This window comes from Clostridium cuniculi, assembly GCF_004353185.1.
GTDB classification, from domain to species: Bacteria; Bacillota; Clostridia; order Clostridiales; family Clostridiaceae; genus Clostridium; species Clostridium cuniculi.
The window spans coordinates 1-57,671 of record NZ_SMUS01000014.1 but is presented as its reverse complement, the minus strand read 5'-3'; the positions used below and the strand labels follow the sequence as shown (position 1 = coordinate 57,671).

At 27.4% G+C, this 57,671-nt stretch carries 39 protein-coding genes, 2 pseudogenes and 1 riboswitch (1 of these 42 running past the window's edge); of the genes and pseudogenes, 4 read left to right on the top strand and 37 right to left on the bottom strand.

What is annotated here, in order from left to right; all coding sequences use genetic code 11:
• Both EJJ37_RS09040 and EJJ37_RS09035 read right to left on the bottom strand, forming a co-directional pair.
• Positions 1 to 1,251 carry the 5' portion of an efflux RND transporter periplasmic adaptor subunit gene (locus EJJ37_RS09040; RefSeq protein ID WP_133015256.1) on the bottom strand. 351 nt of this gene lie to the left of the window's left edge, so only the first 1,251 of its 1,602 coding nucleotides appear in the window; its start codon is at positions 1,249 to 1,251; the stop codon falls past the left edge of the window.
• 349 nt (positions 1,252 to 1,600) lie between these two features.
• Positions 1,601 to 1,801, bottom strand: coding sequence for a hypothetical protein (locus tag EJJ37_RS09035; protein ID WP_133015255.1), 201 nt, complete (start codon positions 1,799 to 1,801; stop codon positions 1,601 to 1,603).
• A 195-nt stretch (positions 1,802 to 1,996) separates the two neighbouring features.
• On the opposite strand from EJJ37_RS09035, the gene rbr reads away from it, so the two are divergent.
• Complete coding sequence (gene rbr, locus EJJ37_RS09030) at positions 1,997 to 2,590, top strand: rubrerythrin (RefSeq protein ID WP_133015254.1); 594 nt, start codon at positions 1,997 to 1,999, stop codon at positions 2,588 to 2,590.
• A gap of 47 nt (positions 2,591 to 2,637) precedes the next feature.
• On the opposite strand, the gene murJ is transcribed toward rbr, so the two are convergent.
• From murJ to galU, 10 genes are all read right to left on the bottom strand, one after another.
• Positions 2,638 to 4,149, bottom strand: coding sequence for a murein biosynthesis integral membrane protein MurJ (gene murJ, locus EJJ37_RS09025; RefSeq protein WP_133015253.1), 1,512 nt, complete (start codon positions 4,147 to 4,149; stop codon positions 2,638 to 2,640).
• The gene (locus EJJ37_RS09020) at positions 4,133 to 5,239 is read right to left on the bottom strand and encodes a polysaccharide pyruvyl transferase family protein (protein WP_133015252.1); all 1,107 of its coding nucleotides are present in this window, start codon (positions 5,237 to 5,239) and stop codon (positions 4,133 to 4,135) included. Before EJJ37_RS09020 ends, murJ begins: the two co-directional genes overlap by 17 nt.
• Positions 5,240 to 5,294: 55 nt before the next feature.
• Entirely contained in the window at positions 5,295 to 6,281 is a 987-nt protein-coding gene (locus EJJ37_RS09015) for a glycosyltransferase family 2 protein (protein ID WP_166484722.1), read from the bottom strand.
• Positions 6,274 to 7,488 (bottom strand): O-antigen ligase family protein, encoded by a 1,215-nt coding sequence (locus EJJ37_RS09010; RefSeq protein ID WP_133015250.1) that lies wholly within the window; start codon positions 7,486 to 7,488, stop codon positions 6,274 to 6,276. The genes EJJ37_RS09015 and EJJ37_RS09010 overlap by 8 nt, the downstream gene beginning before the upstream one ends.
• A 35-nt stretch (positions 7,489 to 7,523) precedes the next feature.
• The gene (cps2T, locus tag EJJ37_RS09005) at positions 7,524 to 8,723 is read right to left on the bottom strand and encodes a beta 1-4 rhamnosyltransferase Cps2T (RefSeq protein ID WP_133015249.1); all 1,200 of its coding nucleotides are present in this window, start codon (positions 8,721 to 8,723) and stop codon (positions 7,524 to 7,526) included.
• Positions 8,724 to 8,746: 23 nt separating this feature from the next.
• On the bottom strand, positions 8,747 to 10,066 hold the full coding sequence (locus EJJ37_RS09000; RefSeq protein WP_133015248.1) for a tyrosine-protein kinase domain-containing protein: 1,320 nt from the start codon (positions 10,064 to 10,066) through the stop codon (positions 8,747 to 8,749).
• A 59-nt stretch (positions 10,067 to 10,125) separates the two neighbouring features.
• Entirely contained in the window at positions 10,126 to 11,277 is a 1,152-nt protein-coding gene (locus tag EJJ37_RS08995) for a glycosyltransferase family 4 protein (protein WP_166484721.1), read from the bottom strand.
• Positions 11,270 to 12,457: a glycosyltransferase family 4 protein gene (locus tag EJJ37_RS08990; RefSeq protein WP_133015246.1), complete on the bottom strand. Its 1,188-nt coding sequence runs from the start codon at positions 12,455 to 12,457 to the stop codon at positions 11,270 to 11,272. The genes EJJ37_RS08995 and EJJ37_RS08990 overlap by 8 nt, the downstream gene beginning before the upstream one ends.
• Before the next feature lie 273 nt (positions 12,458 to 12,730).
• Positions 12,731 to 13,222 carry a VanZ family protein gene (locus tag EJJ37_RS08985; RefSeq protein WP_133015245.1) on the bottom strand — a complete coding sequence of 164 codons (492 nt, stop codon included), beginning with the start codon at positions 13,220 to 13,222 and terminating at the stop codon, positions 12,731 to 12,733.
• A 166-nt stretch (positions 13,223 to 13,388) separates the two neighbouring features.
• On the bottom strand, positions 13,389 to 14,261 hold the full coding sequence (gene galU, locus EJJ37_RS08980) for a UTP--glucose-1-phosphate uridylyltransferase GalU (RefSeq protein WP_133015244.1): 873 nt from the start codon (positions 14,259 to 14,261) through the stop codon (positions 13,389 to 13,391).
• A 511-nt stretch (positions 14,262 to 14,772) separates the two neighbouring features.
• Here galU and EJJ37_RS08975 point away from each other — a divergent pair.
• Positions 14,773 to 15,150, top strand: a pseudogene (locus tag EJJ37_RS08975) (beta-galactosidase small subunit-related protein); the annotation flags it as partial.
• A gap of 58 nt (positions 15,151 to 15,208) precedes the next feature.
• Here the strand turns inward: EJJ37_RS08975 and EJJ37_RS08970 are convergent.
• The 9 genes from EJJ37_RS08970 to licT form a co-directional block, all read right to left on the bottom strand.
• Positions 15,209 to 16,183, bottom strand: coding sequence for an LCP family protein (locus tag EJJ37_RS08970; protein ID WP_133015243.1), 975 nt, complete (start codon positions 16,181 to 16,183; stop codon positions 15,209 to 15,211).
• A gap of 203 nt (positions 16,184 to 16,386) precedes the next feature.
• Positions 16,387 to 17,451 carry a glycoside hydrolase family 18 protein gene (locus EJJ37_RS08965; protein WP_133015242.1) on the bottom strand — a complete coding sequence of 355 codons (1,065 nt, stop codon included), beginning with the start codon at positions 17,449 to 17,451 and terminating at the stop codon, positions 16,387 to 16,389.
• A gap of 19 nt (positions 17,452 to 17,470) precedes the next feature.
• Entirely contained in the window at positions 17,471 to 19,150 is a 1,680-nt protein-coding gene (locus tag EJJ37_RS08960; protein ID WP_133015241.1) for a polysaccharide deacetylase family protein, read from the bottom strand.
• A 41-nt stretch (positions 19,151 to 19,191) separates the two neighbouring features.
• Positions 19,192 to 21,045: a glycosyltransferase family 2 protein gene (locus EJJ37_RS08955; protein WP_133015240.1), complete on the bottom strand. Its 1,854-nt coding sequence runs from the start codon at positions 21,043 to 21,045 to the stop codon at positions 19,192 to 19,194.
• Between the two features lie 48 nt (positions 21,046 to 21,093).
• Complete coding sequence (locus tag EJJ37_RS08950; protein WP_133015239.1) at positions 21,094 to 23,688, bottom strand: polysaccharide deacetylase family protein; 2,595 nt, start codon at positions 23,686 to 23,688, stop codon at positions 21,094 to 21,096.
• 52 nt (positions 23,689 to 23,740) lie between these two features.
• Positions 23,741 to 25,033 carry a nucleotide sugar dehydrogenase gene (locus EJJ37_RS08945; protein WP_133015238.1) on the bottom strand — a complete coding sequence of 431 codons (1,293 nt, stop codon included), beginning with the start codon at positions 25,031 to 25,033 and terminating at the stop codon, positions 23,741 to 23,743.
• Between the two features lie 377 nt (positions 25,034 to 25,410).
• Positions 25,411 to 26,826, bottom strand: a complete 1,416-nt coding sequence (locus EJJ37_RS08940) for a glycoside hydrolase family 1 protein (protein ID WP_133015237.1) — start codon at positions 26,824 to 26,826, stop codon at positions 25,411 to 25,413.
• Between the two features lie 15 nt (positions 26,827 to 26,841).
• On the bottom strand, positions 26,842 to 28,710 hold the full coding sequence (locus EJJ37_RS08935) for a beta-glucoside-specific PTS transporter subunit IIABC (protein WP_133015236.1): 1,869 nt from the start codon (positions 28,708 to 28,710) through the stop codon (positions 26,842 to 26,844).
• Positions 28,711 to 28,877: 167 nt separating this feature from the next.
• On the bottom strand, positions 28,878 to 29,711 hold the full coding sequence (gene licT, locus EJJ37_RS08930) for a BglG family transcription antiterminator LicT (RefSeq protein WP_133015235.1): 834 nt from the start codon (positions 29,709 to 29,711) through the stop codon (positions 28,878 to 28,880).
• 644 nt (positions 29,712 to 30,355) lie between these two features.
• Here licT and EJJ37_RS08925 point away from each other — a divergent pair.
• Together EJJ37_RS08925 and EJJ37_RS08920 are read left to right on the top strand one after the other, a co-directional pair.
• Positions 30,356 to 32,551 carry an EAL domain-containing protein gene (locus tag EJJ37_RS08925; protein ID WP_133015234.1) on the top strand — a complete coding sequence of 732 codons (2,196 nt, stop codon included), beginning with the start codon at positions 30,356 to 30,358 and terminating at the stop codon, positions 32,549 to 32,551.
• A 293-nt stretch (positions 32,552 to 32,844) separates the two neighbouring features.
• Positions 32,845 to 34,455, top strand: a complete 1,611-nt coding sequence (locus tag EJJ37_RS08920; RefSeq protein WP_133015233.1) for a cellulase family glycosylhydrolase — start codon at positions 32,845 to 32,847, stop codon at positions 34,453 to 34,455.
• 62 nt (positions 34,456 to 34,517) lie between these two features.
• Here EJJ37_RS08920 and EJJ37_RS08915 read toward each other — a convergent pair whose 3' ends face one another.
• The 16 genes and pseudogenes from EJJ37_RS08915 to EJJ37_RS08840 all read right to left on the bottom strand — a co-directional run.
• Entirely contained in the window at positions 34,518 to 40,124 is a 5,607-nt protein-coding gene (locus EJJ37_RS08915) for a discoidin domain-containing protein (protein ID WP_166484718.1), read from the bottom strand.
• Positions 40,125 to 40,589: 465 nt separating this feature from the next.
• Positions 40,590 to 40,675, bottom strand: a riboswitch (cyclic di-GMP riboswitch).
• A gap of 113 nt (positions 40,676 to 40,788) precedes the next feature.
• On the bottom strand, positions 40,789 to 40,968 hold the full coding sequence (locus EJJ37_RS08910; protein ID WP_133015231.1) for a hypothetical protein: 180 nt from the start codon (positions 40,966 to 40,968) through the stop codon (positions 40,789 to 40,791).
• A 30-nt stretch (positions 40,969 to 40,998) separates the two neighbouring features.
• Positions 40,999 to 41,541 (bottom strand): DUF2800 domain-containing protein, encoded by a 543-nt coding sequence (locus tag EJJ37_RS08905; protein WP_166484717.1) that lies wholly within the window; start codon positions 41,539 to 41,541, stop codon positions 40,999 to 41,001.
• 237 nt (positions 41,542 to 41,778) lie between these two features.
• The gene (locus EJJ37_RS08900; RefSeq protein ID WP_133015229.1) at positions 41,779 to 41,994 is read right to left on the bottom strand and encodes a DUF2922 domain-containing protein; all 216 of its coding nucleotides are present in this window, start codon (positions 41,992 to 41,994) and stop codon (positions 41,779 to 41,781) included.
• 21 nt (positions 41,995 to 42,015) lie between these two features.
• On the bottom strand, positions 42,016 to 42,234 hold the full coding sequence (locus EJJ37_RS08895; RefSeq protein WP_166484716.1) for a DUF1659 domain-containing protein: 219 nt from the start codon (positions 42,232 to 42,234) through the stop codon (positions 42,016 to 42,018).
• A gap of 291 nt (positions 42,235 to 42,525) precedes the next feature.
• A complete protein-coding gene (locus EJJ37_RS08890; protein ID WP_133015227.1) occupies positions 42,526 to 48,375 on the bottom strand; it encodes an immunoglobulin-like domain-containing protein in 5,850 nt (1,949 codons plus the stop codon).
• 202 nt (positions 48,376 to 48,577) lie between these two features.
• Entirely contained in the window at positions 48,578 to 49,216 is a 639-nt protein-coding gene (gene fsa, locus EJJ37_RS08885) for a fructose-6-phosphate aldolase (RefSeq protein WP_133015226.1), read from the bottom strand.
• Between the two features lie 33 nt (positions 49,217 to 49,249).
• A complete protein-coding gene (locus tag EJJ37_RS08880) occupies positions 49,250 to 50,176 on the bottom strand; it encodes a transketolase family protein (protein WP_133015225.1) in 927 nt (308 codons plus the stop codon).
• A 12-nt stretch (positions 50,177 to 50,188) separates the two neighbouring features.
• Positions 50,189 to 51,001 (bottom strand): transketolase, encoded by an 813-nt coding sequence (locus EJJ37_RS08875; RefSeq protein ID WP_133015224.1) that lies wholly within the window; start codon positions 50,999 to 51,001, stop codon positions 50,189 to 50,191.
• Between the two features lie 84 nt (positions 51,002 to 51,085).
• On the bottom strand, positions 51,086 to 52,459 hold the full coding sequence (locus tag EJJ37_RS08870) for a PTS ascorbate transporter subunit IIC (protein ID WP_133015223.1): 1,374 nt from the start codon (positions 52,457 to 52,459) through the stop codon (positions 51,086 to 51,088).
• Positions 52,460 to 52,511: 52 nt separating this feature from the next.
• Positions 52,512 to 52,787, bottom strand: coding sequence for a PTS sugar transporter subunit IIB (locus EJJ37_RS08865; RefSeq protein ID WP_133015222.1), 276 nt, complete (start codon positions 52,785 to 52,787; stop codon positions 52,512 to 52,514).
• A 1-nt stretch (position 52,788) separates the two neighbouring features.
• On the bottom strand, positions 52,789 to 53,190 hold the full coding sequence (locus EJJ37_RS08860) for a PTS sugar transporter subunit IIA (protein WP_133015221.1): 402 nt from the start codon (positions 53,188 to 53,190) through the stop codon (positions 52,789 to 52,791).
• Positions 53,191 to 53,207: 17 nt separating this feature from the next.
• Entirely contained in the window at positions 53,208 to 55,121 is a 1,914-nt protein-coding gene (locus EJJ37_RS08855; protein WP_133015220.1) for a BglG family transcription antiterminator, read from the bottom strand.
• Between the two features lie 224 nt (positions 55,122 to 55,345).
• Positions 55,346 to 55,918: pseudogene (locus EJJ37_RS08850) on the bottom strand (UTP--glucose-1-phosphate uridylyltransferase); the annotation flags it as partial.
• Between the two features lie 8 nt (positions 55,919 to 55,926).
• Entirely contained in the window at positions 55,927 to 57,372 is a 1,446-nt protein-coding gene (locus EJJ37_RS08845) for a flippase (RefSeq protein WP_133015219.1), read from the bottom strand.
• A gap of 12 nt (positions 57,373 to 57,384) precedes the next feature.
• Positions 57,385 to 57,671, bottom strand: a 287-nt coding sequence (locus tag EJJ37_RS08840; RefSeq protein ID WP_193553918.1) for a GDP-mannose 4,6-dehydratase, incomplete at its 5' end; no start/stop codon positions are given.

Here is a 57,671-nt window from a genome sequence, read left to right as displayed (position 1 = left end):
AGCAACAAACCCTTTTTTATCACCTTCACTAGCTACTGGAGATATTCCTACAAGCTCCCCATCAACTTTATCAGTTAATGTATCACTACTTATTTTAGCTTTCATTCCAGTGCTAACTTTTTGAATATCATATTCTGCTATATTAACTTCAAGAATAAGATTATCTGTAGATTGAATTGTTGCAATTGTACCATCTGTCATACTTCCAACATTAACTTTAAGTTCTGTTATTTTTCCACTAGTTTCAGCTTTTAAAACTGTGCTATTAAGCTTTTCTTTAAGTTCTTTTAGTTCCTCATTATCATTAAGCTTTTCTATTTGAATACTAGCTTCAGTTATACTAGCTTCTAATGTATCTACTTCTGATTTATTACTATTTACTATGCTTGTCTTATTAGCTACTGCTTCATCATATTGTGCTTTTGCAGAATCTCTTGAAGCAACTTTTTCATTATATGTATTTAATGCTTCATTATACTTATTGCTTATATTATCATAATCATAAAGCTCCTTAGCTTGATTTAGTTCCTCTTGTTTTCTGTTTAAATTTTCACTAGCCTCTATATACTTTTTATACTCTTGTGAATCAACACTTCCACCTGATTTTACCCAAGTTTCATAGGCTTGTTTCTTATAATTTTCTGCATTATCATAATTAGCTTGTTTATCTTTTATGCCACCAAGCATAATATTATATGTATTTTTTATACTATTAAAAATTCCTTCATAATTACTTAATTCTGCACTAGCTTTATTTAAACTATTAGCAGCTGCTTCAACTGCTTTATTTTGAATACTTAAACTTTGTGATTGTGTGTTTTTTAATGAATTTAATTGACTTATAAGCTTATTATAATTATCTTGTAAGGTTTTTCTTTGCTCTTCTAATTCTTTAGTTTTACTTTCAATTTCTTTAACAATATCACTATCATCTAAAACACAAATAACATCTCCAGCATTAACTATGTCTCCAACTTTTACATTAACAGATTTAACTTTTGCAGCTATAGATGATGATACATTAGAAACTTCTCCACTTTTTACATTTCCATTAACTATTATAGATTGATTTATTTCTCCTTTTTCAAGCTTAACAGTTCCTTCTATGCTTTCTAAATTTGATATTTGTAATTCAGTTTTTTGCCTAGCTTTTACTAACACTAATCCACCACTTAATATAAGTACTGCACTAGCTATAATTATGGCTTTTTTATTTTTTATTATTAACTTTTTTATATCACTTCTTTTCATATACCTTATACTCCTTATAACTCTATCTTTTATAAGGTAATTATAGAGTATAAAAATAAAGGTTTTATTTGTGAAACCTTAATATAATCTTAATAATAAATATCCCCAGGACAAAGGATTTAATCTCCTCATTCCTGGGGTTCCTATTGTTAACTATTTACTTTCTTCTTTATCCTACCTCAGGGGCAATAAAAATTCCTAATCTGCTAGTGCTCAGATAAAATTTTTATTTCCCTTGAGGAATCAAAGTGCTCAATACTTATAGTATGTTTTCTTTGTTAAAGTAAATTTAAATAATTGTAAAATTAAGATTAAAACTTTTAAATTTAATAAAAAACTAACTTCTTGATTATACTTCTTCATGATTATCTATTATTTCTTTATATTTATTATCATAATAATCATATTCTTCATTTAAACCATCACCTTCATAAAGTTTATTATAAAACTCCTCAACTTCATCGTCAAAATCACTTGCTGCCTTTAATAAGGCAAAAACAACTACACACACTAAACACATAAATCCAATAATTAAAATATATTTAATCAAATAATCACCTCTTATAATAAACAAATTTATTATAATTCTTCCCATATACACCTTAATATATTCCATATATTGGAGCATATTTTCATTTTAACTTTTACATATGTTAAGTATAAAAAATTTTACAATGACAAGAATAAAGTATATATAACTACGAATCAAAACTTAAATTAATTTTAATAAAGGTAGGTAATTTCAATGACTGACTTTAACACAAGTAAAACTAAAGAAAATCTATTAAAAGCCTTTGCAGGTGAAAGCCAAGCAAGAAATAGATATACATTCTCTGCATCGGCTGCAAAAAAAGAAGGATATCCTATTTTAGAAGACTTATTTAACTATACTGCAAATCAAGAAAAAGCTCACGCTGAACAATTTATGGCAAAGTTAAAAGAGTTTTCTGGTGAAGAATTAGAAATAACTGGTTCATATCCAGTTGTTGTAGAAACTAGTACATTAACTTTGTTAAGACTTGCTGAAAAACATGAAAATAATGAATTTGAACATGTTTATCATGAATTTGCTACAATTGCTAAAGAAGAAGGTTTTCCAGATATAGAAAAATTATTTACTAATATTGCTTCTGTTGAAAAAATTCATTCTGATAGATTTAAAAAATATGCTGATATGCTAGAAAAGGGATCATTATTTAAAGATACTGCTAGTGCTGCATGGATGTGTACTAATTGTGGATTTATTTATGAAGGTCAGGAAGCACCTTTAAAATGTCCAGTTTGTGAACATCCGCAAGGATACTTTATTAGATTCCCAGAATCTCCATTTGAAAAATAAAAGCTTACTAAAAAAATACTCTCTTACTTTTAAGCAAGAGAGTATTTTTATTTCAACTTAGACAATTTACTTAAAAATAAAACTCCACAGATATATATTAAAATTGTGAAAATTCCATATAAAATTAAATTCATAAAACTACCTAAATCTAAGAAAATCCTCTTAATTACAAATACACCTACTAAGGTTATCAATGCCACTCCACAAATCATAACATTTCTTATGATCAATAACTTCTTATTATAATTAAATCCAAACTTTCTTGAAAATTTAAATAATATAATTCCTAAAGACATATAAGAAGTAATTACAGTTCCTAAAACAATACCATAAATTCCAATAAACTTAGCTAAAATAATACTAATAACTATATTCAAAAAGCTAATTAACAAACTATTTCTAAATGGAGTTAATGTATCTCCCTTTGCATAAAAATATCTATATATCAAATCTCTAAATGCATTAATAGGCAATCCAAATACATAAATCAAAGTACACATATATACTGTTGATGTTACTGATGAAGTAAAATTTCCCCTTTCATATAAAACAACTATTGCATCTCTTCCAACAGTAATAAATCCTACCACCATTAAAACCATTATTCCAACAATATAAGTTCCAAGCTCAAATAACTTCTTTTGTCCATCCTCCTTATTAATATCTTTAGCTATTTTAGGATAAAAATAAGTCATTATATTACTTAATATTACAGTGTTTATTAAAGTCATTATTGTATTTGAATAACTTAACTTAGATATTTCACCTTGTCCCAGATTTGCTGAAATTATACTATCTGTAAGTAAAGAAACTTGGTATAATCCTGTACTTAAAACAGTTGGTAAAAATACCTTCATCATTTTTCTAAATTCTATATCCTTAAAATCTATAGAAAACTTAAAGCTATATCCACCTTTAATTGCTAAATATATTTGAAAAGCTACATTAACAACAGTAGTTATTAAAATAAAGTATGCATATTTATATACAGTTAAGTTTGGTGTAAATACTAATAATACTACTAAAAATATTGTTGTAGATAATGTAATAAACTTAGGAAAGTTAAACTTTCCGCTACATTGGAAAATTGCATTAGTTGCTCCAGTAAAAGAATTTATATATTGAGTTATTAATGTTATAAACATTATATTACAAGTAATTAGTATAAACTCATCACTTCCATTAGATAATCCAGATACTATATATTTACGAAAAATATGAACAACAACTAATACAATAAATGCACTTGAATACAATATACTTATAAATATATTAATAGAATTGTTTTTCCCCTTATTTACCAAGTTAGGAATAAGTACAGTAGTAACTCCAGCTCCTATAAAACTATAAATAAAATTGCCTATATTATTTGCAAAATTAAATGCATCCATTTCTATGCTTGTCCCAAAACTTGAAGCCACTAAAGATACCTTTAATAACATTACCACTTGAGTTGCTATAGTTAAAGCCATCATTAATAATAACTGTTTAGCTGCTATAAACTTTTTATCATTATTTATTCCATTTTCTACCTTACCTATTTCAGCTCTCTCTAACATACTTATCTAACTCCTGAAATTGCTTTTCTGATTCAATAAACATATCTTTATTATTAATCTTATTATCTAAAATAATATCTAATATATATTTTGCATCAAACTTATTTTTATCCCTCTTTATTTCAGACTCTTCACAATTTTTAATATTAAAATACTCTTTTCCTAAACCAATATCTTTAAGAACATTTAATGTCTTATCACTATAAATAAAAGGATATACTCCTTGATTAAAAACCTGAGATAATATTATAGAATGAAATCTTGTACCAATTATATTCTCCATACTCTGAAACTTTTCTAAAAACTCATCAATATTTCCTTCATAATTAACAACTTCAAAAGTCTCACTACACTCTTTTTCAAGTAACTTAACAACTTTATCTATTGCTATTAAATCTCCTTCATGTTTACAAAAAGAAAAAAATGTAAACCTATATCCCTTCCTCTTCCCCTCAAGAACAATTTCTATAATTTTATTAAGATATGCCTGCTCATATTTTCTTAACTCATCTCTATTACTAAGATTAATTAAGGAAATACCAATACTATTTTTAATCTTAGTAATATTTCTTGATTTCAATTGAAATACTATATCAGGAGCCATCCTAATATTTTCATACTTACTAAAAAAACTATATGAATATTTATCCCTAAAACACACATCTCTACAACGCTTAAATAACTTAACATACTCATTGATAAATTCCTGTGATTCATATGGCCCAAAATTACATCCTAATATAAAATAAGGCTTATTCTTTCTATAAAAAGATTTAATTAACCTCTTTCTTTCCAATAACTGATTTCTCCATTTAGGAATTTCCATAAAAATAGATCCACCAATATATACTCCAGCATCATATTTAGTAAAAATACTATTCTTCTCTTTAATTCCTAATTTATTTTTTACTCTAAATAATAAACTACATTTAACTTCAACATTTTCATATTCCCTAAATAAATCATTATAACGCTTACCTCCCCTAGGTAAAATCCACCTTACATTAGGATATCTATCAAAGAGTATTTTTAAAAATAAGTCATCTCCAAAATTTAAACTCGTATAAGCATTTACCAAAATCTTTTTCATGGTCTACCCCTTACCTCTCATCTATGGAAATAGTATACTTACTCCACGGAAAACACTATACTATATTCCTAAGTAAAAATAACTTAATTCTATTTTTAGGTCCCCTTGTACCTTTACTTTCATTCTTCAATGTAAAATTAATAACTTCATCCTGACATATACTTTTAATATATCTTACTTTTTCAGCATAACCCTTTTTATTAAACTTACTCATTTCATTATTTACACTAATAATAAAATACTTTAACTTCAACTTATTAAGCCTGTCCATATACTCAATTTTAGAAAAGTTACTTTTTAAATATTCTTCTAAAATAACAAGCAAATTTCTATAAGTTTCCCAACAATTTTCCCTATATCTTTTAGTTGCAGACTGTAAATTAACTCTATAGTGATATAAAAACCCCTTCTCCATCACAATTCTTTTACAACACTTTAAATATTCAAGATTAAAAACTAAATCTTCACCTATGGCTAACTCTTTCTTAAAAGTAATATTATTGTCTACAATAATACTTGTTTTATAAAGTTTTGCACATGGTCCCCTAAAACTTTCCCTTCTATGAGCTTTATTTTTATCTTTCTCTTCAACTAAAGATAAAATTACCTCTTTAATTTCATCTAAAGTAATTACATCCTTTGAGCTTCCAAAGTCAATATGCTCACTTTTATTTCCATACTCCTTTATATTATTACAAAAGCAAATATCTCCATCACATTCACTTATTCTTTTATGAAGACTCTTACACATACTTTCATCTATCCAATCATCAGCATCTACAAACATTACATACTCTCCTGTAGCCACATTCATTCCTTCATTTCTAGCCACAGATACACCACTATTCTTCTTATTAAGGATTATTATTCTATCATCAACTTCTGCATACTTTTTACATATTTCTAAACTATTATCAGTTGAACCATCATTGACAATAATAATTTCTATATTATTAAAACTTTGATTTATTATACTTTTCAAACACTTAGAAATATATTTTTCTGCATTATACATTGGAATTATTATACTAATTTTACTCATAACCCTTACCTTCATCTATATCCTCATCTTCAATAGATATATAAAACATTGCCCAAAATGCAATAATGGAAATAAAAACAGTATAATTAATTACTCCATTAAATACAGATAACAAAACCATACCAACGAAAAATACCATAATTAATAATCCCTTTCCGCCAATAGTCCATAGCTTGATAAAATACCTTACATACATAACAACATAAATAACTAGCATTATAATTCCATAAGAAATTAAAATATCAATAAAATCAGAATGACCCCATATTGGTGAATTTACAGTTTGCTCATTAATAATTACTGAATAATGAATTCCATGTCCAAACACTCTTTCAATATCAGAAAAATTATACTTAAAATCATTAATTAAACCATTCCAAATTAAATCCCTACTATTTAACACATTCCCACTATCATAAGTACTAGAAAACTTATCTATAATACTAGAATGTAATATAAAATTAACTAAAACATTACTAAAAATACTAATAACTATTAAAAATATAGTAGTTATCAATAGTCCCTTCCATCTAAATCTTAAATTAGCTCTTATTCTATTTTTAAAACATCTAATTCCTAAAAACATCCCAAGCATTACAACAGCTGGAGTCCTTGCTCCACTCATAAATGCTGAAAGTAGAGGAATAAAATATAAAACTAAATATCTATTATCCTTTTTCGAAATTATAATCTCAATTACTATTGCCATTAAAATCATTAAGTAAGTATTTCCATGTGGATTACCATTTATTCCAGCAAAAACAGTCATTCCCCATCTTTCCAAAAAGCCTTGTTTAGTAATAATAAAAACTCCAATTACTATTTGATATATAATGACAATACCTAAAACTATATTTATATAATTTTCAAACTCATCCTGAATTGATATTAAAATTTCTCTATCTGAAAAACAATAAAGCATCATTATAAAGGTTATCATTCTTATTAAGTATTCAAGGTTAGACTTATTACTTAAAACCTCCAACTCCAAAACAAAATATTGTATTGAAATAAAATAATTATAAAATAATAATCCTAATACTATTACAGATAAGATAATAGGTACTATCCTCTTATCTCTTAATACTCTAATCATAAGTAATATGCAGAATATCATAGTTATTACAGCTACAAACTTATTAAAAAACATACAAATCAAATATAGTACCATAACTAAAGCTATAATATTATCTAACTTCTTTGACATTTGTAATCACCCTTAAGTAAGGTGAAAAGTTTATATTATACTTCCACACTTCCCTTAATCCTCTCATTTATATATACATCTTTTGAATAATTCAGTAATAAATCTTCATATCTATTTACTATAGTTATCCACTGATACTCACTAGTAATTCTATTCTTTGCCTTCTTTCCTAAGGCACTTATAATTTCTTTATCTAATTCATTATCAATAATTTTTGTTAAACTACCCTTTTCTTTGTTAAAATATAAGGCACCATTTTCAGCAACCTCCCTATTGAAACCAACATCAAATAATAAATTTAAATCAGTTGCTGCTAATGCTTCCAGTAATGATGGATTAGTTCCTCCAACTTCATGACCATGAATATATGAATATGCATTTTCTCTAACCTTTTTTAATAACTCACTATCATATATAGTTCCTACAAATTTTATTCTGGCATCAGTATGAAATTTTGTTTTTTCTTTTAATTCTTTATAGAATTTATTTTTTTCAACATTAGTTATTATTACAAGATCATTTTTAGACTTAGATTTCATAAATTCTTTAATCATTAATTCATAATTATTTTCTGGTACAAACCTTCCAACTACTAAGTAATATTCTTTTCTTTTTATATTGTGTTTCCTATACCAATTTATTAAAGTATAATCCTTATCCCCTAATGTTGATTTACTTATATCAGCCCCATATGCTATATAAATAGTTTTAGGATCAAATCTGCTATAATTTTTCTTAATATAATTCTCAATATTAATAGAATCACAAATTAATAAATCTGAATGCTTAACCATTAACCCTTCTGAAAATTTCCAATAAACTTTTATAGCAGAATTCCATTTAGCTCGTTTCCACTCATGGCCATCTGGATTTACAAATAAAGATGCACCTAACTTTTTTAACTTCTTTTTATACCATCCTATAAATGGTCCAATTCTACATGCTAATACATATACAATGGCATTTTTAATATTATTTCTCTTTATATATTTAATACATTCTCTTAAAGCCATTACATCATAATATATAGCCTTGACAGGTCCTATATTAGGAACTCTTATATTAAAACATCTTGCTTGATTATGCTTAAATTCTTTATTATTACTTGCTAAGCATGATACATGATATCTTAATGATTCTGATACTTTATTTGCAGTTAAATTCTCAACAAAGGTTTCAAATCCACCATATCCGGCTGGAATTCCCTTAGACCCAATTATAAACACCTCTCTCATATTAACCCTCTCACCTATTTTTCTTAACAGTAATAATAACTATCACCACTATGAGAAACTCCATTAAGTATAGATCCTATTATATTTGTATTTATATCTTCTAATTCACTGTAGCCTTCAATTATTTCATCTTTTTTAGTTTTATCAGCTCTAACAACATAAATAACACCATCACACTTACTTGCTAGTTCTAATCCATCATTAATATTTTTTATTGAAGGTGTATCAATTATTACATAATCATAAATTTCATTAAGATCATTAATAAACTTCTCCATTGCTTTAGATCCTATTATATCTGCTGGATCAGTTGCTCTATTTCCTGAGGTTATAACCTCTAAATTATTATTTACCTTTCTTATAGCTTCATTTAATTTAATTTTTCCTATTAAATAATCTGTTAGGCCTTTATTATTAGTTAACCTAAGTTTCATGTGAATACTAGGTTTTCTTAAATCACAATCAACAATGATTACTTTCTTACCTCCTTGAGATAAAACAAAAGCTAAGTTTAAAGACGCACTACTCTTTCCAGCAGCTATATCTGAACTTGTAATCATTATAGTCTTTAACTTTTTATCTACAGATGAATACTCTAACCTAGTTCTAATCCCTCTATATGCCTCTAAAAATGGTTCTGTTATACTATTATTTTCATCTTCTATTAATGGTACTTGTCCTAATATTGGTATAGATAATACTTTCTCTAACTCACTTTTTTTACTTACTTTATCATCTAGCAACTCTATTAAAAATACTATTCCAAAGCCAATTAATAATCCTATAAATCCTCCTAATATAATTTTTGTTACACGTCCTTGAGGAAGTTCTGTTACTTCTATGCTATCAACAACTTTTGTATATGTGTTTAAGATTACTTCTTTTACGCTAACTTCAAAGTTTTCTATAATTGCAGAAATTACATCTTCTGCAACTTGCCAATCACTAGATACATACCTAATTTCAATAATAGGCGTATTTCCCTTAATTATAAATTGCAATGAATTCATTAATTCTTTTGGTGTAGTATCCAAATTAACTTCATCAATTATTTTATTCATAAAATCATTTGTTTTTATTAACTCAATATAAGTATTCATAATACTAGAATATGATTCTAATTCCTTATCTGAATAATCACTTTGTACCTCCTCAGTTTTACCTGCAAATAGCTTTACACTTGCTTCATATTTAGGAGTACTTATAAAAAATACAAAAACTGCTGTAATAAAAATAAATGTTAATACAGATGCTATTATTAATCTTACTCTTTTCTTTAATGCTTCAATGACATCTTTAACTGTCAAAAACTCATCCTTTCCATATCTTTTATACGCTTTCATTCAATACCCACCTTTCTCATAAGTAAATAATCAGTAAATATAAATCGATTCCATAATTATTAAAACTCCTCTAAAATATAACTGATTTCATCTACATATCTACTAATATTAAACTTTTCCTTAACTTTTTTTTCTCCATTAGCTGCAATATAATTTCTAAGTTCTTTATCCTTAATTAGTTTATTAACTACTTGTGCCATTTCTCTTGCATCCTTATAATCAACTAAAAAGCCATCTATATTATTATCTATAATCTCAACTGGTCCACCATGATTAGTTGCTACTACTGGTAATTTATTATTCATTGCTTCTATAACTACTAATCCAAAAGGCTCTGGCTGTATTGATGGCAGAACAAAAATATCTAACTTCTTATAAAAATTACTCATATTATCTACTTGTCCTAAAAGACCTATTTTATCTTTAACTCCACTTTCTAAAATATATCCTTTTAAATTATCTAATATATAATCCTCACCTTTATATACGTCACCTGCAATTAAAAATTCTACATTGTCATTTTCCTCTGAAACTAACTTGGCCATATCAACAAAAAGCTTTTGTCCCTTCCATCTATTTATTCTTCCTGCCATACCTATTTTTATTTTGTTATTACTTCTAACTATAGTAGCTGCAACTTCCTTATAAAATTCATCAATATCTTCCAAATCACTATTTTTCTCAATATCTATGGCATTATAAACAACTTTAACCTTATCTTTATTTTTACTAATAGCTTCTGCAGTAGCTTTACTATTGGCAATTATATAATCTGAAAAAATATTAACTATTTTAGATACTATAAATCTTTCATACTTACTTTTTATTATTTCTCTTATATGCCATACACTTTTAACTTTACAAATCTTAGCTGAAATACCTCCCACAAATATAACTGAAGTATTTGTATAAACTATATCTATATTCTTTTCCTTAATTAAATTATTAATAAATTTAATAGACCTCATTAGCTCAATAAAATATTTACTCATTCCACTTAAAGATAAATTCTTTCTTCTTAATACTGCCAATTCATTTATAATAACTTCTACATTGTCAAAGCTATTAATTTTATCTACTAAGGGCCCATCCTCCGGTAAAATAACTGTAATATTAAACTTATCTTTATTTAGATTCTTTACTAAATTTAAAAGGGATCTATCTGAGCCATATAATTCAGAGCTTGAATGTAAAAAAACTATATTATTCATAATATTCATTAACCTCCATCAATTCATCAATTAACTCAATCCATTTATCCCTTATATTTTCTACATCAAATTCTCTAGACTTAATTCTACATTCTTTAGACATATCTTCTATTAAATTCTGTGAGCTAACCATATTCTCCATAGCAATTGAAAACTCATCTTTATCAAAACTTTTTACTATAATTCCCTCTTTACCATTTGTTATTAAAGGTTCAACTGCAGTAATATCATAGGCTATTACTGGAACACCCATCTCTAAAGATTCAAGAACTATCATTGGCATCCCTTCCCATCTTGAAGGAAGCAATAATACCGATGAATTTAAAAAATACTCTTTTATGTTATTAGTAAAACTCTCAAATATAACCCTATCCCCTAGCTTATACTTATTAACCCTTTTTAATAATTTAACCTTTTCTTTTCCATCTCCAACTATAACTAATTTCCACTCATCATTTCTTTTAGAAAAAGTATTAAATGACTCAATAAGTAAATCGAACCCCTTTTGATAATTTAATCTCCCTGCTGCTAAAAACTGCTTTTCATTAACCTTTGATTTTTCCTTACTATTAAAACTTCGAGGATTATATATAACATGACATTCTATATTTTTCTCTTTTTTAAACATCTCTTTATCATGATTGTTTAAAACAATATATCTATCTAACTTAGGTATATATTTTTCAAAAAGTATATCTTCATTCCAATAATATCTATATGGATTTTGTAAATATGCTTGATATGAGTTATGCTGCCACCCTATAGTTTTTGCATTTACCTTATCTGAAATAATACCTAATATTAGACTGAAATATCCTCCAACCCCTATTACTAAATCGTATTGATTATTGTTAATGTAATTTATATATTCTTCCTGCAATTTCTTTGGATAAGCAATTTCTTTAAATACAGCTTCAAAAATCTCTTTATTAAATATGCCTGTTACTTTATTTACTCCTTTTAGAAACTTATTTATTGGCTTTTTACTATATAAATTTCTATTATTATATAATTTAATTTTAGGATTTAAATTATAAACATCTCTATCAATGGTTGAATCCTTTGATGTCCAGGCAATATGAACTTCATATTCTTGAACTAAGTTATTTGCTAAAACAGATAAAACCCTTTGAGCACCACCTATTGAAAAAAGTTCATTAGTTATAAAGCATATCTTCATATTTTCACCTCCTTATTAATGAACTGTCATTTTACCCATCATAATAAAGCGGCGTATATAATAAAGTATTTTATTAACCTTATATATTTTGTAATTTTTTACAATATTTTATATTAAAAATTATACTATAACACTATATTTTTTGTAATATAATGCTAATTTTTTGTAAAAATTCACAAATTTTATTTTTTTAAATTTATACAAAATAATTAGCCCTCAGAAAATCAGACTTCTGACTTTCTGAGGGCTCTTACATTAAGATAAGTTGTTAAACTACTTAATAGAATCCGCTAATTCTATATCATCTACAACTACTGTTTTATAAAACAGATATAATCTATATCCTATTAATCCACTAATACTATTACAAAGTAAATCCATAGTATCAAATGTTCTTGCATAATTAGGAATAATCATTGATAAAGTAACCTGACTACACTCAATAAATAAAGATATAAATAATGATATAAGTAAAACCTTATTAATATTAAAATGTAAATTCTTTAAGTAATAACATAAAAAGAAAATCATTGGAGCTAATAATAATAAATTACCTCCAATATTCTCAATAACAACACCTAATCCATCTCTTTTATACATTCCAATAGTACTTTGCCATGGAATAATATGAATAATTGGATTTCTGTATTTTACATATTTTCCCCATGCTATAGGAAAAGGAAAATATACTATAGAAATTACTAAAACCATGTATATGCTAAATATCATTTTCATAAACTTCTTTTTCAACAGTTCACTACTCATTTTCTTTTCACCAACTATAATTTGAAGTAACACATCTAAATTAACATATAAAATTATTACAGTAGTTAGCGCTAAAAATTCTCTTCTAGTTATAATAAAAATATTATCCCCACCTTCAAGTATAAATAAAGAAAAAAGCTATACAACGGTATAGCTCTTCATAAAACTATTTTATAATAGTTTTTAAATATTCAATAAATCCATCTCTTAACTCTTCTTTTCTAAGAGCATATTCAACTGTAGCTTCAAGGAATCCAAGCTTATCTCCTACATCATATCTTCTTCCTTCAAAGTTATAAGCATACATTGCTTCATGTTCAATAAGCTTAAGTAATGCATCTGTAAGTTGAATTTCGTTTCCTTTACCTGGAGCTGTATTTTCTAATATTTCAAATATTTTTGGTGTAATTATATATCTTCCTAATATTGCAACATTAGATGGTGCTTCTTCTATTGAAGGTTTTTCAACTAAATCTTTAACCTTATAAACTCTATCTTCAATATGAATTCCACCAACTATTCCATACTTATTAACATCTTGAGCCGCTACTGTTTGTACCCCTAAAACTGAAGTTTTGTACTCTCCATAACAATCAATAAGTTGCTTTAAACATGGCTTTCTATCATTATAAACAACGTCATCACCAAGTAATACTGCAAAAGGCTCATCCCCTACAAAAGTCTTTGCACAAAGGATAGCATGCCCTAACCCTCTTGGTTCTTTTTGTCTTATGAAATGGATGTTAACCATATCTGATATTTCTCTAACCATTTCAAGCATTTCTTTCTTTCCTGCCTTTTCAAGTTCCATTTCAAGTTCAACACTTCTATCAAAGTGATCTTCTATACTCTTTTTATTTCTTCCTGTTATTATAAGAATCTCTTCTATACCTGATGCAACACATTCCTCTATTATGTATTGTAAAGTTGGCTTATCAACTATCGGAAGCATCTCCTTTGGTTGTGCCTTCGTTGCTGGTAAAAATCTAGTTCCAAGACCAGCAGCAGGTATTATTGCTTTTCTTATTTTCTTTTCCATAACTCTTATTGTCTCCTTACTCTTACTATACTTTTAATATAATATTTTGTAATAAACTGTAAATAAATACTTTACATATATTTTAAGTACATGTCTTATTGTAATTTTACTTCATTCACTTTTTTAGACAGTAATACATTAATTATACCATTATAATACCTATTTGAAATGCACATACGTCCGAAATATTTCGACATTTTATATTTATTTAGGTTATTTTAGGTATTTTTTATACTATTTAAACTAATTTATTTATTAAATTAGTATTTAATTAGGAAATATAAATCAATATTTTAGAAACTTAATTCTATATTCTTATAAAAAAAATTTTTGTAATATTATATATGAAATTAAAGAAATCGATTTCCATCAAAAGTTTAATTAAACAGGTATTGTAGATTTTATAAAATATAGAGGTGATAGTTTGAATACGGTAATAAACAAAAAAACTGATAAAAATGATGATGTTTCTATAAAAACTTTATTTACTTATAGTGCAGGAAGCTTAGGAGATAAAAATTCATGTTGTTATTTAGGTAGATTTAATTCAAAAGTTTCTGAAATGCACGAAGACTATATAAAGCCTCAAGAAAATGGAAGTCATCATTTCTGCAGAGAGGTATCTATTAATAATAACTCTGGAAAGATATATGTTTTATCTGAAAATGATTTTGCTTTTAATGCTTCACATTTTTCTATTGAACAATTAACTAGTAAAACTCATAACTTCCTTCTATATGAAGAAGATTCAACTTACTTAATTATAGATTATAAACAAAGCGGCATTGGTTCAAATAGCTGTGGCCCTGACTTAGCTGAAGAATATAAACTTAACGAAGAAGAATTTTCATATAATTTCTATTTAAAATTTGTAAAAACAAATATTTAATATAAAATACCCCCAGGGGTCTAGATTTCTAGTCCCCGGGTGGCAAATTTTTTTCAAATTACCATGTTATTTTATCTTCAAAAATATAATTATGTAACTGTTCAACAGTTGTTTCCTTATCGAAACTTAAATAATATATTCCATCAATCATTTTACCTTCACAATACTCATCAAGAGGAAATCTCTCTAGTTCCATACTTGAATCGCCAAGTTTTAATACTTCAGTTCCTAAATCTAATATTTCATTATAAGTTAAGCTTGTATTAACCATAGGTAATATATCTAATAATAATGATGGATAAGAAGTTACTGGCATAGTTTCTATCTTTTTAAATATTTCTGTTAACACTTCTCTGTGTCTTTCAGTTCTCTTATAATCTCCACCAGAAGTATATCTAATTCTACAATAAGCTAACGCCTGTGTACCACTTACATGTTGAACCCCTGTTGATTCTATAGCTGGTTCACTAGTTCCATTAATATTATTAAGATGTGCTATATATCCATTTACATATTCTAATTCATCTGCATCTATATCTAATTCTATTCCACCAATTTTGTCTATTATTTTAGGTAATGTTTCAAAGTTAACAGCTGCAAAATCTTCTATGTTTAAATCAAAGTTTTCATTTAAAGTTTTTATTGCTAATTGAGGTCCTCCAAAGGCATAAGCATGATTAAGCTTGTCATTTCCATGACCATCAATTGCAACATAAGAATCTCTCATTATTGATGTTAATTTTAATTTTTTATGTACTGTATCTATAGTTGCTATCATTATAGAGTCAGATCTACCAGCTTCACCATCTACTGCATCAACTCCAAATAATGCAATATTAATTATACTATTACTATATTGAGATAATTTTTCTTCTACCTCTTCAGTAATTCCTATATTATCTTTATCGATTTCTACCTTTTCCAACTTATTAAACAAATAATTACCATAAAAATAAACTCCTCCTACAGCACCTAAAATAACTACTAATATTACTCCCAAAATCCAAATTGTTATCTTTTTCCCCTTAGTCATTTCTCTTTCACCTCATCAAACTAGTTTAATATATAGTATTTACGTTTTATCCCCTTTAGTCAGTCAATAGTAATAATATCATATATTCCATTATTTTTCATTATTTTTAATTTTATTAATATAATACTTCACTAGAAACTCAATAATTAAAAATACACCCTAGAAAAAGAAATAATATTCTCTCTTCTAAGGTGTAATTTACCTTATCCTAATCTCCAAATAGATATATTTTTTTCACCATTTTCAATTAATATGCTTTCCCAATACTCTAAAGTAACACTATCAGCATACCATACCTGATGATTTACTCCATTACTATCAATATAATGAAAAACCTTACATTGACTATCTTCATCTCGTTCTTCAGATACTTCATCATATTTTATCAATAAATCCTCAGCATCTTTCTGAGTTATTGCTTTAACTTCACCATTATCTGCAAAATCAAAACCTCCAGTTGCTAAAGCATAATCTCTATTATTTGATACTTTTTTCATCTTATCAATAAGTTCAAGTAAAAACTCCTTATTAGCTTTAGGTCCTGGTTCTGTTCCATATCCATATAAGTTATAACACATCATTACGTATTCAGGTCCTTCAGGAAGCTCTATGTTATCAACTGGTGTTGATGGCTCCAATAAAACTCTTATAGGAAGATTATATGGTTCAGCAGCTTTTATTAATTTTTCTAAAAAAACACTAAATTTTTCCCACAAATCTAGATCTTTTCTTATTTTTTCATAATCTATTTCTATACCTTTATATCCACCTTCAACAGCAATACTTATAATATCATTAATATGATTATCCATAGATTCATTATTTTCAAAAAGCTCATATAATAAATCAGTATCCTTTAATGCTGAACTTCCATCTGAATAGGCTTTATCATTTACAAAAGTAATATAATTTCCCCAAGACTGATCCTTATATAACTCATCAATTATTTCCTTAGTCTCATTAATATTATCAGGTATAAATAGCTTATTATTTTCATCAAAATATGCAGCAAAATAAATTATATTTGATATTCTCTCACTCCAATAATCTATTTCCTCTTCAAAATTTGCTGTATCCCAATAAACTAACCAAGCATCAATCTTACTATCACTATTTGATAATTCTGATTCACTGCTAACATTATTAGAATTATTGTCTTCTATTATATTGTTATCTTCTATTATATTTTTTTCACTTTTACATCCTATCAAAAATAAAATAGACAAAAAGCAAATTCCACTAATCAATAATTTAACTAATCTTTTCATTTTAATTCTTTCCTTTATATTATAATGTCTCAATAAACCAATCAACAATACTAAGCCAAAGTTCCTTTGCAACATTTGTTATCTTTTCTAATCCCTTATATCTATTATCATATAAAATTTTCTCAGTATCATTATCTGTTATATATAACTTTTCAAAAACACCATCATAAACATCATCAACAAGGTTACGTTGACTATATCCATAATCTCCCCATGCAGATTCAAGATAAACATATCCTGAATTAGTAACATTAGTACTACATTCTACAACTAAATCATCAATTACTACCTTTAAATTATTATCATTTAATTGAATTTCTAAACTTCTAGTAGCTGGTGTATTTATTTGAATTTCCTTTTCTGCATATTTTCCTTGTAACTTTAATTCCTCTTCATGTAAAATGCTTTCATTTCCATTAACCGATTCATATACATATAAAACATTATTAATTACTTGAACTTTAATATAATTTTGTAAATCTTCATCAGCTCTTAAATACACTCCTTGAGATCCAATTACATTTCCAGTTAAAATTGTATTTAAAGAAATATTTTTATAATCTTCACTATCCTTTAATCTAATTAAACCAGTATCCTTTGAAAGTGATGTTACTGCTATAACATCTCCTCTATATTCTGTTGCTCCCTTAAGATTATCCCAATAATTCATTCTATCTAAATCACCTTGTTCAAAAACAACCTCTGTATTACTATCATCCTTAATTCTCATTAACAAATGATTTGGATACCAATAAGGTTGTGGTTGCATCCTAGTTAAATCATATATATTATTTTCTTTATTATTATAAGAATATCCCTCTCGATTATAATTCATAGAAAATAATTCTTTAATATTTTTCTCATTAATTGCACTAACCTTTTCATTATTACCAAACATACCTGTATTAGCATGCATTAAAACATGTAATTTAGGCACATATCCTACTCCCTCCATGTATTTCTCTTCTAACAATTGATAATCTGTTGTTATACGAGTCTTCATTTGAGAATAAGTTTCTTTAGGTATTCCATTTTTATCTCTTATATAATCCATAAGATAATGGTTATAATTACGTCCTAGCTCTTCCATCATCTCTGAATACTCTAAAGAAGTTAACTCACCAACATATTCATCATTCTTATCAAAGACATTAATATAAGAAAGTCTATATCCATTAGTTCCAAGCTCCCAATAAGTACTTTTTTCTAACTCTAATAAATCCTTAGGAGTCAAAAATTTAGGGTCTTTATTATCAAACTTTTCTGGATAAGTTAAAATAGTTGCCTTAAAATTATATTTCTCCATTATCTTTTGCGCAAATATAGCCGTTCCCCTATATCCATCTTCAAACATTAAAAATAAGGCTTTATCTGGTAGCTCTTTTCCTTCATTATAATAATCTAATATATCTTGTTGAGTAATAGTAACATATCCATTCTTATATAAAGTTTCTAAATGCTCTTCTAAACGCTCTGTATCCATAACAGTATTGGAACCTGTCCTACTTACTCCAAAATAAGATAAAGCAATAAAACCATTTTCCTCTTTAGTTTCAGTTGTAGCATCATATTCTACATAAGTTGTTGTAGCAAATAAAGTCTTTATTATCAAAACTAAAAGAGCAAATAAAATTATTCCTTCTATGGTACCTCTTATTGCTTTTATATAATCCTTTTTTGAGTTAAATTTATAATTCATACTTTTCACCCTTTATCAAATATGAGTTAAAATGCTTCCTCTTAATTAAGGTTGTCCTTAACATTAATTTTCGTCATTCTCTTCTTTAACTTTCTATTTTTAGCTTCTTCTTTCTTATTCATTTCTTCTATATCGCTAGGAGTCATTCTTGTTCCCCATGTTGACTTCCAGAAAGTTACCCAAGCAACAGGCATTTGCCATAACAATACTGCTTCATAAAATAAACAAAATACTAACCCAAAGAACCAAGTTGTACTTTTTCTTAAACGTAACTGTGTTATACTCATAAGCATTGCCATCATTAAAAGTCCAATAATAAAAGTTTTAGGGAAAATGTTATATGTAAATGGTACAATTATTAAATTATATACAACTACTACTGGAGCTAAAATTGGTACTAATAATCCCATATAGAAGGTTACTGCTGCAAAAGGTTCCTTTTTCCACATAAACTTTCCTGCTATTAATGATTCTCTTAACCAAGATCTTTTCCATCTCATTTGTTGCTTTAAAAACACCTTATATTTATTAGGAACAATTGTAGAACAGACAGCAGTATCTTGATATCCAGTTCTATACTTACTTAAAACAAAATTTGTCATAGCTCTATCATCACCAAAAGTAGCTTTTTGCCCTAAAAAACTTTGATTAAGCCATGCATCTGTATTTTCTATTACTATATCTCTTCTATAACATGCTAATGGTCCTGATAAACAAGTAACTGCATCAAATCTAGATTCAGCAGCCTTCATAATTCTAAATGCTATATAATATCTAACAGATTGCATTTTTGTTAAAACATTTGTATAAGTATTAGCTACATCAGTTCTTCCTGCAACCCCTCCCATTTTCGGATCCTTAAAAGGTTGCACTAAATTTCTAATTGCATTTGGAGCTAAAAAGCTATCAGAATCTACAAATACTAAAAGGTCATGTTTAGCCTCTTTAGCTCCTACTGCTAAAGCCTCTCTTTTTCCTGCATTTTGCTTCTGAACAATATATTTAATTCTACCATTAACTTCAAATCTTTCATTTTCTTTTACTAACTTATCTACTATTTCTTTTATTTTCTCTATTGATTTATCATTTGAACAGTCATCAATAACTATTACTTCTAATTTATCAATTGGATAATTTTGATTTATGCAACTTATAATAGTTTGTTGTATCCACTGTTCTTCATTAAAACAAGGAATCAAAATACTAACTCCAGGAGTATAATCAGGATCAACTTTTACTGGTCTATAAAGAGCTCCCCAAATATATCTAGTTAATAAAAATGAAGCTGTTATAATACTGTATAAATACATCCATCTATTAAACTTAAAATAAAGAACACTTTCAATACGCATAAAAATAATAAATAATGTAACAAATGCTAATAATAAACTAGAAATTAAAATAGTATATGTGCCTGTACTCTTATTAACTTCTCTAAGATTTTTATTAAACTTAACTGCAATAAACATTTCACCATCATTAATATTTGTTCTAATATATTGCGCCTTAGTTTTAACCTTATTTTCATATCCCTCTGGCATACTACCTGGAGTAACTTTAAACTTTAAAACTATACTATTAGAGTTTTCAAGTATATAAGCTTGTTCTTTATCTTCTATCTTCAACAATATACCTGTAGTAGAAACATTAACTCCCTTACATTTAAAGTTAACTTTATTAAATTTCCTTGAATAACATGTTACATTAACATCATATTCTACACGGTATCGTAGCTTGTCTTCATCTTTTATATCTTCTATGCCACTACCTCGCCTATCTTCACCAGAACGAATCTTATTAGGATCTGGAACATTAGATAATAATCTTCTATCACTAGTTACCTTAAGTAATATATCTTCACTCTCTTGGCTCTTTTTAACGCTTCTTTTAAACATCTTATCCCCTTTCATAATAATAAAAATAGACAATAAAATAATACTTTTTTATCTTAAATAATCACTTATTCTACCGAATTCATAACCTTGTGATAAATAATAAGGTATTATTGTATCTAATGCTTCAGCTGTAAATTTAGCCTCATCTGACATATGCATAACTAATATAGTTCCATCTGTAATTTTAATCTCATTATTCTCACCTGATACAATTCCATATTTAAGTTTATTAATTAACTCTTCAGCACTTTTTGCCTCATAATCTTTAGTTGTAAAATCTCCTGAAATTACATAACTAAATCCTGAGTCAAATACACTCATTAACCCTTTTTTACTTACTGCTAAAGTTGGTGGTCTAAAATATGTTTGTAATGCTGGTCTTCCATCAACATAAATATCCCCTACTATGCTTTGTAACTTTTTATAAGAAAGTATTACATCTTCTTGTATAGCTTCAGCTTGTTTATCAGTAATTTCTGCAAATACCCCATTTTTATCTGTAGTATTACTTAATAAAATATGGTTATCTGAATGACTTGCTATATCATGTCCAGCTAAAGCAATTGTACGTAACAAACCTGGATTATCATCAATATAATTAGTACGAACAAAAAATGTTGCCTTTACATTATACTTATCTAATATATAAAGTAATTTATTTATAGCTATATCTGAACCCCAGTCATCAAAAGTTAAGAAAATAGTATTATCATCTGTAAATCTACCAACCTTATCTAAAACTTCAATTTCATCTTCTTCAAAACCTGGTAATGATTCAGTATATTTAGCAAAAGGACTACCTATATATCTCTTAGAAATATACCCTATAGGATCTTCTATATTTTCTAAATGTCCTTTTTTAATCTTATCTAGTACCTCTGGTAATATTTCAGAATTAGTAAGTGGATAATTAAATACATAATCACTTGTAACTAACTCACTTAATTTAGCAAAGCTATAACCATTATGCTTTACACCCTGATCTATATATCCAATAGGATCGACCTTTTCCTTCTTTATTAACTCTACTAAATTTCCAATTATAGTATTATCATTATAATAATCCATTCTAAAATAAACTATAAAACCTTTATGTAAGGCTATATTACCTAAATTGAATATATTATTTTTAACCTCTTCAATAGTTCCATCCTTGCCAACTGCTGTAGTTGCTACAGATAAATTTTGACCAATAACTTTACATCCTGTTGCCGATATTGCTTCTAAAGCCTCATCAGAATACTGAACCTCATAAGGATATCTAACTAAAGTAGCATCTTGATTAAAATTATTTTTTATATATCTTTTAATATTTAAAATACTTTTGGCAACTGATAAATAATCATTTCCACTGCCTTCAACTAACATAATTTGAAGTTCATGACCATTATCAACAATTTCTTTTATCTCTTTTTCATTATTCCTTATATCTTTTTCAGTTATAAAGAATGTAGCCTTTATTTTTTGATTATTTAATTTATTTAAAACATCTTGTAAAACAGTAGTATTACTTACTCCATAAAAACTATATCCAACACTAGGTTGTACTGTGTACACCTTTCCCTCTGTTGATGCCTTCTTACCATTGTTACTAACTCTTAGCTCCTCTGCTTTATTTGTATAATATACATCTAAATCTATAGGTTCTAAATATTCAAAGTTATTATCACTGCCTTGTGAACCATTATTTGAAGTTAAATTTTTTGAATTGTTACTATCATAATAACTAATATTATTACTAGTATCACTATCATCAGCTTCACCATATTGTTGTAACTCATCACAAGTAACAATATTATAATTTAGTTCATTTAAAGCTTTTACAATCCATTCAACAACCATAAGAAGTCTTTCTTCTTCATCAAAATCTTCTAAAGGATTTTCTACAATTGTTCCTTGCATATCCTCTGCTGGTTTTTCATCTTTTTTATACTCAGTATCATCTAGCTCTCCAGCTAATTTAACAGTAATCATACTTCCTTTAGGTATCTTACTTATATAAGCTAAAGTTTCCTCATATGACTTAAAACTTCTATAATTTAATATATACTTACTTTTTACTACATCTTCATTTCCACTAACATAAGCTGCTTTTAACACTTTATCCGTATATGAAGTTGAATTACAATATAATAAAATAGATTCATTTTTGTTTGTCCACTTTTGTATAATTTCATTTGTCCTAATAAAAGAATCTACTAATTCTTCCTCAGTATATTCTTCCATCTTATTTTCTGCTAATAATCCATTGCTTCCAACTTTATGATTTCCCTCTATTAACTTTTCAAATATATCCGTATCTTCTGCTGCTAATATTCCAGGAATAAAAAATGTACTTTTCGTATTATATTGCTTTAAAATATTTACTAACTTATCATTTGTTTCTGGTGTAGATAACCCCACAAAATTAAGAGAAATAACATTTTCAGAAGTATTAACATCAGAAAGTATATTTGACTTTTTAGATGTTGTCTTTATTTCACTTAATGCATCTTTTATTGCCTTATCTGAATCATATATAATATAATCTTTTGCATCATTTTCAGTAAAATTACTTTTCTTATTTAAAACAATAATCCCCAGTATAATTACTAAAACAACTACAATGACTATTCCCAACATTTTTAATTTGCTTATACGCATATTTTCCCCCTTAAAATAATAAAATTAAAAATATTTTCTATGGTTTTTATTTTTATAGACTCCAATAAATAAAGCCTTGATTTTCAGCATCTATTTTATTTATCATAGATTTTATGTCTATTAATACTTTGCTTCCATCATTATATAGTTTGTTAAGAAAACTTAATTCTAAATTCTTATAATTATCATGTGCAACTGCTAAAATAATACAATCTAAATCTTTTAATTCTTCCATATTGACTAAATCTATATCATACTCTTTTTTTACTTCATCCTTATTTGCCATATAATCGCTAACTATACACTGCGCTGAGTATTCCTCTAATTCTTCGATTATATCAACTATTTTCGTATTTCTTACATCTGGACAATTTTCCTTAAATGTTATTCCTAATATTCCAATCTTAGCTCCATTTATATTTTTATTAGCCTTAATCATTTGCTTTATAGTCTCATTGGCTATAAATTTCCCCATATCATCATTTACTCTTCTTCCAGCAGATATTATTTGAGCTCTATATCCTAGTTGCTCCCCCTTATATGTTAAATAATATGGATCAACTCCTATACAGTGTCCTCCAACAAGTCCAGGTGAAAACTTCAGGAAATTCCACTTAGTTCCTGCTGCTTCTAAAACTGCTTTAGTATTTATATCCATCTTATTAAATATCATTGCTATTTCATTTACAAAAGCAATATTCACATCTCTTTGAGAATTCTCTATAACTTTTGCAGCTTCAGCAACTTTAATGCTTTCCGCTCTATGAACTCCTGCTTCAATAATCATTTCATATGTACTAGCTATTATATCTAAGCTCTCTTTATCCATTCCTGAAACTATCTTAACTATAGTTTCTAACCTATTAACCTTATCTCCTGGATTTATTCTTTCTGGAGAATATCCAACCTTAAAGTCTTTTCCACATTTTAAACCTGATTCACTTTCTAATATAGGTACACATATTTCTTCTGTTACTCCGGGATATACAGTTGATTCAAATACAACTATAGAATCCTTACTTAAATTTCTTCCAACAATTTTACTTGCTTCAATTACAGGTCTTAAATCTGGAGTTTTATCAATTTTAATTGGTGTTGGTACTGCAACTATAAAAAATTGTGCTTCCTTTAATTCCTTTTCATTAGATGTAAACTTCACTGTGGAATTCTTTATTGCTTCATTACCAACTTCATTAGTCTCATCTATACCACTAATATATTTATTAATCTTTTCTTCATTTATATCAAAGCCAATAACATCTAGTTTCTTTGAAAATGCAATAGCTAAAGGCATACCTACATATCCCAATCCAATTATCGCCATCTTAAAACCATTTTTCATCATGATTCTATCTTCCTTTCCCCAATTTAAAATCTGAAATAAATTCCAAGACATATTTCTTCTTTTTTATACATCTAATCTTATCTTTATACGTATTTTTTTAATAATATTCATTATTATATTATCAATAAAAACATTAATTGTAAAATGAATTCCATTTTTTCTTTTAATTTCATAATTTTATATATAACTTCTAATTTGAAATATATGCTATAATAAACAATTTATAATAAAAATAAACAAGCACTACGTAGCATATTCATCTACGAAGTGCTTGTTTGCTAAAATTTTTTAAACTAAATTAACCACAGTGAATTAATATTTGACATATAATTTATTTTTAAATACATTTTATTTTGAGATTTATTTTATTCTAAAAATTATTCTTCCTTTAATATCTTACCATTAGTTTCTATTACTTCTTTATACCAGTAAAAACTCTTCTTTTTATAACGTTCTAAAGATCCAGTTCCATCATTATTACGGTCCACATATATGAAACCATATCTCTTCTTTAATTCTGCAGTTGAAGCACTTACTAAATCAATACATCCCCAGCTTGTATATCCCATTACCTCAACACCATCATCAATAGCCTTACCTAATTCAACTAAATGATCATTTAAATATTTGATACGGTAATCATCAATAACAGTTTTTATACCATTTACTTCTACTAATTCATCTATAGCACCTAAACCATTTTCAACAATAAATAGTGGCTTTTCATAACGATCATAAAAATAATTACATATATATCTTAATCCCTGAGGATCTATTTGCCATCCCCACTCTGATTCCTTTAAGTAAGGATTTTTAACGCCAGATGTTAAATTACCTCTACCCCTCTCATATTTAGATACATCCTTAGCAGTACATTTACTCATATAATAACTAAATGAAATAAAATCTACTGTATTTTTTAATATTTCTTCATCATCAGGCTCCATTTGTATTTCAACACCTAAATCCCTAAATAACTTCTTCGTATAACGTGGATATTTTCCTCTTACCTGAACATCAGTAAAGAACATAAGATCCCTATCACGTTCCATTGAAGCAATCATATCATCAGGGTTTGGAGTCATCGGATAATTAACAACTCCAAGTACCATACATCCAACCTTTGCTTCCGGCATAATTTCATGTGCAAGTTTTACCGCTAAAGCGCTTGCTACCAATTCATGATGTGCAGCCTGATATACATCTTGTTTAGTTAACTTTGACTTAGGTGTATATATTCCAGCTCCCATTAAGGGAAAATGAATTACTGCATTAATTTCATTAAAAGTAAGCCAATACTTTACCTTATCTTTATATCTTTCAAAAACAACTCTACAGTAATTTTCAAAGAAACCTATAAGCTTCCTACTTCTCCATCCATCATAAGTTTTAGCAAGATGTAAAGGAGTTTCATAATGTGATAATGTTACTAAAGGCTCAATTCCATATTTTAAACATTCATCAATAACACTATCATAAAACTTTAATCCTAATTCATTAGGCTCTTGTTCATCACCCTTTGGAAAAATTCTTGACCATGCTATTGAAAATCTTAATGTCTTAAAACCCATTTCTGCAAAAAGCTTTATATCTTCCTTATACCTATGATAAAAATCTATTCCTATTAACTTTAAATTTTCCTCTATTGGTTCATCTGAAATATCACCTACTACACCATTTGGCATGATATCTTGAATAGATAATCCCTTGCCATCTTCTAAATAAGCACCTTCACACTGGTTTGCTGCAATTGCACCTCCCCATAAGAAGTCATCATTAAACTTTATAGCCATTAAACTTCTCCTTTCTTAGTTAATTACTCTTATTAAAGTATCATTTTTAGTAATATAAGTTTTTTCAGTTCCAAGTACATCTAAATACTCTAAGCTATTTGTAACTATAACAGCAGTATCTAACTCATATCCTTCTTCTTTTATTGAATCTTTATCAAATTCTATTAATAAATCCCCAACATTTATTTTATCACCTTGTTTTATATGCGGTGTAAAATGCTTTCCACCTAATTTTACAGTATCCAATCCAATATGTATTAGTAATTCTAAACCATTCTCAGCCTTTAAACCAATCGCATGATTTGTTTTAAATAGTGATTCCACTGTTCCATTAACTGGTGAATATACTTTGCCTTCTGATGGTATAACAGCCATACCTTTACCCATAAGCTCTTGTGCAAACACATCATCATTAACTTGTGATAATGGAATAGCTTCACCTTCTACTGGAGATGTTATAGATATCTCACCTACTATTGATGTTTTAACACTATTTTTTTGAGAATCATTAGTAACTTCTTCTACTGTATCTTCATCTTTAATATCATCAAAACCTAATATTAATGTAACAATAGCAGTAACAACTATAGAGATAACAATTGTAATACAAGCATTTATAACATTTGACATATCATCACTTATATAAACTGGAATTGCAGCAAGTCCAGCAGTTGCAGAAGCATAAGTTCTTATTCCAGTAATACCAGCATAAAGCCCAGCAACTCCTCCACCTATCATTGAAGCATAAAGTGGTTTTTTAAGCTTAAAGTTAACACCATATAAAGCAGGTTCAGTAATACCCATAAATGCAGTAGCACTACTTGATAAAGCTAATTGTTTTAAGTCTTTATTTTTACTCTTTAATCCAACTATTAAACTTGAAGTAGCTTGAGCTATATTAGATGAAAGCATACCAGGCCCCAAAATTGTTCCATATCCTAAAGTAGAATATTGTATTTGTTGAATTGGAGCAAAACAATAATGCATACCTGTCATTATAAAGAATGGACATAAAGTACCCATTATTACAGGAATAAGCCATCCTGCTTTATCATTAATAAAGTTCATACCAATAGCAAGAATTTCACCAACATAGTTTCCTAAAGGTCCTAAAGCACTAAAAGCAATTAATGAAGTTATAACTAAAGTTATTAAAGGAACTAAAAATACCTTAACAGCATTTGGAGATATCTTTTTAGCAAATCTTTCAATATAAGATTGCGCAAATACTATTAAAAGTATAGGAACAACACTTGATCCATAAGAAATCATTCTTATCGGTATACCAAAGAATGCTACTGGATCACCAGTATTTAATGCCGAAAAGCTTGGATGTAATAAAGATGCACCAAGTACTGCAGCTAAATAAGGACTACATTTAAATCTCTTTGCAGCAGAATAAGCTAATATAACTGGTAAGAAATAGAATACTGTGTCACTTAAAAAGCTTAAATAAGTATAAGTTTGTGAATCAACACTTACTATTCCAAAAAGCTTTAATATTGCTAATAATGCCTTTATCATCCCTGATCCTGCAAGAGCTGGAATAATAGGAGTGAATATTGCAGTAATAGTCCCTAAAACTTTATTTATAACTCCTGTCTCTTTATCTTCTACATCAGAAGATGAATTTTCACCAAAGTTACCTAACTTATGTATTTCATCACATACTTTACTTACATTAGTACCTATTATTATTTGGAATTGCCCATTTTTATTTACAACACCTTGAACTCCCTTAAGTTTCTTTATTTCATCAACCTGAGCTTTATTTACATCATTTAAGTTAAATCTTAAACGAGTCATACAATTTGTAACACTTGCTACATTTTTTTCACCGCCAACTAATTTTAATATAGTGACTGCCATTTGTTTAAAATCCATTAAAATCTCTCCTTATATAAAAAATTTGTATAAAAAAAGACCTAGAGTAATTATTAACTAATTTATATATAATTTTTAACTTCAATTATATATAAACTAATTAATAACTCTCTAGGTCTTGCCTGCACCACCAGTAACAATCCTATTAAACCAAGTTTCCTTAAGTTTTAGTTTGTTGTAATTCTTTTAATATGTACTGTTAAATAAACTAATTCATCTGAAGATAAACTCTTATTATATTTATCTTTAATTAAACTAGCAATTTTTAAAGCACACTCATATGATTCTGGATATCTAAGCTTTACAACCTCTTCAAAATCTTTATCTCCAACCTCATTAATATTGTCATTTAATATTCTATAGGCAAAGAATTTTAAATGTGTTAAAAATCTACTATAATATAAGGACTCTTCATTTAAATCAGTTTTAAAGTGATATCTTATTAAATTTAAAATATTTTGAATAACTTCTGTAACTTGTATAGTATCCCTTACTGCCCCACTACCTAATTCTGCATTTACAATATGCATAGCTATAGATGCCGCTTCATCTTCAGGTAAGTTTATATTAAATTCTTCATTTAATAAGTCCACTGCATGTAGACCAATATTAAACTCCTTAGAATAAAATCTTTTTATTTCCCATAACAATGCATTACCAAATGGTAGTCCATTTTCTTGCCTTGCTATTGAGAAACTAATATGATCTGTTAATGTCAAATAGATATTTTCACTTAACTCTTCATCTAATGCCTCTTTTGCATATTTTATTATATTATCCGTAACTCTCATATACTCCATAGGTATTTGAGTTAATAATGAAAAAAGTTTCCCAGATACTGATTTAGACTTTAAGAAAAATTCCTTCTCTATTTTGCCTTTTTCAATTTCATCTCCTTTTTTCTTTTGAAAACCAATTCCTGATCCTAAAAGAATTCTCTCTTGATTTCTTTCATTAACTGCACAAACTACATTATTATTTATTATGCGTGTAATCCTCATACACACCTCTCCCTAAAACATTATTAAATTAAAGATTGTAATTTTTAATTGAACGAAAAAAAACCTAATGTATATATAGATAGATTATAAAAAATATATCTACATATACATTAGGTCTTGCCTGCGTTCCAGTAACAATCCTACTTAATCAACATTATTTATTTGTCTAAATAATATCACGTATAGAAAACGGTGTCAATAATTTATTTTTACTAAAAGATACCTCAGTGCAAAAAAAGTAAAGTTTTTTTACTTATATTTATACAATTTTCGACTTATTTCTTATCAATCTATTTATATTTAAAAATATATCTAATATTTTATAACTGAATTCAATATAAAATTGATAAATTACTATTTTTTTAAATAAGTATAGTTAACCTATATGATTATTTGTTATTATATATATTATTTAAAATTATGTAGTTATAGATATCACTAACAAACTATTAATTAAATTTAATTAGTAATCAAGATTCTTCTATTGTAATTCTCTATAGTTCAAAACATTATCTATATTAACAGAATATTTTTATTTAAACTTATGATAAAACTTAAAGTAAAATATAATAATTGATTTTAAAAATAATGATTGTTTTAAAGAGTAATGAAAATAAAGCAAATTTACTTACTTTGGAGGAAAAATGCATATAAAAAAGAAAAGCCGTTTTAATATTAATATTTATTATATAGTTATATTTAGTATTTTAATTTCTTTATGTATTTTATATTGTAGTATATATGTAAAAAAACAATTTAAAAATTATATTTTAGAATCTATTGAGAATATATCTACAGTTTCAAGTACAAATATAAATAATCAAATAAAAAATACATTTACTATTTTAACTAATATAGCTAATAACCTTACATTTGAAGAATTACAAAACCCTGAAGAAACAGTAAAAAAATTTTATTCCATAGTTGAAAATAATCAGTTTAAAAAGATGGCTATTTCAACTCTAGATGGTACTTCATATGTTCATACAGGAGAAGTTATAAATGTTGCTGATAGAGATTACTTTCAAAAATCATTAAATAAGCAAAACTTTGTAAGCAGTATTGTATCTTCCAAAATTGATTCAAAAAAAGCTAATGTTTATAGTGTTCCTATATTAAAAAATAATGAAGTTGTTGGAGTATTGTGGGCTTCTTCATTAACTGAAGTTTTTTATAAAAATATTAATATAAATACTACTTTACATATAGGTGACACTTTTATAATGAATCAGAATGGTAATTTAATAGTAAGTAGTCTAGATTTGGATAATAAATTTTTTGATAATAATAATTTAAATTTCTTTAATCAACCTTATTTAAATACTAAAGAAAATGCTAATGAATTACAAAAACTTAAAAATGATTTATATAATTTACATAATAGTTATAGTGAATTTAAAGTTAATGGTTCTAGTATTTATGTATATTATGCTAAATTAAGCTATAATGATTGGTGGACTGTAACTACAATATCTGAAAAGGTAATTAAAAATTCTTATAAGTATATAACAAACACTATAACTTTAATTACTACAATCTCTATTACTTTATTAATAATCCTATTTAGTATAATAATTAATAAAGAAAGAAAAATATCTAAAAATTTAAAGGACTTAACTTATAAAGATAATATTACAAATGGAAGAAATGATCTCTTTCTTAAAGATAATTTAAATAGGATTATCGATATCCAGAAAGGAAATTTTGCTTTTATAAGTCTAGAAATTGTTAACACAAAAACTTTAGTTAATACTTTTGGTCTTAAAAATACTGAATTCATATTAAAAGATATATATACTTATTTAAATAGTATATTAGACAATGATGAAATTGTTGTACATAGTTATTTTGGTGAATATAAATTAGTTTTAAAATACAATGATATTACTAAATTAACAGAAAGATTAAAAACTATAAATTTCTCAAAAATACATGACAATATAGATTATATACTTGGTATTTATTTAATTACTGAAAATGGTGATAGTTTTGAAGATATATGTTCATATATTAGTATTGCAAAAAAAGCTTTAGATAGTACTAACAATTATATGATATATAATAAAGAATTACATAAAAAAGAAATAGATGAATTAAAGTTAAAAGCTGATATTAAAAATGGAATTAATAATAAAGAATTCAAAGCATGGTTTCAACCTAAATACGGAAAAGATGGAAAAACAATTATTGGCGCTGAAGCTTTGTGTAGATGGTACAAGTATGGAAGTATAATATCTCCTTATATTTTTATCAATATTTGCGAAGAAATTGGATTAATAAAAAATTTAGATGAAATTATATTTGAAGATGTTTGTAAAAACTTAAGAGAATGGCTTGATAAAAATAAAAAGGTTGTTCCTATTTCTATTAATTTATCTAGAAATTATTTAGACAAATCAGACCTTATTTTAGTATTAGATAACTATATAAATAAGTATAAAATTCCTAGAAATTTAATTCAATTTGAAATAACGGAAAGTACACTAGTAAAAAATGAAGAAAAATTTAAAAATATTATTTCTATACTACATAATAAAGGATTTAAAATTTTACTAGATGACTTTGGTATGGGATATTCTTCTATAAAAAGCCTATCTGATAATAAATTGGATATTTTGAAAATAGACAAAAGCTTTATAGATGGAATAGGTAATGAAAATATGGAATCTATAATAATATATACGATAAATTTAGCTAACAGCCTTGGTATGGACGTAATCGCTGAGGGTATAGAAACAAAAGAGCAATATGAATTTTTACTAAAACATAACTGTAATATGTTTCAAGGATATTACTTTAATAAACCTTTAAGTTCTGATGATTTTTCAAAACTTATTTAAAGAATATAGAGAAAAAATACGGAGTGTGGGCAAAGTTCCTACTCCGTATTTTATTTAATATTGCAACATAAATTAATCTATTAAAAATTATAATCTAATATCTATAAAAATAAACACTAAAAATTAATGATTATTTGTATAATAATTAGGATATTTTTACATTTAAATTTATGTTAATATTATAGTAAACATTTACATAAAATCTTTTTATTGCTTTATCTGAACTTTGATTATTCAAATAGCAAAAATGTATTATAAAAAATTTATAATAATAATTTTAAGGGGGACTAAATTTGACTATTAAAAATTTTTCAAAATCAAGTTCACTATCACTTCTTATTGTATTTCTTTTAACTACTATTTTTACTGTATTTTCACCAATTCTCAAAACAGAAGCATTAACCCTAGATACTGATAAAGAATATATAATCTATTCAAAATTATGTAATTGGAAATGCCTACAACCCACTGATTTAAGTAGCGAAAATGGTACACAAATAAACCTATGGGATTATTGGGGGCAATCTGCTCAAAGATGGAAGTTTTCAGATGCTGGTGATGGATATTACTATATTATTAATGCTGAAAGTAATAAAGTAATGGATATTCAAGACTATTCCGTTGATAATGGAGCAAATGCAATATTATGGGACAATAAATATAGCTACAATCAACAATTTAAACTTATAGCTGCAGAGGATGGATATTTTAAAATACAAAATAGAAACAGTAATTTAGTACTAGATCTCTTAAATTACGAATCTGAAAATGGAACAAATATTATACAATATGAAGATAAAAACACAGATAATCAAATGTGGTATATTGAACCTGTTACTTCTTCATCTAACAGTAGTTCAATGAGAAGTTCTCAAGAAATTGTTAATGATATGGGAGTTGGTTGGAATTTAGGTAATTCCTTGGATTGTATAGCTTCTTGGATTGATAATGGAACTCCATCACAATATGAAACTGCTTGGGGAAATCCAGTAACTACTAAAGCAACGATAGATACTGTTAAAGCCGCTGGATTTAATACTGTAAGAATACCAGTTTCTTGGGGAGAACATATGGGATCATCCCCTGATTATACAGTAGATAGTGATTGGCTGAACAGAGTTGAAGAAGTTGTTAATTATGTATTAGATAATGATATGTATGCAATTATAAATGTTCATCATGATGGCGAATGGTGTATTCCAACTTATGACAATGATGTATCAGCATCTGATAAATTACAAAAGTTATGGATACAAATAGCTAATAAATTTAAAGATTATGATGATCATTTAATTTTTGAAGCATTAAACGAGCCTAGATTAGAAGGTACAGAATATGAATGGACAGGTGGTACATCTGAATCTAGGGATATGGTTAATAAATTAAATAAGGTTGCCTTAAATGCAATTAGATCAACAGGTGGAAATAATATTAACAGATCAGTTATGATACCTACTTATGCAGCATCAGGAATGTCACTTACAATTAATGCCTTAGAAATACCTGATGATGATAATATAATCGTATCTTTACATGCATATACTCCATATACATTTGCTATGGATGTTAGTGGCACTGATTATTGGGGATCTTCTTCCGATATACAAGCATTAAATGATGAATTCGATAGCTATTACAATACTTTTGTTGCAAAAGGTATTCCTGTAGTAATTGGAGAGTTTGGGTCAATTAATAAAAATAATACTACTTCACGATCAAATTTAGCCTATTCAATTGTATCAGCAGCTAAAAAAAGAGGTATGTCATGCATTTGGTGGGATAATAATTCAACAACAGCATGGCAAGGAGAAACATTTGGATTACTTAATAGAAGCACTTTAACATGGGAGTTCCCTGAAATAGTTGGCGCTTTAATCAATGGTTATAATGATACTATAGAATAAAGCTATACCTCAGTATAAAGGAAATTAATTCCTTTATACTGAGGTATGTTTTTTTATTATTTTTATTTTAATTCATCTTTAAAATAACCTAAAGTAAATAATGCAGATCTAACTTCCTCATCAGTTGCATCTTGATTATTGTATATATTACTTGCATAGTCTATACCATATAAAAAGTTTTGCCATCTCACTTCTTGATAACCTTTATTTTCCATAGCTCTAGCTTCTTCTAATTTCTTTTCAAGCTCTACTTTGTTTTCTCTAACAACTAAATTTTTAGATGATTCATTTATTTTAGCTATTATTTCATCAATCTCTTCTTGAGTTGAATTTTCATTAACTAAAATTTCTTTAGCTTCTTCTATTAATGCATTATGTGCTGTAATAGCATCTTTATAATAATGTAATTCATTTAAATTACTATTATTAGCTATAACTTCTTCAAGATTTGAAAAATCTACTTTTTCAACTAATCCTTCTATTGCTTCTTCTATAACTTTTATAGCTTCATCTATTACAGATTGATCTTTAGAAGTTAATGCTAACTCACCTGCATTCATTGCTTCTTTTAATTGATTTGCTGTTTCTTCTGTGTAAAGAGTTAGGTCCATAGCTTTTGCTTTTTCTAAAACTGCTTCTAATTCTGTTGTATCATAATCTGATATCTTAACTAATCTAGCATTTGCCCAGTTTGCTTGGTCTTGTCTATTTCCATTACCTGAATCTGTTACTACTAACTTTAATTCTTTTGCACCTTTAACATCTACTTTAATATACTCTTGATTTGTTGTAATTCCAAATACTCCTGATTCATATTTTAATTCTCCATCAACATATACCTCAAATGTAGCAGAAGCATATTTTTCAACTAATACTGCTCTATCCATACCAATATATGATTCGAAGTAATCATAATCTTTTCCTTCTAAGTTATATACATATTCAGAGTGTGCATTTACACCTAAACCTTCACTATAGTCAATAATTTCTCCATCTCTTAATAAACCTATAACTCCACCAGTTATACTCTTATTCTTTCTAACTGTTCCCCAACCTGTTGTTCCTGTAACTGGAGTTAAGTCGCTTATTGAAGTGCTTTTACTTACTACATTAACTTTTGATGTAGTTGTATATTCTCTTCCTAAAGCATCTTTTACAGAATAAACTACTTCGTATTCTCCTACCTTAGAAGTATCTACATCAGATTTAACTTCTACAGAATCTATTATAGAATCTCCTTTTATATTCTTTGCAATAACAAACTCTTTTTCATTAAACCCTTCTCCTAATTCTACAGTTATTATTGGGTTTGATGAAATATTAAGTTGAAGAGTATCTGCTTCTACTTCATCTAATGTATTTAGCTTTATATCATATGGCGTTACTGTATATACTGCATCATCATCTAAGTTAGAGCTTGTATCAACAAAGCTGTCTTTAGAAGTAAATCCTATATATTTTCCATCCTTACGTATTTCATACCCTAATAAGTTACCTTTATCTTCTTCATTTATTGAAAATACAAGTTTTACATTTCCATTTGAATTAGTTGTCTTTACATCAACTTGAGCATTGTCTGTAAATCCATTTCCTTCATAATTCATAGCTAAATCATTTAAGTAGTAAATCTTCTTATCTGGTTTTTCATATTTAGAAGATATTTCTGCTGCAACTTCCTCACTTACTCTTATACCGTGTCTTGCAAAGAACTCTGTTAAATCTAATTGCATTGCATCAGATGCTGCAACAACCCAAGATTTATAAATATCTTCTCTTGTTTTATTTCCATAATCATTAGCTCTAAATTGTTGTTCAAACTTACCATAGAATGTATTGTCATATAAGTATAATTGCCATAATGGTGCTAATTGTGCTAAATGTGTTGAATCAGCTGTATTATATAATTCATTATTAGAATAATCATCTAATCCAACTTTTGGATAAGTATTATTTTCCCATATATTTTGATCTGTTATTCTTGTTTGAGTTCTAGTTAGTGATTCAAAATATAATGGCATAATATTATTAGTAACTTCTACTATTGTTCTTCCAGATGTATCAAAATTATGACCAAGTTCATGCATTGTTCCCCAACCCATGTCTGCTCCAACTATACAGTTTTGATTACCTGGTCTTATTCCTATCACACCATTAGCTGCATTCATAAATGCACCACCAGTAAGGTTTTTAACCATTGGCATTATTCTAAAGTTATAGTCTGAGTTTAATTCACTTGAATTATCATATCCCCAGAAGTCCATTGCATTTTCAACAATTTCATCCCAAGTTTCAGCTGTATATTTAGGAGTTTTATTATTGTTCTTATACCATTCTAAAGCATATGTTGCTTGTGTTAATGATAAAGATTTATTTGAGCTAACAGCAAAAATATCTGGTGTAGTTTCAGGATATTTTTCTATTTTTTCAACATAAGCTTCTAATTCTTTTATTACTTCATCCTCATCACTTTCACCAAGTATAAATACAGGATATTTTTCAGCTCCTTCTATTCTTACCTTTGGTGCTCTTGTTTGCTCATCACTATTATAATTCGTAAAGAATAATTCTCCACCTTGAATTGTTCCATCTAAAATTCCATTTGATGCCTCATCAAGTTCTGGTATAATTATTTCATTTTTTCCATTGTGTAATTCGAATGTTTTTGCGCCACCATGTTGTGTCATTGCTTGCTTATATAATAGTGTTGGAGTTGGTTCTCCTTCTTCTACGTCAACATATACAGTTATCTTATCTCCAGCTAGAGCTGATAAACCTGTTACTTGCCAGTCTTGGAATCTCCACATTTTTCTCGCAACAGATTCTTCTATTGAGTTCCCTCTCATTTCTAACTCAATTACATCTGCTTGCCTTGGATTATCCACTATTTCTTTAGCTAAATCTATTGTTGATTTAAACTCTTCTTCATATAATGGATGCTTCTTTGCAACTTCCTCTAACTCATTTATTTTATCTATACTGTTAAACTTATCACTTACAACACTCATTGTGCCATCTGTAAATAATTCATTTACTGAATTCCATACTTCATCTGACTTATAGAACATTATTTCACTTAAGCTTGCCCAATTTTGAGTTGAATTTTTAAATACAAATTTAACTCTCTTAAATTCTGTTTCATTAAATTTAGCTTCTATAAATCCACTTGTAGCATCATATGTTCCTGTTGCAACTAATTGATAAGTATCTCCTTGACTTGTTCTTGATGCATATATTTCTACTTCTTCTGCAAATCCCTTTAAATCACTTTGTCTTGGAGCATACACTATTCTGTTAAGCTTAACTGATTCATTAAATGTAACTTCAACTTCATTATTAAATGTATCAGTATTTCCCTTTGATGTTTCCCAATAGCTACTTAAATCTCCATCTATAGCATTTTCAATTACTTGATTCCAGTAATGTCCACCATTATTACTTATTGATTTTATATTGTCATAAGACATTCTATATAAGTTGTTATATTCTTCATTTTCAACGTAAGTAGCTTTTCTCATAGTTGCTTTAGTAGCTTCTATTTGTTTGTTTTCAACTACAACTTTAGCATCATTAATGATTTCTTTAAATTCTTTCTCATATAATGGATGTTTCTTTGCAGCTTCTTCCAACTCATTTAATTTTTCTATACTATTAAACTTATCACTTACAACAGTCTTTGTATTGTCTGTAAATAATTCATCTACTGAATTCCATACTTCATCTGACTCATAGAACATTATTTCACTTAAGCTTGCCCAATTTTGAGTTGAATTTTTAAATACAAATTTAACTCTCTTAAACTCTGTTTCATCGAATTTAGCTTCTATAAATCCACTTGTAGCATCATATGTTCCTGTTGCAACTAACTGATAAGTATCTCCTTGACTTGTTCTTGATGCATATATTTCTACTTCTTGTGCAAATCCCTTTAAATCACTTTGTCTTGGAGCATACACTATTCTGTTAAGCTTAACTGATTCATTAAATGTAACTTCAACTTCATTCTTAAATGTATCAGTATTTCCCTTTGATGTTTCCCAATAACTACTTAAATCTCCATCTATAGCATTTTCAATTACTTGACTCCAGTAATGTCCGCCATTATTACTTATTGATTTTATATTGTCATAAGACATTCTATATAAGTTGTTATATTCTTCATTTTCAACGTAAGTAGCTTTTCTCATAGTTGCTTCTGTAGCTTCAATTTGCTTATTTTCAACTATAGCCTTAGCATCTTCTATAGATTGCTTAAATTCCTTATATAATGGATGTTCCTTAACACTTTCTTCAAGTTCATTTAAAGCTTCTATGCTATTAAATTCTTCACTTACCTTAGTTAAAGTATCATCTGCAAATAAACCTTTTAATTTATCTTGTGCTGCGTCTTCTTTATAGAACATCATTTCTGATGCTGTTGCTGTTCCTTTATTTTTAAATACAAACTTTATTCTCTTAAAGTTTGTTGGATTAAACTTAATTTCTACTACATCTGCTGTTTTACTTGCTGTAGCACTTGTTACTAATTGGAATGTATCTCCTTTAGTTGTGCTTGATGCCCATATCTCAAAATCTTCTGCAAATCCTACTGTATTCCAAGCTGATCTATAGGCTATTCTGTTTAAAACAGTATCTTCTTTTAAGGTAAATATTAATTCATTTGTAAAGGAATCAGATGTATGTTTTCCTGTTTCCCAGTATGTATCTAAATTTCCATCTATTATATTTGCAGTTCCAACACTGTCTCTTAAGTTTCCACCAGTACTTGTTATACTTTCTATATTAGAACTGTCCATTTTAAAGACTTTATCATAAGCATCTTTATATTCTGAGTAGTATGTATCAAATTTTGAAATTGTTGCTTCACTTTCTTCTATAGTGTCTTGTTGTAATAAACTCTTTGCATTTTCAAAGTCTTCTTTATACTCTTCATATAATGGATGTGACTTTGCCTCTTCTTCTAATTTATTAATTTCTTCTATTGTATTAAACTCTTCTGATACTACAGATAATGTACTATCTGTAAATATTGAATTCATTTTATCTAAAACTGAATCTTCCTTATAAAACATCATTTCTGATGCTGTTGCTGTTCCTTTATTTTTAAATACAAACTTCATTCTCTTAAAGCTTGTTGGATTAAACTTAATTTCAATAACATCTGCCGTCTTGCTTGCTGTAGCACTTGCAACTAAATTGAAATCATCCCCTTCTGCTGTATCAGATGCCCATATTTCAAAGTCTTCTGCAAATCCTACTGTGTTCCAAGCTGATCTGTAAGCTATTCTATTTAAAATAGTCTCTTCTTTTAAGGTAAATATTAATTCATTTGTAAATGAATCAGATGTATGTTTTTTTGTTTCCCAGTAAGTATCTAAATTTCCATCTATTATATTCTCAGTTCCAACATTTTCTCTTAAACTTCCACCAGTACTAGTTATACTTTCTATATTGGAATTATCCATTTTAAATTCCTTATCATAAGCATCTTTATACTGTGAGTAATAAGGTGTAAATTTTGATACTTCTGCCTTATTAGTTTCTTGTGTTTCTTGAGAATCTTCTATTACTTTATTAATATTAGTAGTTTCCGCAAAAACACTTAAATTTGGTCCTATAGTGTTAATAGTTAATGCTAAAACAAGTATAGCTGAAATCTTTTTCTTATTCATTGTTATCCCCCTATATATTGTCATTCTGTTAAGTTATATGAACATTGCTCTTCTCAACTCTAGAAAATACTATAGGTTTATAAGACTTAATAATACTCCTTAGAAAAGAAGAGAAGAACAATAAACAAGACTAATATAATTTTCAAAAAAACTAATAGTTATCTTAAACATCAAGCTATTTTTCATCTCAATTTAACAAGTTAGTATCTTTATTTATTCTAAATAATATAATAATTTATTTTCATCTGTCAATATAGTATAAAATCCATTTTTTCTCATGGTTAGAAGCCTTTCAGAATCCTAAGCCAAATCTGCTTTATTCTAAAGACAAAAAAGCCTCCTTATTATTAAGGTAGCTCGCTAAAAAAGCCATCTAATAAAAGATAGCTCCATAAATTAGATATACTCTTTGAAACAAATACTTTTACTTTCAAACAATATATCCAACTTATTACCCAAAATATTTGGGGCAACTGGCTGACTTAGTTATTATAACTTTAGTCCCTATAGCTTTGCGTCCTTAAATTTCCTTAAGTTTGCCTATTAACTTTTTTAAACATTTTATCATAAGATTAACTCATATGCAACTTTCTATTATTTGATATTTATTATTTGTTATTCTCATATATTTTCATAAAAAATTTACTTCTTCATAAAACATCCTTTAAAAATCACTTACCCTAGAATATCTACCATTCCATTTTAATGCACAAGTTCCTCTATTCTCATGTCTATTTTTAATTATAACTGCATTCATACATTCTGGATTTTCCTCTGCATTTTTAGCTTTATTAATATTCTTATCATTAAAAACATTGTTAATAAGCTGACCATTAATATTCATCGTTATTACCTCCATTTAAATTATTTTTCCTTACTCCCATGAAAGTGAAAAATCATATTCATGTAACATTCTATCTATAGTTGTTTCATATATAGAACACATCTCTAAATTAGGTTGAATTACTATAAGTCTTAATATTTTACAATCTATTCTACTTAAATACTTATCTATAGCTCCTACTCCTAAAAGCTTTATTTCATTATTATCATGTAGATTTATAACATTATTTTTGTTTGGTACTATTGTAATTACCTCCATAACCTCTTTACCAAGTAAAATTACATCACAATTTTTTGATATATAGTCATCCTTATAAGGTACTTCAACAACTTCATTAAATAAAATTTTCACTTTATTATCACTTTCTATTTCTTCTATCCTTTCTAAAATCACCCTAAAAGATATAAACGTTAACATCTCTACGTAATCTGAAATCTCTTCTAATCCTAACTTAATTAATTCATTTTTAAATTCTTCTCTTTCAATAAAACCATAATTTCTTTTTAATTTTAGTATAGTTAGCTTCTTGATATCTTCCTCATTTAACCCAATTTCTATATTTTTATTACTCATAAAATCCCTCATTTCCCTTTAAAATTTAATCAATCTCTTAATAAACTCATTTTATGTTAATATTTTACATATTAATTATTACAAAACTTTTTAACTTTTTTTACAAAATTCTTAAGTTATATATATTTTTATTTTTTTGTAACTTTATACAAATTTTTATATAACTTAAAGGTAGTAATAAGATTTGCTCTTCACACCTCTTATTACTACCTATTTTTATAAAGTTAGCTCAAATTATTAAACAGTAAACTTAGTAACTTGTCTTTCTATTACTTGAGCTGAATACTTAGAAACTAGCATTCCTTTACTATTTTCAAAGATATTATTTTCAATTATGCTGTCCATTAAAACTTGCACCTCATCATTTGTTATTCCAGCTTTAACATCTGAAATAGATATATTAGATTTTTCTCCTGTTTCAGTTAAAAATGTCATTGTTAATGTATATTCCATAATTCACACACCCCTCTTTTATTATTCTTGGATTTGAGATAATTCAGTTACGTAGAAATTTCTAGTATTTGCACTAAGTAAATCTGCTACTATTTCAGCTACTTCTTGAACCTTACTAAGATCTGCATTTGCTACTAAATTACCTATTTTCTTTTTTGTAAAGGTTGGATTCCCATCCTTGTCAATTGCTGATTGTACTTCAATTGATAATACTGTGCTTTCTAAAGCTTTGTTTGCCATAATAAATTCCCCCATTCATTTTTTATTGTAAGTTTTTTTATTTATTTGCCTTACAATTAATACATATCCGTGAAAATTACTTTTTTACAAAAATACTAAAAAAATTTTTAAATTTGTTGTATAAAAATTCCATATATGGTCAAGCTATAAATATAGACATATTATTTAAAGTCTACTCCCCCATTTATACCGACTACAGTTCCCCCCCTGTAGTCTTTTTTATTGCAAAAAAATAGAGCCAAACTTTATGTTTTCACATAAAATTTGACTCTAAACTTTAGTAATGATTTACTATTTCTTTATTTTCTTTCTACTTAATAAACTACCTATAAAAATAAGTAATGATGATAATAAAGAAAGTTCTGATGCTGAAACAGCAGATCCTGTTTTAGGTAATTCTTCACTGTTTGATTCATTCTTCTCAGTTTCTACCTTATTATCTATAGTTATAGAAACATCTTCTTTATCAGAATCAACACTTGGTACCTCTGGAGTTACTGGTTCTTCTGGTTTTACTGTATCTTCAGGTAACTCTGGTTCCTCTGGAACTACTGGTGTTTCTGGATTACTTGGTTCTTCAGGTAACACCGGTTCATCTGGAACAACTGGATTGCTTGGTTCTTCAGGAACTACTGGTGTTTCAGGATTTTCTGGTTTTACCTCTTCTTTAACAGTTACTATTCTTTTTACTGTTGTAATATTTCCATCACTATCTGTTACTGAATATATTAATTCATATTCTCCAGCAACACTTGTGTTAACTTCTCCAGTTACTACTATACTTGCTGTTAAATCTTTATCCTCATAATCTGTTGCAGTTACTCCTACTTTTGGATCAAATACTGATCCAAATTCTATTTGTATATTATTAGCTCCACTTATTACAGGTTTCTCATTACTAAGTACTGTAACAACTATTGTTTTAGTTACCACATTTCCATTACTTCCTACTACTTCATACTTAACTGTATAAACTCCAGCTTTATTTATATTCACATCACTTGTATATTTTAAGTTATTTATTATATTTGGATTTTTAGGATCTGTTACTTCTACCCCTTCTAATGGATTAAAGTTTTCTCCTAGTTTTATTGTTACATTGTTAGCCTTTATTACAGCATCTGCTATTTGTTCAGGCTCTTCTGGTTTTATTTCCTCTTTAATAGTTACTATTCTTTTTACTGTTGTAGTATTTTTATCACTATCTATTACTGAATATACTAATTCATATTTTCCAGCAACACTTGTGTTAACTTCTCCAGTTACTACTATACTTGCTGTTAAATCTTTATCCTCATAATCTGTTGCAGTTACTCCTGCCTTTGGATCAAATGATGAGCCAAATTCTATTTGTATATCATCAGCTCCACTTATTACTGGTTTTTCATTACTAAGAACTGTAACAACTATAGTTTTAGTAGATTCTAATCCTTTTTTATCAACTACCTTATAAGTTACACTATATACCCCTGGAGTAGTTGTAACTACAGTATTTTCTACAACTTCTATACTATTAGTTAAGTCTCCATCCTCTTTATCATAAGCTGTAACTCCTTGACGCTCATTAAAGCTTTCTCCAACTTTTATTGTTACATCATTAGCAGTTATTTCAGGTCTTGTATTTACGTATATATTAACATTATCAGAATAATTATTATCTTCCCCTGCTATTTCACTACTTTCATAACCATCAGCTTCTGCTACTACTGTAAATTTATATTCTCCTTCAGTTGTAAAGTATTGTGAGAAATCATAGCTTACTTTATTTGCTGCTTTTGCTAAAGATAAAACTTCTTGTCCATTTATATCAACAACTTTTTCAACAACCAAAGCATTATTTCTATATAAAGCTATTTTATATCTTGTTGCATTTGCTACTGCATCCCATGTTGCAACCATGTCATTCCAAACTAAATTTTCAACCTTGTCTAATTTAGATGGTGTTGGAGTTGTTGGCTCTTCATCCTTAACTTCAAATACAGAAGACCTATCAGATACTTCACTATCTTTATAGCCATCTGCTTTTGCTACTACTGTAAAACTATATTCTCCAGCTTCTTTTATAAAGCTAGTTAAATCATATTCATTTGTATTTACTACTATTGTTTCTATTAATTGATCATCTTTATAAAGACTTAATTCATAAGTTTTAGCATTTAATATTGCTTTCCACTTAGCTAATCTTCTATCCCATAATAACTCTGTTACTTTATCTAATTGTTGCTTTTGAATAACATTAATTGATATTTCTATAGTTTTTGATGTATCTCCTGAAGCTATTGCTATTACCTTTATTGCTTTACTTGATTCATCTTCCCCTATAGTTAAAGTACCGTTACTATTTATAGTTGTATCTTTGCTAGTTTCACCTTCTATTTTCCAAGAAACAGAATTATCAAAGTTTCCAAAGCCACTTACTGTTGTTGCAAAAGTATGAGCGCTTCCAACTCTTATGTCAGTTATTTTATTATCTATATCTATTGATGTTATTGCATCTGGAGTAGGTAATACCTCTACACTAACCATATAAGTTTTCTTTGTTTTTCCATCTTCTGCTGTTACTTCATAAGCTACTGGTGTAGTAAAATCTAAACCACCATACCAAATGAAATTTGATGGTAAAGTAGAATTCTTATAGAAAGTAGGTCTTGCTATTAATTTAGTAATATCTGTTCCATAAGGTACTATGAATTTAATAGTATTATTTACATCATCTATAGTTCCTTCTATATCTTGTGGTAAATTTTTATTATCACTTTTCAATAAAAATATCTTTTCTATTTTTGCTTCATTTGATACTTCTTCTACATTAAATGTAAAAGTAACATCTATAGAATCACTTCCATCAAGTTTTGCTATATTATATGTTACTTCAAATGTTCCTAATTCTGTTGGAGTACCATCAAATCTAAAATAATTAATACTATTATCTGGAATACGGTAAGCATTTATTCCTACTGGTAAACTTCCTGATTTTAAAGTTGTTTTTACATCATAATTTGAATTTAATAAATCAGTTGACTCCCAGTATCCATAATTGCCTTTTGCAGCTCTAAAAGTTTCATCTTCCATATATAACCTTTTAACTATATTTAAAGTTACTACTTCAGCTGAAATTGAACCTTGGTTTCCTGGTAATATATCTCCATAATAAATATATAACTTTGTATTATTATCAGACTCTTCTAATAACTTACTTACATCAAAAGCACTTGAATTTCCACCTGATGAATCTGTTTGAGCTACTTTTAAATTGTAGCTACTTAAGTCACTATATCCTAAAGTCTTACTTGTACTTCCATCACTATAATTAATTTGATATCTTATTCCACTTAAATCTACAATATTTCCTGGGACATATGTCGATTTATCTGCACTATTAAATACAGTTATTGATGATATAGTTTTTTCTTTTACTGTTATATCTTGACTTACAGTTTGTCCATAATAACTTATATCAACTTTTGTATCATTAACTGTTAAAGGATTAGCTAAATTATTAGTATATCCAGAGTATATATATGTATCATATGGTGATCCATTTAACTTAGCTTTTAGTACTATTCCTTCATCAGAGTAATTTTCTCCTACATAATAATCTACTTTTCCCTTTTCAGATATTTGAAGATCTGAAACTGAATTAGGTTCTACTATATTATAAGTAACAGTAAAGTTTTTACCCATGTATGATCCATTTATAACTTTACCTTGTCCTACAGATGAAGAATCAAATTCATCCATATTTAACATTTGCGATGTTAATGTTATATTTTTTCCATTAATAGTTAAAGTATCGAAACCATATAGAGATAACTTTTCACCTACAAAATAATCTGTTTGTGATAATTTTGCAGTTATTGAGTTAATGTCACTTCCACTCTTAAATACTGGTGTCTTATCTCCTTGTGTATCCATTTTCCATACAATATCAAAATCCCAACTAGCAAATGTTCCTTGACTTTGAAGTTCAGTTAATGACTTTTTACTATCTGAATTGCTTGTGTCACTACCTACAGGTTCATATTTGTCTATTCCATAAGAATCACTAATTGTTCCTCTTTTTAAATACCCAACTATAGAACCTAATTTTTGTGTAGTTACTCCAGTAGAATCTAATGTCATTATTGAATATGAAGTTTCTATAGATGCTCCATATGAAAATGATTCATTAAAACCTACTAAACCACCTAAGTATAATGGATAATCACCTGCACTTGTTTGAGATACTTGTATACTACCTTTAGAATAAGTGTTTTCAATAACCCCTAGATTATAACCTAATACTCCACCTACATTTGCATCATTTGAAGCCATAGAAATACTCATATTTCCATCAAAGCTTGATCTTTCAATAATTCCTGATGGATCTTGGCTTCCTACTAATCCTCCAATAGTTGCTTTTAGAAACTTATTAGCTACAATCGCTTTTAATTTTAAACTTCCATTTACTTTAACATCAGAAATTGCCCCACTATTTTTACTAGCTATTACACCAAAATCAGAGCTAACTTCCATATTAATATTTGCATTTACATTTAAGTTAGTTATTGTTCCAGTATTATTTTTAATTAATGGCTTATCTAAATTATTTATAGAATAGCCATTACCATTTAAGTTCCCAGAAAAACTCTCTGATGTAAAGAAGCTTCCTGTTGCAACATCTATATCATTACCTAATTTAAAATAAGCATTAGGGTATTTACCTAAACTATTTAATTCATCTACATTAGTTATTACATAAGGATCAGAAGATGTTCCACTTCCTGCAGCTGGCTTATATATATCATTATTTTTACTTACTACATAAAACTTTACATCACTACCTGCATCGCTTGGAACTGTAAAACTTCCACCTAAAGTTTTAACAACAATAGCAGCTGTAGGTTCTAAATTTAAAGCCTTACCACTTTCCCCTAAATATATAGGATAAGAAGTTACCTTTTCTGTAACTACAGGATCTCCATAAAAACTATATTCTCCAGTTTTCTCTGGCGAAAATGCTGCTACATAAAAACTTCCTAATACCTCCTTAAAAGTTTTATCTTTTAAATTAGGAATTTGCTGTATAATTTCATTCATAAACTGCTCAACAGTTTTATTAGTTCCATCCATAGTATAAAGTTTCTTTAAGAAATCTATTGGATTACCATTATTAGTAGCTTGAGCAGCTAAATATCTTACAAATAAGTATGGCATTGAATAATCTTGTACTGTTGTATTTCTAGAACCTGAATAAACTAAAGACGAACCATTTCTTAATTTTTCACTGTCATTTATTCTAGTTAGCCATCCATTATTATCATGATATCCCCACAACTTGTCCATTACTGCTACAGATATACCTTCATTTATCCAGCTATATTGATGAGCAAGTACAGCATCCCCCTTGAAAGTTAATAATCTAAATAAAGCATGTTGACCTTCATGTGCTAATAGACCATTTAATCCATCAAAGCCACCCTCACTAAACTTATCTGGCTCTTTAGTATTAATATGTATTGATGTTATATCATTTTCATTTCCATAATAACCAGAGTTTCCATCTGTAGTTTCAAGTAAAATAGAAAGCTTACCTGAATTATCTAAGTACGGTATATTATCACCTGATAACTCCTTTAACATTTCATAAGGAGCACCTTCATATACCTTAATCATTTCTGATGCTGCTAACTCTGTTTTATTAGCTGCATCATACTTATCCTTTAAAGAGTTTTCCATCCAAACATAACACTTATCACCTATACCTATTAAAGTATAAGTTTTCTTAGTTGCTTCAGTTTGTCCTATTTTCTTTGTATCTCCTAAAGCATAAGTTGTTGTAATTTTTGAATTTAACTGTACACTATTTTCATCATTTTCTAAAGCTAAGACTTCTACAGTCTCTTTTGAACTCTCATTGATATTATCATTTTCTTCAGAAAGTGATGAAGTTTCACTAATTGAGTTAATATTTAAACCAGAATCATCAAATATAATACTGCCTGTAGATTGACTATTTTCTAAATTAGTATTAACTATAACTACATAGTCACCTTGTAGAACCGCATTAGCTTGACCTACATTCACAGCAGCGATAACATTATAAGCTATATTTGAGAAAAATAGCGTAAATATTAATGAAAAAGCTGTAAATTTTTTCATATTATCCCCCTTATATTTAATTAATGAATTATTAGAACAATATTACCATAATATTAAAAAAAAATTAACAATTTTTTATTTTATTTTATATGTATTATGGAAAATATATTTTTTTTGACAAATTATAAAGTTTCATATAAATATTATGAAAATATGAATAAAAAATAAGCCATATGCTTATACATATAGCTTATTTTTTCTACTATTTTACTTTTGCATCCTTTAAGAATTTTTCAATTCCAGCATCAGTTAATGGATGGAAGCACATTTGCTTTAATACGTTAAATGGAATAGTTGCAATATCAGCTTGAGCTGCTGCACACTTAGAAGCATGTATTGGATTTCTAATACTTGCAGAAATAATTTCAGTTTTAATACCTTGAACCTTAAAGATATTAGCAATTTCACTTATTAATTCAGTTCCATCCATTCCAACATCATCTAATCTTCCAACAAAAGGACTAACATAAGTAGCTCCAGCCTTTGCCGCCATTAAAGCTTGTTGAGATGAGAATATTAAAGTAACATTAGTTTTAATTCCCTTTGCACTTAAAATATTAACTGCCTTTAATCCTTCAATACACATAGGTATCTTAATAACAATATTCTCATGAATCTTTACTAATTCTAAAGCCTCTTCAACCATCTTTTCATGTTCTAAACTAATAACTTCAGCACTAATAGGACCATTCACTATTGAACATATCTCATTAATTACTTCTGTTAAATCTCTACCTTCTTTTGCAATTAATGATGGATTAGTTGTAACTCCATCTAAAACTCCCCATGTTGCAGCTTCTCTAATTTCATCTACATTTGCCGTATCAATAAATATTTTCATATTCCATCCCTCCAAACTTTTATTTATATAAAACTACTTAAGTATACTCATTACTGTATTTTTAATATTTTCAACAGTTAATCCATGCTTTTCTAATAATGAATCAGGATTACCAGACTCACCAAATACATCATTAACTCCAATTTTCTTAACTAATACAGGGTAATTACTACAAACTACAGATGAAACTCTATCTCCAAGTCCACCAATAACAGAGTGTTCTTCTACAGTTACTATACCTTTAGTTTCTTTTGCAGCCTTAATTATAATTTCTTCATCTATAGGCTTAATTGTAGATATATTAATAACCCTAGCATTAATACCTTCAGCCTTTAATTCTTCTGCTGCCTTTAAAGCTTTATGAACCATAATTCCTGTTGCTATAATAGTTACATCATTACCAGAAACTAATTCACTACCTTTTCCAATTTGGAAATCATAATTATTATCATATATATCATCTAATGGTATTCTTCCCAATCTTATATAAACAGGTGAGTTAATATTTGCTGCTGCTCTAACACACTTGCAAGCTTCAATATCATCAGCAGGTGATAGCACTATCATATTAGGAAGTGAACACATTAAAGCAATATCTTCTATAGCTTGATGAGAACCTCCATCTGGACCTACAGTTATTCCAGCATGAGTAGCTGCTATTTTTACATTAGCTTTTGGATAACAAACAGAATTTCTTATTATTTCAAATGCTCTACCAGCAGCAAAAACTGCAAATGTTGAAGCAAATGGTATCTTTCCTGTAGTTGATAAACCAGCTGCCATAGCTATCATGTTTTGTTCTGCAATTCCTATATTAAAAAATCTATCTGGAAATTCCTTTGAGAAAAATTCTGATTTAGTAGCCTTTGATAAATCACCCTCTAAAGCTACTATATTTTTATTTTCTTTTCCTAGTTCTACTAAAGTATGTCCATAAGAATCTCTTGTTGCTCTCTTCATTACTACTTCCCCCTATCCTACTATTTCTGCTATAGCCATTTCAGTTTGTTCTTTATTTGGTGCAACACCATGCCATGCTACATTATCTTCCATAAATGAAACACCTTTTCCCTTAATAGTATTTGCAATTATACATTTAGGTTTATCCTTAACTTCTTCTATTTCATTAAAAGCCCTATTTATATCATCAAAATCATGACCATCACATTGAACTACATGCCATCCAAAATCAGAAATTCTATTTTCTAAATTATCTAAAGGCATTATATCTGAAACTCTTCCATCTAATTGAATGTTGTTTTTATCAACTATAGCAACTAAATTATCCAGCTTATATTTTGCTGCAGCCATCATAGCTTCCCAAACTATTCCCTCTTGAAGCTCTCCATCTCCTAATACAACATAAGTTTTAGAGTTATAATTATTAAGTTTATTTCCTAAAGCAATACCACATGCATTTGAAAAACCTTGACCTAAAGATCCTGTACAAATATCTACACCTGGACACTTCTTTGCATCAGGATGCCCTTGAAGAATAGAACCAAGTTCTCTTAAATGATTTAATTCTTCTTTATCAAAGAAACCTTTTTCAGCAAGAGTAACATATAAAGCTGGAGCTGCATGTCCTTTACTTAATACAAATCTATCTCTCTCTTCATACTTAGGATTTGATACATCTATATTCATCTTTTCAAAATATAAATATGAAAGTATATCTATAATAGAAAGGGAACCACCAGGATGTCCTGATCCTGCTTTATTTATTGTTTCTATTATGTCTTTTCTTAAATTCTTTGATATTTCAACTAATTTATCTTTATTCATTAATAAAATTCTCCTTTTCTATTTATATTTTTGTATAAAAATTGAGGAATCAATAAATTCCTCAATTTTAAATCTACACAATATTTAAACTGTTTCTGTATTTTTAACTTTAACTTCTTTATCCTTACTTACTAAGCTAATTACAACTAAAACTGCAACTATAGCAACTAATGTTATAGTTAAGCCTGTACCCCCTATATATTCTTGAACTTTTCCTAAGAAAATTCCTGATACAGCAAAATCCGCATCTGAGAATGTTGAATTTGCTATTCCTAAGTTTCCAAGTACAGGTAATAAACCTACTGGTAAGAATGATATTAATATACCGTTTACAAAAGATCCTAAAATAGCTCCTCTTCTACCACCTGTAGCATTTCCGAAAACTGCTGATGTAGCTCCACAGAAGAAGTGTGGTACAACCCCTGGTATTATTACAACTAATCCTAAGGCACCTAAAACTACCATAGAAATTACTCCACCTAAGAATGAGAATATAAATCCAATTAATACTGCATTTTGAGCATATGGGAATACTATTGGACAATCTAATGCTGGTTTTGAGTTAGGAACTAATTTGCTTGAAATTCCTTTAAATGCTGGAACTATTTCATTAAGTACTAATCTAACTCCATTTTGGATTAATATAAATCCTGCAGAGAATGTTAATGCTTGAATTAAAGAATATACTATATAGTTATCTCCACTTGATAATTCACTTTCAACAAATGTTGGACCTGATACAATTGCAACTACTAAATATAAAACAACCATTGTAAGTGAAATAGATACAACTGAATCTCTTAAGAAACTTAAAGATTTTGGTACTTTCATTTCTTCAGTTGATCTTGAATTTTTACCTACAGCTTTTCCAATTAATGCTGATAAAGCATATCCTACACCTGAAAAATGTCCTAATGCAACAGAATCATTTTTTGTTATCTTCTTCATGAAAGGTTGTAATATCGCTGGTGATAATACCATTACTAATCCTAAAGCAATTGCTCCTGTAAATACTAATTGGAAACCTGTCATTCCTGCTGAAGCTAAGATAACTGCTATCATACAAGCTAGATATAATGTATGATGTCCTGTTAAGAATATATACTTAAATTTTGTAAATCTAGCAATTATAATATTTGCTATCATTCCAAATGCCATAATTAAAGCTGTTGCTGTTCCAAACTCATCAATAGCTAAAGCAACAACTGCTTCATTGTTTGGAATAACACCAGATATATTAAATGCATGTGAGAACATAGTTCCAAATGGTGTTAATGAACTTGTTATAACATTTGCAGCTGCACTAATAACTAAAAAGCCAACCATTGCCTTTAATGTAGATTTAATAACTACATCTAAATCTTTTTTCTGAAGTAATAATCCAACTAAAACTATTATTCCAACCAAAATTGATGGTTGTGATACAAAATCAACTAATACTTTTAAAAAACCTGTCATTACCAATTCCCCCTGTATTTTTTATGAAACTTATCCAATAGAAATATATCTTTTATAATCCTAACTTTTCTTTTATCTTATTTTTTAATTCATCTTTATCTAATAATGAATCTAATACTATAAGTTCTGGTAAATGACTTGCACTATCAGCTAAATCTGCTCCTGTAACAAAAATATCTGCATCTGATGGTGTTACATCTGCTAAAGAAGTGTGACTTGCTTCATATTCTCCTGATACACCTAATTCATTTAATACGTCTGTTATATTCATTTCCACCATAAAGCTTGAACCTAACCCTGAACCACATACTGCCATTATTCTTTTCATTTTAAAATACCTCCATTAACTCTTTTTCATTATTTATTTTCATTAATTTATTAAATTTATTTTTATCCATACAAACTTCTGCAATTTTTCTTAATAACCCTAAATGTGAATCATTATCCCTTGCAGATAGTGTAAAAAACATACTTATTTGTTTTCCTAAAAAATCTACTGGCTTATTTAACTTTAATATACATAATCCTTCTTTTATAGCACCATCTTCTGGTCTAGCATGAGGCATACACACCCCATCAGCTATACAAAAATAAGGACCAAATTCATCTATTTTCTTTATTATTGAATCATAATATCTTTCCTCTATAATTCCCTCATTTTCTAAAGTATCACAAGATATTTTTATTGCCTCAGTGTAATCCTTGACCTCATCTATTATTTTTACAAACATTTTCCTCCCCCTACTTCTTATACTAGTTTTTTAATTTCTTCATATTTTGTTGCAGATTTAAATTTATCTACATTACTACCTCTCATCAGTATATTTACTAGTGAAACTAGGCTTTTACTTTCTTCTTTATTAGCTAAAACTACTATTGCTTTTATAGTTACTTTATTTTTAACTCCAAACTCTAATGGTTCTTTTAATGTTAATAAACTAACTCCATTGTCTATAACATTCTCTGGTGGAGCATGTACAAATGCGATTTCTGGAATGAAAACCATGTAATTTCCTAATGTTTCTACAACTCTTATCATATCTGAAATATAAGCTTGTTTTATTTTTTTAGATTTTACTAAAGGTTGAGATGCTACTTTTATGGCTTCTCTCCAATCATCTATAACTAAATTAAACTGAGCATATTTTTCAGGTATTATTCTTGCTATATCAGTTGTATCTTCACTTTTAACTTTCTCAATTAAATACTTACAATTCTTTTCATACCACTTATTATAAATTTCAGCTTTAATTCTCTCTAAATCTTCAATCTCTAATAATGGACTTACTTTTATAACTTTATATTCCTTTAGTTCTAATGGTACTGTAGTTACTACAAAGTCGATATCAGTATTATTTAAATAATCATTAACATCTTTTAATCTACATATACCTTCAATAGTCACTTCTGGTATCATTAAGTTTATTCTAGACTTTAACAAGCTTGATGTTGCTAGTCCTCCATTACATACAATTAAAATTTTAGAGTTTAAATTACCTTTAACATACTTTTCAAATAAGGTTTCAAAATACATTGCCATATATGCTATTTCTGCATCTGGAAACTCTACACCAATAACATCCTTTTTATTATTTAATACCTTTTCTGTAACATCATATATGAAAGACATTTTATACTTAATCTCTTCTAACATAGGATTATTTATTATCAAATTATTTTTCAATCTATAGATTGCTACATTTAAGTGCATTGCCATTTGCATTAAAAATTCATTATCATTATCAACTTTAATATTAAGTATTTCGCATAGTTCTTCTACTATCTCATTAACAACAACATCTAATTCTTCTTTATTTTCAGTAATATACTTAGATCTTTTAGCTCCTTTAAATACTTTAAACAAATAAGATATTCTTTCATCATTAACTTTTACTGGCGAAAACTTTTCTATAATTTCCTTTAGAAAAATACTTTCTTTAGTTAATAAATTACTTTTATAATTTTCATCTTCACTCTTGGAATTTATACTTTTATATAGAGTTAATAATAAAATTATTTCTAGCTCTTCATAAGCTTCTTCTGTATATTGAATACCCTTATTTTCTTCAACAGCTTCTATAATGTTTCGTATTATGTTTTTATCTAAGCTGTTATTTTCATACAAAAGCTTGTATACTTCATATTCATATCTCTCTTCAAGCTTATGAAATAATACTAAGAAAGCATTTGCTAACTTTTCATAATTATTTTCCTTCGTAGTAATTCCGTAATATGATTTTTTAGTAACTTCAACACCTAAACTCTTTAATATTTCTTCAGATGCTTTCAAATCATTTACTAATGTATTTTTACTTACTTGGATATAATCTGATAATTTTTCAATAGTTGTGCTGCTTCTTATTAGCAATATTATTGCTATCATAATAACTCTATCATCAGCTGTATATAACTTATTAGTACACTCTTTCAGTATATTGTTGATATTTTGATTTCTTTTTAAGTTAATCTTAACTCCTAATCTTGGCTTTCTTTCTAATTCAATATTATTTTCTTGTAAAAATACTCCTATAGAATCTAAATCATTTCGTATTGTTCTTTCACTTACATCAAATGCTTTAGCTATGTTTTCTATAGTTGTCCATTCTAGTTTATTTTCTAGAAAGTTAGTTATTTTTATTTGTCTTTTAGTAAGAATTATCAACTCTTTACCTCCTTAGCTACCTTACAATATCATTGTATTCGTTTTCTCAATGTTAAACTATACCAATTGTTTTCCTTAATTGTGGCAATTTTTATTTATGGTAATTATACATCAAAATACCTACTTAATACTAATTTTACTTATTTTTTGTAATAATTTCCTGTTAATAATATAAAAATAGTAGATAGAATTAATTAATCTTAAAACTACCTACTATTTTCATTTTATTCTTTAATTATATTATTTAAATATTCAATAAATCCATCTCTTAACTCTTCTTTTCTAAGAGCATATTCAACTGTTGCTTGAAGGAATCCAAGTTTATCTCCTACATCGTATCTTCTTCCTTCGAAATCATATGCATACATTGCTTCATGTTCAATAAGCTTAAGTAATGCATCTGTAAGTTGAATTTCATTTCCTTTACCTGGAGCTGTATTTTCTAATATTTCAAATATTTTAGGTGTAATTATATATCTTCCTAATATTGCAACATTTGACGGTGCTTCTTCTACTGATGGTTTTTCTACTAACTCTTTAACCTTGTATACTCTATCTTCAATATGTAATCCACCAACTATACCATACTTATTGACATCTTGTGGATCTACTGTTTGAACTCCTAAAACTGAAGTTTTATACTCTCCATAACAATCAATAAGTTGCTTTAAACATGGTTTTTGATCATTATAAACAACATCATCACCAAGTAGTACTGCAAAAGGCTCATTCCATACAGAGTTTTTAGAACAAAACATAGAATGTTCTAATCCTACTACTTTCTTTTGTCTTATGAAATTAAAATTTATTTATATTTCTTTAGTTTTTTTAAATTATGGATACTATTCATAACTATTTCATTCTTAATTAAAAACATATATATTAAACATAAAGTAACATATAAAGTACCACCAACAACAATTTGAATAATTCCAGTAAATATTGACTGTCCTAACATATTTCCTAATATTCTAATTGCTACACACATAATTGTTCCAGATAAAATATAGAATAAAATTCTTTTAAAATATAAACTCATATTCAACTCTTTTCTTACCATTATTGATTGATATATGCACACTGATGCTTCTGCAAATATTGTTCCAATAGTGGCTCCAATTGCATCATATTTTTTTATCAATAAAAGATTTATTACTAAATTAATAACTGCTCCTATTATAGTAGATATTATATAAATTTTATCTTTCTTTTTGGGTATTAGATATTGTGTCCTAACAACATTAGCCCATGCCAAAAATACTATTGTTATAGATATTAATGATACTATATTTACACACTCAATAAATTTATCTCCTAAAAATATAGGTATTAATATTGGACTTACCCCTATAAGACCAAACATTGCTCCAAATGATATAAACATAACAAATTCAAGAGACAATCCAATATACTTATTTCCTTCCTTTTCATTTCCAGTCGCATATAAATTAGACATTTTAGGTAACATTACTGTCCCTAATGCTGTAATCACACCTAATGGTATATTCATTATCTTCTCTGAATTTTCAAAAAATCCAACTTGAATCATGTTACTCATTGATCCTAACATAATTTTATCCATTATTTTATACACACTTACAGAAATTACCGGAATAAATAATATTAATATTGGTTTTACTTGTTCTAATATTTCTTCTTTACTTACCTTAACAAATGAAATATACTTACTTAAATATTTCCATAATATAAATTGACTTATAAGACTTCCTAAAGCTAATATTAGCGAATATAAATATAAATCATTACTATTTCTAACAAATATAAAAATACTTAATATAGAAACTAATTTTATAACTGTATTTCTAACTACCGTTAATTTAAACTGCTCCATACCAAAGAAAAACCAATTAATATCTAATAATGCTGATATTATATAAATAGCCTGTATAATACATATTATTTTATTTTCTTTAGCTATAAATATAATATATACTGAATATAATAATATCATAATTGCAGACATTATAAATTGTACTGAATAAATACTTATAAAAGTTCTTTTTAATTTTTCTTTATTATTTCTTACCATAGCAATGCTTCTATTACCATGATTATTTACTCCTAACATTGCAAATAATACAAAATAATTAGCAATGGAATATGTATATGACTGAACTCCAACTCCCTCTGGACCAATTACTCTAGAAATATATGGAGTTGTAATAAGAGGTAGTATCATTATCAAAATTTGATATGATAAATTATAAATAAAATTCTTTTTTATACTCATAATACATTCTTCCTACTTATACATTTCATTGTAGTAATTTAAATATTCACCTGAAGTAACATTTTTCATCCATTCTTGGTTATCTAAGTACCATTGAATAGTTTTCTTAATTCCAACTTCAAATGTAGTTTCAGGATACCATCCTAATTCTTCTTTGATCTTAGTTGGATCAATTCCGTATCTTCTATCGTGACCTTTTCTATCTTCAACATACTTAATTAAGTTTTCAGTAACTTCTTTATCAACATTTTCATTTAAGTAAGATATTACTGTCTTAACTATTGTTATGTTAGTTCTTT

Coding starts and splice junctions, on each gene's coding strand:
- fsa (WP_133015226.1), bottom strand. CDS start 49,216: ATGAAAATATTTATTGATACGGCAAATGTAGATGAAATTAGAGAAGCT.
- EJJ37_RS08870 (WP_133015223.1), bottom strand. CDS start 52,459: ATGACAGGTTTTTTAAAAGTATTAGTTGATTTTGTATCACAACCATCA.
- EJJ37_RS08945 (WP_133015238.1), bottom strand. CDS start 25,033: ATGATGAAAAATGGTTTTAAGATGGCGATAATTGGATTGGGATATGTA.
- EJJ37_RS08865 (WP_133015222.1), bottom strand. CDS start 52,787: ATGAAAAGAATAATGGCAGTATGTGGTTCAGGGTTAGGTTCAAGCTTT.
- EJJ37_RS09015 (WP_166484722.1), bottom strand. CDS start 6,281: ATGAGTAAAATTAGTATAATAATTCCAATGTATAATGCAGAAAAATAT.
- EJJ37_RS08890 (WP_133015227.1), bottom strand. CDS start 48,375: ATGAAAAAATTTACAGCTTTTTCATTAATATTTACGCTATTTTTCTCA.
- EJJ37_RS08940 (WP_133015237.1), bottom strand. CDS start 26,826: ATGGCTATAAAGTTTAATGATGACTTCTTATGGGGAGGTGCAATTGCA.
- EJJ37_RS08965 (WP_133015242.1), bottom strand. CDS start 17,451: ATGAAAAGATTAGTTAAATTATTGATTAGTGGAATTTGCTTTTTGTCT.
- EJJ37_RS08995 (WP_166484721.1), bottom strand. CDS start 11,277: ATGAATAATATAGTTTTTTTACATTCAAGCTCTGAATTATATGGCTCA.
- EJJ37_RS08860 (WP_133015221.1), bottom strand. CDS start 53,190: ATGTTTGTAAAAATAATAGATGAGGTCAAGGATTACACTGAGGCAATA.
- EJJ37_RS08880 (WP_133015225.1), bottom strand. CDS start 50,176: ATGAAGAGAGCAACAAGAGATTCTTATGGACATACTTTAGTAGAACTA.
- rbr (WP_133015254.1), top strand. CDS start 1,997: ATGACTGACTTTAACACAAGTAAAACTAAAGAAAATCTATTAAAAGCC.
- cps2T (WP_133015249.1), bottom strand. CDS start 8,723: ATGAGAGAGGTGTTTATAATTGGGTCTAAGGGAATTCCAGCCGGATAT.
- galU (WP_133015244.1), bottom strand. CDS start 14,261: ATGGAAAAGAAAATAAGAAAAGCAATAATACCTGCTGCTGGTCTTGGA.
- EJJ37_RS08950 (WP_133015239.1), bottom strand. CDS start 23,688: ATGCGTATAAGCAAATTAAAAATGTTGGGAATAGTCATTGTAGTTGTT.
- EJJ37_RS08900 (WP_133015229.1), bottom strand. CDS start 41,994: ATGGAATATACATTAACAATGACATTTTTAACTGAAACAGGAGAAAAA.
- EJJ37_RS08925 (WP_133015234.1), top strand. CDS start 30,356: ATGCATATAAAAAAGAAAAGCCGTTTTAATATTAATATTTATTATATA.
- EJJ37_RS09000 (WP_133015248.1), bottom strand. CDS start 10,066: ATGAAAGCGTATAAAAGATATGGAAAGGATGAGTTTTTGACAGTTAAA.
- EJJ37_RS08910 (WP_133015231.1), bottom strand. CDS start 40,968: ATGAATATTAATGGTCAGCTTATTAACAATGTTTTTAATGATAAGAAT.
- EJJ37_RS08970 (WP_133015243.1), bottom strand. CDS start 16,183: ATGACTAAGGGGAAAAAGATAACAATTTGGATTTTGGGAGTAATATTA.
- murJ (WP_133015253.1), bottom strand. CDS start 4,149: ATGTTAGAGAGAGCTGAAATAGGTAAGGTAGAAAATGGAATAAATAAT.
- licT (WP_133015235.1), bottom strand. CDS start 29,711: ATGAGGATTACACGCATAATAAATAATAATGTAGTTTGTGCAGTTAAT.
- EJJ37_RS08895 (WP_166484716.1), bottom strand. CDS start 42,234: ATGGCAAACAAAGCTTTAGAAAGCACAGTATTATCAATTGAAGTACAA.
- EJJ37_RS08985 (WP_133015245.1), bottom strand. CDS start 13,222: ATGAGTAGTGAACTGTTGAAAAAGAAGTTTATGAAAATGATATTTAGC.
- EJJ37_RS09020 (WP_133015252.1), bottom strand. CDS start 5,239: ATGAAAAAGATTTTGGTAAATGCTTATACGAGTTTAAATTTTGGAGAT.
- EJJ37_RS08990 (WP_133015246.1), bottom strand. CDS start 12,457: ATGAAGATATGCTTTATAACTAATGAACTTTTTTCAATAGGTGGTGCT.
- EJJ37_RS08845 (WP_133015219.1), bottom strand. CDS start 57,372: ATGAGTATAAAAAAGAATTTTATTTATAATTTATCATATCAAATTTTG.
- EJJ37_RS08875 (WP_133015224.1), bottom strand. CDS start 51,001: ATGAATAAAGATAAATTAGTTGAAATATCAAAGAATTTAAGAAAAGAC.
- EJJ37_RS09010 (WP_133015250.1), bottom strand. CDS start 7,488: ATGTCAAAGAAGTTAGATAATATTATAGCTTTAGTTATGGTACTATAT.
- EJJ37_RS08905 (WP_166484717.1), bottom strand. CDS start 41,541: ATGAGTAATAAAAATATAGAAATTGGGTTAAATGAGGAAGATATCAAG.
- EJJ37_RS08955 (WP_133015240.1), bottom strand. CDS start 21,045: ATGTTTAAAAGAAGCGTTAAAAAGAGCCAAGAGAGTGAAGATATATTA.
- EJJ37_RS08960 (WP_133015241.1), bottom strand. CDS start 19,150: ATGAATTATAAATTTAACTCAAAAAAGGATTATATAAAAGCAATAAGA.
- EJJ37_RS08915 (WP_166484718.1), bottom strand. CDS start 40,124: ATGAATAAGAAAAAGATTTCAGCTATACTTGTTTTAGCATTAACTATT.
- EJJ37_RS08935 (WP_133015236.1), bottom strand. CDS start 28,710: ATGGATTTTAAACAAATGGCAGTCACTATATTAAAATTAGTTGGCGGT.